We start from the raw sequence: 57,671 nt of genomic DNA, 5'->3' as shown, positions 1-57,671 counted from the left end.
ACTCGACAAGGGCGGGCTTTCGACGTTCCAGCCGGCGCTCGTGCTGGGCGTCGGCATTGGCGCGCGGGCGCTGCTCGGGCTGCTGGCGCCGTGGACGGATGGCAATGGCTAGCGGTCGCGCTCCGCCCGCACAGAGAGGTCGCCTAACAATCGTATTTCGGCACGTCGAAATGGCTCCAGTCGCTACCGCCCTCGGCACCGTAGCTGATGTGCTCATCGTTCGGACCCTTGAGCTCAACGCTGGTCGTGTACGTTGGCGGGTTGTTGCCGAACGTCGACAGGAACTGATGTTCGTCGATCGTCTTGTCGATCTTGACGGAATAGCCGTCGCCGAGGTCCAGCGAGGTTGCCGTACCGTGCCCCCAAAGGTCGAGCAGCGAATTGTGGGAATCGATCTTCAAGTCTTTGGAGTCGGTGCCACCCACGACCTTGAGGGCGTCTTGAACACCGCCGATATCCAAGTCGGCCAGGGTGGTCTGCTGGCCATCAGGCCCGATCGTGTCGACCTTGATGTGATGGCCATCCTGCTGGATGACGGCAATCTTCCGCGCTTGATCCGTTCTCACCTCCATCGTGGCCTGGTTGGCCAAGGTGGGGGCGTTGATGGGCTCGCGGCCGTTGCTGTATGCGATATAGAAATTGGTTGGCGGTGTGCAGGCCAGGGCGTTCACGCTGCTCATGGTCGGACAAGTGCGGGTTGAAGGAACGTCGATCGTAAGACGACATTGCCGCGACAGCGGCCACGCAGCTTCGTAGGTCCATCGTCGCGCCGTAGCCGGGGCGGTACCAAGACCGTTGTCCCGTGCGCGATCCGGCAGATGCGTCGTCCACTGCCGACGCATTTTTCCGCAACCCATAGGGTAATCCCGCATCTGCGATTTCGAAGACGCGGTCTATAGTTGCACCTGTGTTCCAGATATTAACAGACGTTTCATAGGTAAAACAAGCGAAACGTGATGGAGTCGACAGAAATGCAACCGCAATACAACCCCGATCTCGCTCCGTGGGAGCCCATTTCTCCGAACAACGTCGCTGGCAAGGGCCGTGTCGAACGCCCGGGTCACGTCGCCAACCTGGTATGGCAAACACGCGCCGCCGAGCCGACAGCCTATGAGAACCAACTGGCCGATTCGCTGGAAGCGGCATTCCTGGGCGGTGCGCAAACGCCGGCCGACATCGTGGCCGTGCTGAACGAGCGCGGCCCGCGCAATGCGGCCGGTGGGGAGACCTGGACGGAAGACAGCTTCCTGGCCGAGATGCGCCGCCTGGGCGCCTGAGCCGCGGCCGGTTCCAACACGATTCGACGCCGCTTTGCCCGCAGAGGCGCACGGCTCAACCCATCAGAAGAGGCAAGCAATGGAAGGCAACAAGGAAGCGCAGAAGGAAGCGCGCATCAACACCGGTCTGCGCAACTACTGGTATCCGGTGGCGGCGTCGTGGAATGTGAAAAACGCCCCGGTGGGCATCACGCGTTTGAGCCAGAACATCGTGTTGTGGCGTGACACCGCCGGCCAGGTGCATGCGCTGGAAGACCGCTGCCCGCATCGCGGTGCGCGCCTGTCGATGGGTTGGAACCTGGGCGACCACGTGGCTTGCTGGTACCACGGCGTTGAAGTGAACGGCCAAGGTACGGTAACCAGCGTGCCGGCTGTCGACGCGTGCCCCATGGAAGGCAAGACCTGCGTGCGCAGCTACCCGGTGCAGGAGCGTGCCGGTGCCATCTTCCTGTGGTTTGGCGACAAGGCTCCGTCCGAGTTCGACGACGCGGTCGGCACGCTGCGCTTGCCCGAAGAACTGACTAGCGACGAGCACAGCCATTTCCTCTGCTTCGCGCATTGGAATGTCAACTACCGCTATGCCATCGACAACGTCATGGACCCGATGCACGGCGCCTACCTGCACGCCGTGTCGCACTCGATGGCGAGCGGCGAGAAGAAGGCCGTGATGGAAGTGGTTGAAACCGACCACGGGATCATGTTCCAGAAGACCGGCCAGCGCGGCGTGAACTTCGATTGGACGGAGTTTGGCGAGACCGGCACGATGTGGCTGCGCCTGTCGATTCCGTATCAACCGAAGGTCGGCCCGGGCGGGCCGTTCACCATCATCGGCATCGTGACGCCGGTGGATGAAGAGCACTGCATCGTCTACTTCTGGCGCACGCGCCACGTGCAAGGCTGGCAGCGCGATGTGTGGCGATTCCTGTATCGCAACCGCCTGGAAGGCCTGCACTGGGATGTGCTGGAGCAGGACCGCGTGGTGCTGGAGTCGATGGCCCCCGAAGCGCGCGAGCACGAGACGCTGTATCAGCACGACATCGGCATCACGCGTATCCGCCGTGTGCTTGCACGTCGCGCCGCGGCTGAACTGGCCGACGCGCCTGTCGCCATGCTCAAGCCCGTGCCCACGGAAGCCCAACATGCCTGAGCGCAATTCCACCGCCGGGCTGCTGGCTGGCCGCAAAGTGCTTGTGACGGGCGCCGCGCGCGGTCTGGGTCTGGCCTTTGCCAAGTCGATTGCCGAAGCGGGTGGCGCCGTTGCGCTGGCCGACATTCTTGGCGAGCGCGTGCAGGAAGAGGCCGCAGCGCTGCGTGCGGCAGGCTTTGATGCGCATGGCTTCACGCTCGATCTTGAAGATCCGGCTTCCATTCAGGCATGCGCTGCTGCGGCTGTACAGGGACTGGGCGGGCTCGACGGGCTTGTCAACAACGCGGCCATCACGAACTCTGGCGGGCGCGATGCATCGTCAATCGACATCGAGACCTGGGACCGCGTAATGAACGTCAACGTGCGCGGCACATGGTTGATGACGACGGCCTGCCTGCCGGCGCTCAAGGCTTCGGGCCGCGGCGCCATCGTCAATCTATCGTCGGACACCCCGCTGTGGGGGGCGCCGAACCTGCTGGCGTATGTGGCGAGCAAGAGCGCTGTCATCGGCATGACGAAGTCTCTCGCGCGCGAATGCGGCGCAGACGGCATCACCGTCAACGCCATTGCGCCGGGCCTGACGCTGGTGGAAGCCACCGAATACGTGCCGTCGCACCGCCATGCGCTGTACCGCGACCAGCGCGCCATCTCGCGCGATCAACTGCCGGACGACGTGTGCGGCGCCGTGCTGTTCGCGCTGTCCGACCTTTCCCGATTCGTGACGGGCCAGACGCTGGCCGTCAACGGCGGTTTCGTCATGCAGTAATGCATCCACACACCATTCAGAAGAGGTATTCAATGAGCGATCTCTCCGAACAACAGCAAGTGCAACGCACGTGGGACCGCCCGGAAGGCGCGTCGTTTGAAGACTGGATGAACAGCCGCGTAGCGCGTTTTTCCACCCGCCGCTACGACTGGGACGCCCTCAAGTTCCAGGCCGACTTCGACCCGAAATACCGCCGTGCGCAAATGCGCTACCTAGGCACGGGCGGCACGGGCGTGGCAGCTGACACCAACACAGTACCGGCGGAGCACTTCACGTTTTCGACGATGGTCATTCCGGCCGGCCACGAAGGCCCGTCGCACCTGCATACCGATGTGGAAGAGGTGTTCTTCATCATTCGCGGCAAGCTGAAGCTGGTGCTGGAAAAAGACGGCGAGCGCTACGAAACCATTCTGACCGATCGCGACCTCGTCTCGGTGCCGCCTGGCGTGTACCGCGAAGAAATCAACATCGGCGATGAAGACGCGCTGATGTGCGTGATGCTCGGTGCCAAGAAGCCGATCACGCCGACGTACCCGCCCGAGCATCCGCTCGCCAAGATCAAGCGTTGATGCCATGAGCGCGCAGGCTGTCATGTCTACCCATCCGTTCCGCGTTGCCGACGCGCTTGCCGTGCTCGGCGCCGGGTTTGCCGAACGTACCGTCGCCATCAACGCGCACGGCGACCGCATCGGCTATCGGCAATGGGGCGAGCGCGGACCGCTGGTGGTGCTGTTGCACGGCATCAGCTCCAGCGCCGCGTCGTGGCTGCCTTGCGTGCAGGTTCTTGCGCACAACATGCGCGTGCTGGCGTGGGATGCGCCGGGCTACGGCAGCTCCACGCCGCTTGCAGACGTTGCACCGCGCGCTGCCGACTACGCTGGGCGATTGCAGGCGTGGCTTGCCGCGCTGGACGTGACGCCCGATGCGATCGTCGGTCATTCGCTGGGCGCGCTGATGGCATCGGCGTATGTGGCTGCCGCGCCAGCCGCGATGCAGCCGAAGCGCCTGCTGCTTCTGAACCCCGCGCAGGGCTATGGCCAGCCGGGGCAGGAAGATCAATCCCGCAGCGTGCAGGCCCAGCGTCTTGCAACGCTCGACCAGCTTGGCATCGACGGCATGGCGGAGTCGCGGCACGCGCATCTGCTGCGCCCGAATGCCACCGACGAAGAGCGCGCCTGGGTGCGCTGGAACATGAAGCGGCTCAACGACGGTGGCTATCGCCAAGCCGTGGCGATGTTGAGCGGCGACGACATCGGCGCCTATCTGAGCAAACGCCCCGCATCCACACCCGCACAGATTGCTTGCGGCGATGTCGACGGCATTACACCGCCGGAAGGTTGCGAAGCGCTGGCCAAGATGTTCGATCTGCCGTTTGCGCTTGTGCCATCGGCCGGGCATGCCTCCTATATCGATGCGCCTGACGCTGTTGCAGGCTGGATCGAACACGCTGTTCTCTCCCAATCCCAAAACGCCTAAGCGCCAAGACGTATGAGCAACGACCTCATCCCAGAAGACGTGCAGGAAAAGTACATCGTGCCGGGGCTCGAACGCGGCCTGCGCCTGCTGTGCGAGTTCAGCCACAAAGACCGTGTGCTGTCTGCACCTGAACTGGCGCGCCGCCTGAAGGTGCCGCGCTCCACGGTGTTCCGCCTGCTGACCACACTTGAAGTGATGGGCTTCATCGAACGCGTTGACGGCGGTCGCGATTTCCGTCTCGGCATGGCGGTGCTGCGCCTGGGCTTTGAGTATCTCGCGTCGCTGGAACTGACCGAGTTGGGCCGTCCGCTGCTCGATCGCCTGCGCGACGACATTCATTACCCATGCAACCTCGTCGTGCGCGATGGCCGCTCGATCGTTTATGTGGCGAAGTCGGTTGCTCCCACGCCGTTCACCAGCTCGGTAAATGTTGGCACGCGCCTGCCGGCACATGCCACGGTGCTGGGCCGTGTGCTGCTGGCAGACCTGTCGCTGGCGGAATTGCGCCAGCTCTATCCGGAGCCGCAGCTGGAGGTGTTTTCCGCCAACACGCCGCGCACGGTGGAAGAACTGTTCGAGATGGTCCAGCGCGACCGCGAACATGGCTACGTGCTGCAGGAAGGTTTCTTTGAGGCCAACATCTCGACGATTGCTGCGCCGGTGCTCGACCGCGCCGGCAAGGTGGTGGCCGCGCTCGGCACGACGATTCCGTCGCCGCGCATCGAAGCGGCCCAGCTTGATCTCATGATCGACAAGGTGCGCGCCGCTGCCGGCGAGCTGTCTTATCTGCTGGACTACCGCCCCGCAGGCGGCAAGGTCGTCAACCTGTTCCGCGAATGACCATGCCGATGATCGATCTGACTGGCAAGACGGCCGTCGTGACGGGCGGCTCCTCCGGCATCGGCCTGGCCACCGTTGAACTGCTGCTGGAAGCCGGCGCCGCCGTGGCGCTGTGCGGCCGCAATGCCGAACGCCTCGCGCAAGCCGAACAAGGTCTGCGCAACCGCTTCCCGAACGCCCGGCTGTTCGCCGCAACGTGCGACGTGCTCGACGCTGCACAGATGGCAGCCTTTGCCGACGCCGTGGAGCAAGCCCTCGGCCCCGTCGACATGCTGGTCAACAACGCGGGCCAAGGCCGTGTCTCGACGTTTGCCGATACCGACGATGCCGCGTGGACGCAGGAGCTGCATCTCAAGTTCTTCTCCGTGATCCATCCCACGCGCGCTTTCATGCCGCAACTCGAGCGCTCGGCGCACGGCGCGATCGTCTGCGTGAATTCGCTGCTCGCGCAGCAGCCCGAGCCGCACATGGTGGCCACCTCTGCCGCGCGTGCGGGTGTGCTCAATCTCGTGCGTTCGATGGCGACCGAATTTGCACCGAAGGGCGTGCGCGTCAACGGCATCCTGATCGGCCTGGTGGAGTCCGGCCAATGGCGCCGCCGCTTCGAGGCTCGACCCGAAGAAGATCGCCATCTCGACTGGGCTGCGTGGACGCGCCGCCTGGCCGCGCAAAAACACATTCCCCTTGGACGCCTGGGCCTGCCCGAAGAGGCTGCCCGCGCCATTCTGTTCCTTGCCTCGCCGTTGTCTTCGTACACCACGGGCAGCCACATCGATATTTCCGGAGGACACTCCCGTCATGCTTAACAGACAACAACAGGAACAACAGCTGGTCACGGTGGGCCACGCAATTGCAGCATTCCTGGAAGCCTGCGAGGTCAAGGCCGCCTTTGGCGTCATCTCGATCCACAACATGCCCATCCTCGATGCGATGGGCGAGCGCGGCAAGATTCGCTTCGTCATGGCGCGCGGTGAAGCCGGCGGCGCGAACATGGCCGACGCTTATGCCCGGACCACAGGCGGCCTCGGTGTCTGTCTGACCAGCACCGGCACCGCTGCCGGGAATGCGGCGGGCGCCATGGTCGAAGCCCTGACCGCCGGCACGCCGCTGCTGCACATCACGGGCCAGATCGAAACGCCGTACCTGGACCAGAGTCTCGCGTACATCCACGAAGCGCCGGACCAGCTCACGATGCTCAAGGCCGTCTCCAAGGCTGCCTTCCGCGTGCGCAGTGCCGACACGGCCATCAGCACGATGAAGTTGGCCGTGCAGACCGCGTTGACGGCCCCGGCCGGCCCGGTGAGCGTGGAGATTCCCATCGACATCCAGGCCGCGCTGATCCCCATGCCGGATGACCTGCGCCCGCTGCTGGTGCCGCAGCATGTGCCGTCGGCCCACGCGCTGGACGAACTGGCTGAACGCCTGTCGCGCGCGCGCCGTCCGATGCTGTGGCTGGGCGGTGGTGCCCGCCACGCTTCAAAGCAGGTCAAGCGCCTGATGGACCTTGGCTTTGGTGTGGTCACCAGCACGCAGGGCCGCGGGATCGTGCCGGAAGATGACCCGCGATCGCTGGGCGCATTCAACCTGCACAAGCCGGTCGAAGCGTTCTACCAGACGTGCGACGCGATGGTCGTGGTCGGCTCGCGCCTGCGCGGTAACGAAACGCTCAAGTACGAACTGAAGCTGCCGCGCCCGCTGTACCGCATCGATGCGGATGCATCGGCAGAAGGCCGTTGCTACGCCAGCGACTACTTCGTGTGCGGCGATTCGGCGCTTGCGCTGGATGGTCTGGCCGACCGGCTGGAAAAGAAGATGCAGATCGACGCGACATTCGCGGCAGACCTGCGGGCGGCACACGAGGCGGCCGTAGGCGGGCTGATCGACGGCCTCGGTCCGTACGCCAAGCTGGTGGAGGCACTGCAAGCCGCCGTGGGGCGCGAGTTCAACTGGGTGCGCGACGTGACCGTGTCGAACAGCACGTGGGGCAATCGTCAGCTCCGCATCTTTGACTCGCGCGCCGGTGTACATGCGCTGGGCGGCGGCATCGGCCAAGGCTTGGCAATGGGCATTGGCGCGGCCATCGGCGCGGCGGCCACGGGTTCCGGCAAAACGACGTTCTGCCTGGCCGGCGATGGCGGCTTCATCCTGAATCTCGGTGAATTGGCAACTGCGGTGCAGGAGCGCGCCAATCTCGTCATCGTGCTGATGAACGACAAGGGCTACGGCGTCATCAAGAACATTCAGGACGCGCAGTACGGCGGCCGCCGCCATTACGTGGATCTGCACACGCCGGACTACGCGGCGCTCGCCCAGTCGCTGCAGCTGCGTCATCGCCGCGTGTCGGATCTGGCCGACGTGGGCAGCGCATTGAAGGAAGCCACCAGCGGCGAGGGCCCGTTCCTGATGGAGATCGACATGCTCTCCATCGGCAGCTTCAAGACCATCTTTGCAGGCCCGCCGGTCAACCAGCAGGCCAAGGACGGCCAGGGCGAGCGCGCAGCTTCATGCGCCACGGAAGGCACGACGGTGGTGGCGTGAACCTGCTAGCGAGCCAATTGAAGGAGCCGGACATGCTGCATGTATCGATGGTGGGGTGCGGAGCGATCGGGCAGGGCGTACTGGAACTGCTCAAGAGCGATCCGGATGTGTGCTTTGACGCCGTGATCGTGCCCGAGCACGCGATGGACAAGGCGCGCGAGGCCATCGCCCCGTTCGCACCGAATGCGCGTGTCACGACGCATCTGTCGGCCGACGCGCATCCTGATCTGCTGGTCGAATGCGCCGGCCACGATGCGCTTGAAGAGCATGTGTTGCCGGCGTTGGAGCAAGGCATCGACTGCCTGGTCGTATCGGTCGGTGCGCTGTCGGAACCCGGCGTGGCCGAACGGCTGGAGGCTGCGGCCCGCCGTGGCAACGCGCAGGTGCAGCTGTTGTCGGGCGCCATCGGTGCCATCGACGCACTGGCCGCTGCGCGCGTCGGCGGGTTGGACGCCGTGGTCTACACCGGCCGCAAGCCGCCGCGCGCCTGGAAGGACACGCCGGCCGAGCAGCAGTTCGACCTCGATGCGCTGCGCGAGCCGACCGTGATCTTCGAAGGCAACGCCCGTGAAGCCGCGCGTCTGTTCCCGAAAAACGCCAACGTGGCGGCCACGCTGTCATTGGCGGGCCTCGGTCTTGAGCACACGCACGTCAAGCTGCTGGCCGATCCAACGGTGGACGAGAACATCCATCACGTCGAGGCGCGGGGTGCCTTTGGCGGCTTCGAGCTCACGATGCGCGGCAAGCCGCTGGCGGCCAATCCCAAGACTTCTGCGCTGACGGTGTTCAGCGTGGTGCGTGCGCTGGGCAACCGCGCGCACGCCGTTTCGATTTAAGCGAGGCCATTGCGCCATGACTGTTTCCAACCCGAACGCAACCGCAACGTCCGTGTTGCCCATCTGCATCGCCGGCGATTGGCGCCTGGGCACGGGCGAGCGCTATGCCACGCGCTACCCGGCCACGGGTGAAGTCGTTGCAGAACTCAATGCCGCCAGCGTCGCTGATGTGGAAGAAGCCGTGGCGGGCGCCTACCGCGCCTTCCTGTCCAGCGGTTGGGCGCAGCGCAAGCCGCACGAGCGCTCCGCCGTCCTGTACCGCGTGGCTGAGCTGATCCGCTCGCGCAGTGAAGCACTGGCGCAGCGCCAGCGGCTGGATAACGGCAAGCCGATCAACGAGACGCGCGCGTTGGTGGCGAGCGCTGCTGCCACGTTCCAGTTCTTTGGCGCCGCATGCGAGACGCTGGAAGAGTCGCTCACGCCCATGCGTGGCGATTGCCTGACGATGAGCGTGCATGAACCCATGGGCGTGGTGGCGGCCATCACGCCGTGGAATTCGCCGATTGCGAGCGAAGCGCAAAAGATGGCGCCCGCGCTGGCCGCGGGCAACGCCGTCGTCGTCAAGCCTGCGGAAGTCACGCCGCTGATGGCGCTGGAACTCGCTGCCATCTGCGAAGAGGCGGGCGTGCCCAAGGGCATGATCAGCGTGCTGCCCGGCAAGGGCTCCGTGATTGGCGATGCGATTACGAAGCATCCGCTGGTGCGCCGTGTGTCGTTCACGGGTGGCACGAACACGGGCAAACACATTGCCCACATTGCCGCTGACAAGATGATGCCGGTGTCGCTGGAACTCGGCGGCAAGTCGCCGACGATGGTGTTTGAAGATGCCGACCTCGACCACGCCGTGAATGGCGTGCTGTACGGCATCTTCAGCTCGTCTGGCGAGTCGTGCATCGCAGGCTCGCGTCTGTTCGTGGCGCGTTCGCTGTACGAGCCCTTCATGGATCGCCTGGCTGCAGCCGCAGCACGCCTGCGTGTCGGCAATCCGGCTGATGAATCCACGCAGATGGGTCCGCTGATCACCGATCGCCACCGCGAGACCATCGAGTCGTACGTCGCAATGGGCGTGGAAGAGGGCGGCCATCTGCGCACGGGCGGCTTGCGCCCGGCAATCGCCGGCTGCGAGTCGGGCTACTTCTATACGCCGACCATCATCGAAGGGCTCACCAACAGCGCGCGCATTTGCCAGGAAGAAATCTTCGGCCCGGTGCTGGTCGCCATGCCGTTCGACGATGAAGATGAATTGATCGAGCAGGCCAATGACAGCGTCTACGCATTGGCCGCCGGCATCTGGACGCGCGACTACAAGCGCGCATGGCGCGTCGGCCGCGCGGTGCAGGCCGGCAACGTTTGGATCAACACGTACAAACAATTTTCGATCTCGACGCCGTTTGGCGGCTGGCGCGACAGCGGCCTGGGCCGCGAGAAGGGCCGCCTCGGCATCCTGCAATACATGGAGCAGAAGAGCCTTTACTGGGGCTTGAACGAACAACCACTGGCCTGGGCCAACGCCAACTAAGCGCCGCTAACAAAACCCTCCTGGCGTCGTTGTGCCGCCTTGCCGTACCCAAGTACTGTCTGCGGCAGCACGCCTAGCCAGGACCGCTTCGCTGGGCCTTGCTAGCGGCTCTAACGCCGAAGCAAACGCCCGGACCACAGGAGATGAAGATGAACACGATTCGAGGCATCGACGAAATCGTCTACGGTGCCGACGACCTCGCCGCCTGCAAGCAGTTCTTCCTGGATTGGGGCCTCGCCTTGACATCGGAAGACGCCAGCGGCCTGCTGTTCGAAACGCTCAACGGCTGCCGCGTGCGCGTCAAACGCAGCGACGATGCCACGCTGCCGGCCGCCATGGAAGCCGGCCCGACGTTGCGCGAGGTGATCTGGGGCACCGATTCGCAGGCTGTGCTCGATCGCCTGGTCGACAAACTTGCTGACCAGCCCGGTTATGTGCACGCCGACGGCCGCGTCGGCTGTACCGACCCGAACGGCCTGGCAGTGCGCGTGCAACTGACCACCAAGCGCGATGTCGACGTGCAATGCGCTGCCATGAACACGTGGACAGACAAACCGCGCCGCAACCAACCGAGCCCCATCTACGAGCGCGCCACGCCCATCGAAGTGGGCCACGTGGTCTTCTTTGTGAAAGACGTGGCGGCCACGGAGCGCTTTTATATCGACAAGCTCGGCTTTGTACCGTCCGACCACTACCCGGGCCGCGGAGCGTTCCTGCGCTGCGAGCCGGAAGGTGGCCATCACGACCTGTTCCTGCTGCAGACGCCGCAGGCCAAGAGCGGCCTCAACCACGTCGCCTTCACCGTGCGCGACATCCACGAAGTGTTCGGCGGTGGCATGCATGTGTCGCGTTGTGGGTGGGATACCCAGCTGGGCCCGGGCCGACACCCGATTTCGTCGGCGTACTTCTGGTACTTCAAGAACCCGGCTGGCGGCCTGATCGAGTACTACGCCGATGAAGACCAGCTCGACGGTAACTGGCAGCCACGCGATTTCGAACCTGGCCCGACCGTGTTTGCTGAGTGGGCCATTGATGGCGGCATTGACGGCAACACGCGCCGGCAGAAGAACGTCGTCAGCCCGGAAGGCAAGTTCCTGACGGAAAAGCGCTGAAACGTTGCAGAGAGACGTGCTATGAATCCCCCCCTCAACCTGCGCGTGCACGCCATGCGCTACGAAGCCCAAGGCATCGTGAGCGTGGAGCTGCGCGATGTCGACGGCAAGACGCTGCCCGAGTACGCACCCGGCGCGCATATCGAACTGCATCTCGGCAACGGGCTGGTGCGCAGCTATTCGCTGTGCGGTGCACCGGAGGTGCGTGACCGTTATGTGGTCGGCGTGCTGCTCGACCGCAACAGCCGCGGCGGCTCGCGCTATGTGCACGAGCAGTTGCGCGTGGGTTCGACGCTGAAGATTGGCGGCCCGCGCAATCACTTCGAGTTGGACGAAACCGCGCCGCACACCGTGCTGGTTGCAGGCGGCATTGGCGTGACGCCCATCGTCTGCATGGCGCGTCGTCTGGCCGAGCAAGGCAAGGCGTTCTCGGTGCTGTACTGCGCCCGCTCGCGCGCCGAAGCTGCGTTTGCCGATGAGCTTGCCGCGCATGGCGATGCAGTGCGCTTTCACTTGGACGCGGAAGCCGGCGGCCCGCCCGATCTGAAAGCACTGCTCGCAGGGCATCCGACCGATACGCATTTCTATTGCTGTGGCCCTGGCCCGATGCTGCGGGCTTTTGAGGCCGCATGTGAAGCGCTCGGCTACACCAACGTCCATATCGAGCGCTTTGCCGCGGACCCGGGTGTGGAGTCGGTGCAGGACGGCGAGTACCAGGTCAAGCTCGCGCGCAACGGTGCTGAACTGTGTGTGCCGGCAGGCAAGTCGCTGCTCGACGCGCTGTTGGAGATTGGCGTCGAGGTGGAACACAGCTGCAAGGAAGGCGTATGCGGTTCGTGCGAAACGCGCGTGCTGGAAGGGGAACCCGACCACCGTGACAGCGTGCTCTCCAAGAGCGAGCGCGCATCCAACCAAACCATGATGGTTTGCGTATCCGGATGCAAAGGCAAGCGCCTGGTGATTGATCTGTAAGCGCAGGATGGTTTAGGCGTTGGCCTGACCAGCCGCGCCCTCTTTTTTTACGCCGTGTTTTTCTTTTAAACGCCGTTTTACATACGGAACAACGCAAATACCACAACCAGCTCGTCCACCAAGACGGCGATAACAACTGGCGGGGCGGACACCTTGTCCAGTGGAGGAAACAGCAAATGAAGACAACCTTGTTCGCCATTGCGGCGATGAGCCTGGCGGGCACGGCAGCGGCCCAGAGCAACGTGACGCTGTACGGCAGCATTGATGAAGGCGTGGTCTACATCAACAGCCTCAAGAGCGGCGCGTCGAGCGGCTCGGCTCTGCGCATGGACCCCGGTACGATGCAGCCGGACCGCTTCGGCCTGCGCGGCTCGGAAGATCTCGGCGGCGGTACGCAGGCCATTTTCCAGTTGGAGTCGGGGTTTCTGGGCGACACCGGTAGCAGCGTGGTCGCCGGCAAGCTGTTCAACCGCACGGCGTGGGTGGGCCTGACGAACGATCGCCTGGGTAATATCCAGCTTGGCCATCAGGCGGACTTCATGTTCGACTACCTCGGCCGCTTGAGCAACGGGTTCCAACTCACCAACTTCTACCTGTTCCACCCCGGTAACTTCGACAACCTGGCCAACCAGTTCCAGATCGACAACGCTGTGCGTTACGTCTCGCCCATCTTCGGCGGGCTGCAGCTGGGCGGCATGTACGGCTTTGGCGAGGTACCCGGTTCGCCGTCGAAGAGCCGCAGTTACAGCCTCGGCGCGTACTACACCAATGGCGGTTTCCGCGCAGCCGCGGCCTATACCGCATCCAATGATCGCGCGCTGGATGTTGCTGGGCGCCTGGGCATCACCAACACACTGGGCACGACACTGGTGCCCGGCGTGATGACGCCGATGAGTTCGGTCAAGTCGTTCGGTGCTGGCACGCTGTATCAGTTCAGCGGCCTACCGCTCCAGATCAACGCGGTCTATACGCAGACGCGCATCACGCTCGGTGGCGCCAACGCCCGGGCGCAAAACGTCGACCTCGGTACCGCGTGGCATTACAGCGCCGCCAACACGCTGAACGTGGGCTATACCTTCAGCAAGTACGAGGGCGCCCGTTGGAACCAGTTCAGCTTGGGCAACGTGTATGCGTTCTCCAAGCGCACGCAGGTGTATGTGCAAGGCACGTATCAGCGTGCGTCCGGCGATGCGCAGTCTGCTGCCATCAATGGCGTAGGTGTGGCGGCGCAGCGCAACCAGATGGTTGTGAGCACCGGGGTGCACCACTCGTTCTGACGTCCTGACCCAACGCGCGCCGCTGGGCAGCGACCCGGTGGCGCATCAACTTCCTCCGGAAGGAGCTTCACATGAAGCCAGGTGTTTTGATTGATAGTGGCATTGACCACGATGCGTCGCCGGGCACGATGAGCCTCGGCAAGATCGTTGCCCGCATCGAGCGGCTCAAGAGTAACGGCATGCATGTGCGTGCGCGTTTGCTGATCGGGCTGGCGACGTTCTTCGATGGCTTTGACGTCATCGTCATCGCGGCTACGCTGCCGCTGCTGATTGCGCAGTGGCATCTGACCCCGGCGCAGATTGCTTTTGTGATTGGCGCCCCCGGCATCGGTCAGTTGATCGGCGCATTGGTGTTCCCCATGCTTGCAGAGCGCTTCGGCCGCGTGCGCATGATCGGCTACAGCGCGGGCATCATCGGCTTGATGAGCCTGCTGTGCGGCGTGGCGCCCAGTTTTGCCGTGTTTGCGGCGTTGCGTATTGTCCAGGGCGTGGGCTTGGGAGGCGAACTGCCTGTAGCGGCCACATACATCAACGAGGTCACGCGTGCCCATGGCCGCGGGCGCTTCGTACTGCTCTACGAGGTAGTGTTCCCGATAGGTTTGCTGGTGTCGAACGCGCTTGGGGCCTGGCTTGTGCCGCATTTCGGCTGGGAGGTAATGTACTTTCTCGGTGGCATTCCGTTCGTGCTGTTCTTCACGCTGCCTAAGGCCGTGCCGGAATCTCCGCGCTGGCTGGCGACCCATGGGCGCATGGCCGAGGCCGACGCTGCACAGGCTCGCTTTGAAGCCAAGGCGAAAGAGCCGCTGCTTCCGCTGGGAGATACCTCGGCCTTCGAGCAGATGTCGCATCGCCACCCGAAACGCGGCATGCGCGATCTGTTCGGCCCTGTGTACATCAAGCGCACGGTGGTCGTGGCCATGCTGTGGGCGACGTGCGGTTTCATCCAGTACGGTCTGTCGACGTGGCTGCCGACGGTCTACAAGACGATCTATCACGCACCGCTCCAACTGGCGCTTAACCTGGCGGCGCTGGCGTCGGTGCTGGGTGTGGTCGGTTCGCTGGTGTGCGCGATGATCGTCGACAAGGTGGGCCGCAAGCCCGTGATGGTGGTGTCGTTTGTGCTGTGCGGTTTGGCGCTGGGGCTGGCCGGGCTGCTGCATGAGCAGTCGCTCTACGTGGTGGCAGGCTTGTGCTCGTTGGCGCTGGGGTTGATGGCGTGCGGCTTTATCACCGCCTATGTCTATACGCCGGAGCTGTACCCGACCAACATCCGCGCGATCGGATGCGGCATGGGCGGCGCGTGGCTGAAGATTGCGGCCATCTTTTCGCCGATGCTGATCGGTTCGACCATCGGCTCGGGCAACGTCAGCAATGCATTCTTGCTGCTTGCCTTGGTGCCCATCCTGGCGGCAATCACCATCCACTTCCTTGGCATCGAGACCAAGGGGAAAGTGCTGGAGCAGCTCGAGCTGTAAGCCGATGGAACTTGATGGTTGCAAAACGGGGCCGCCGCCGCCCATCAACGCTGCGCGCACGCGTGCCGGATCGGCGCGCGCCTTGGACGTGAACAGTAGCGCTTAGCCCACGGCGCCGTGGGTCAATGCAACGATGACTAGATTGGCCACGTTGCAAGTTTGCCCAGCATCGGATTGGCCCCCCCGTGCGCGATGTGCTTGCCCATCCGGGCAAACAGCGGTCTTGCCCGCTCGAATGCCGTCTCCCTTCTGCCCGCCGTGCTGTGCGCTCCAACATGCATTGGAGCCGCGCCGGGCGGGCGTTTGCGGCGCGCGATGCCCATACGGAAGCGAGGTCCGGGGAATAAGGACCCAGAAGGGTCATTGCTCGCGCAATGGTTTTCGGGACCCCTCTCGTAGACTGAACACGTGCCCATACAACCGCTATCGGGCACGCCGAGAGGGGAGGGTATATGTCCACCACAGCCGCCAACTGGATCGTCATCCTGACATGCGCCTATATGGAATACAGCACATGGCGAGGCATGAGTGTCTACCGACGCACGGTAGGCTATGAAAGCGTGGTGTGGTGCTGATCAGGCGCCGTGGGGCTTTGGCAGCAACCTGCGGACGAGATCGCCATGTACCGAATACTTCGCCAGCAGCGCATCGCCATCAGCCAGTTCGAACTCGCTGAACTCGAACCCCGGCGCAACGGAGCAGCCGACCAGCGCATAGCCATGTTCACCCGGCACGCGTTCGGCCGCAAACCAACGTCCCGCCGGCACCACCGCCTGGTACACCGCCATCGCATCGTTGGCTGCCTGGCCCAGACGATGCGTGCTCACCGTGCCGTCGTCCTCCAACACATGCACATTGAGTGAGTCCCCCGTATGGAAGTGCCACAACTCATCAGATTCGATCCGATGCCAGGCCGAATATGCATCATCCGCCAACAGGTAATAGATGGCGGTCGCAGCCGCACGTTCGACGGGCGGGACGCCTCGCTGGACGCGTTCCTGACTGCGATAAGTTTCGCGATAGAAGCCGCCTTCCGGGTGCGCTTCGAGACCGAGGCGGGCAATGAGGCGCTGTGCAGCGGCGGTGAGCGGCATGATGAAACGTCCTCGATTCAGTTCTGCTGACGCCGGAACGGAAAGCGCTGTTGGTTGACGAAACCGTCGGGCATGTAGTCGCCCACCACGCCGTACTTCTCGGGGAAGGCCTTTTTCGATTTCACCGCAGTACCGAACAGGTAGTCGATGAAGGCGAAATGGGCGGCGTAGTTCTTGTCGATCGCTTCGTCTTCCGACGAATGGTGCCAGTGGTGAAAATCCGGCGTCACGAAGATGTACTTCAACGGCCCCCAGGGCAAATGCACGTTGGCGTGGTTGAACACCGCCTGGAAGCCCACGATGATGATGTAGACATCGACCACGGCCTTGTCGAATCCCAGCACGAACAGCGGCCCCAGCACGGCTACCCGCGTGACGATCAGTTCAAGAATGTGCTGACGCGAGCCGGCCAGCCAGTCCATCGTCTTCACGCTGTGATGCACGGCATGAAAGCGCCAGAGGAATGGCACCTCGTGATACGCCCGGTGTGTCACGTACTCCATCAGATCGGCCACCAGCATGCACAGCAGCAGTTGCGGAATGAACCAGATGTGCTGCACCATCTGCTGGAAGTCTGCATGCACCATCCAACCGAACACACGGTGAATCAGGAAGTTCACCACCAGCAGCACCAGACCGACGATGAAGTGGTTTACCGCAAAGTGGACCATGTCGGTCTGCCATTCGGGGCGGAACACCGGCTGCTTCTTATAGAGCGGGAACAGCTTCTCGAGCAGCACGAAAATCGCGGTCGAGCCGAGCAGATCGAGGATGAACCAGTCCATGCCGATATATGGCGTGTGATCGGGAAAATCACCGACCGGCACGCGCGATCCGCCGAGCGCAACGGCTGCCACCACGAACAGGAACGCCAGGCCGTTCAGCCGACGGCGGTTATCCAGCACGATATTCGCCAGCGACAACCCGCCGGAAATCAACAGCGAGACAAACAGGATCTGCCGAATCACATCCACCGAATACGCGCGGCGTAATTCCGGCGTCGTCAGATACTGCGGAAAGTGAAATGCCAGCACGCCCAGCAAGCACAGGAAGCCCAGCACCAACGCCAGGATCGTGCCGATCATGCCCCGGCCGAACTTCAAGCCGCCATTGGCATGCAGCAGTGCATTGGCATCGCGGATCGTCGCGTCGGCCACGCGGACAATGACGGGGTGATGTTCCTTTTCGGGCATTGGCGCCAAAGGCTTTTTAGACGCATCCATGGATCTGACTCGCAGTATTGTTTTGTTTTATTAACAATGCGATTGCCAATTGCGTATTGGCCTTCATTCGCATTGCCGCGCGATTATACGGACCCGTTTCACACATTCAACGGTGCTTTTTCACGTGTAACAATCATCTGCGATTGCCGCGCTTTTTTGATGTGCGGCAGCATCACGAATCCTTGCCCGCAGCATTGGAGGCGCATCACAGGGCGTTGCCTTTCCGTGCAAGGCCATGCATTGTGAAGCCCGCGCCTGACGGGCGCGCGACGATACAAGACTCAAGGGGAGCAACCATGTCCGAAGGATTTCATGTTCACGGCGCGCATGATCATGCGCTCGAGCACGCAGCGGAAAGCGGCCACGCCGACAGCTTTGCCGGGCGAATTGCTGTTATGACAGCGATTCTGTCGACGGCCGGCGCCATCTTCGGTTACCAGGGCGGTGCCACGCAAAACGCTGCGCTGCTTGCCAAGAATGAAGCCGCCATCCATAAGACCGAGGCGGCCAATCGCTGGGCTTACTACCAGGCCAAAGGTCAGAAACAGGCGATTGCCGAGCTGACCGCCCAACTTCCCGGCACCGACCAGGCGGCCGCCAAGCGGGAAGCTCAGCGCTACGCCACTGAGAAGGAAGACATCCGCCGGCAGGCCGAAGACCAGGAGCGTTTGGCCAAAGAGGCCGACGAGGCCAGCGAGCTTGCCGTTCACCACCACCACCGGTGGGCGCAAGCGGTGGCCGCCATTCAGGTGTCGATCGCGCTCGCCGCCATCACCTTGCTTTCGCGCCGGCGCTGGATGCAGGTACTTTCGTACGGCGTCGGCGCTGTCGGTGGTGTGGTGGCCGTTCTGGCGCTGCTTCACATCTGACGGCTTGGATGCGCAGCTCTGGCGGTTGCGAGGGGATACACCCAGCCGCCAGAATGGCGCTCTTGCAGGAGGCATCCCGCCTCATGAATCTGGAACGATCACATGACACGTGGAATGTGGATGCGTCGCACATTGATGATCGCCGGCTTGCTGGCCAGCGCGTGTGCCATGGCGGCCGACCCGGCGGTCCAGCCGGGCGAGTACGTCTACATCCTGGGTGGTAGCGCGAGCGGCATGATGACGGTCAAGGGCAGCAGCTTCAACATCACGACGATTGGCGGCAACTGCCACACGTGCGCGATCGAGGGCACGTTCCGTGGCCGCGTTGGCATCGACAAGGACGGGGGTACGTGCCACATCGCCGTGTCAGGTAATAAGGATGTGCTCAAGCTAGATTCCTCCGCCACCGCCGAGGCCTGCCGAGGTTTCTGCGGCATGCGCGCGATGTTCGATGGCGACTATCGCCGCGCACCTGCCGCCTGCACTGCCCGCCAGCGCCAAGCCCGCATCGGCCAGGCCCACAAGCAATATGCCGCCAAGGACTACGACGCCGCACGGACAACATTGCGTTCGCTGCTTTCCGAGTGCGATCCGTTTATGGACTGGATCGAGCGCGACAAGGCCCGCAGCGATCTCGCGGTGACTGAATACCATCGTGGGGACAGCGCTCAGTGTTTGGCCGTGTTGTCCGAGACGACTGCCGTGAAGGCGCAGAAAGACGCATCGCTGTTCCTCCCGCCGTGCGAAGCTGACAATTACGCGTCCACCAGCAAGGCCATCTTCTACAACGAAAGGCTATGCAAGTCGCCCGCCAAGCATTGATTCCTAGGGCACCTCATAAAGAGGCGTTGAGAGCCAATGGCTCCCCAACCCGTTTCGCTGGCGGGTCCGAGCGCGGCTGGGCGGTCTCGACCGCTGCTGTAACTCGGCGCTGCATCATGCGGCAAGGAACTTGATCGACGAGATTTTTGCGGATGCCTCGCAAAAATGCTTGCCAGCCGCGCGTTCCCACATTAGTATTCGGCCCTCGCTGCAAAACACAGCGCCGAAACGTAAGTGACGGTGGTGGTGTTGGGTGGTGGAGAAGCAGGAGTGGAGCGGGTTTGCGGTCGATTGGGTGGTTGGCGATTGGCTGGGGATTCGGTGGTGGTTGGCGGCGCGTTGGTGGATAAAAAATCTTCGACGAGTTGTTGACAGCGACGAAAAAGCTCTGCATAATCTCGTTTCTCTGCTGCAGACAACGCAGCGACGCGGTGAACAAAGTTGATCGCGAAGTTCTTTAACAAGCAAACAGCCGATAAGTGTGGGCGCTTAATACTGGGTGCGGCGGATTTCGATCCGCTAGCTAACAAGTAATGAAGTGCTCGCACAGAAGTAAGGTTTGAACGAAAGTTCAAGTCAGATTCTGAGAGTGAGCGACCGCTCGTAAAGAGCGAAAACAGCAGATTGAACTGAAGAGTTTGATCCTGGCTCAGATTGAACGCTGGCGGCATGCCTTACACATGCAAGTCGAACGGCAGCATGATCTAGCTTGCTAGATTGATGGCGAGTGGCGAACGGGTGAGTAATACATCGGAACGTGCCCTGTAGTGGGGGATAACTAGTCGAAAGATTAGCTAATACCGCATACGACCTGAGGGTGAAAGTGGGGGACCGCAAGGCCTCATGCTATAGGAGCGGCCGATGTCTGATTAGCTAGTTGGTGAGGTAAAGGCTCACCAAGGCGACGATCAGTAGCTGGTCTGAGAGGACGATCAGCCACACTGGGACTGAGACACGGCCCAGACTCCTACGGGAGGCAGCAGTGGGGAATTTTGGACAATGGGCGAAAGCCTGATCCAGCAATGCCGCGTGTGTGAAGAAGGCCTTCGGGTTGTAAAGCACTTTTGTCCGGAAAGAAATGGCTCTGGTTAATACCTGGGGTCGATGACGGTACCGGAAGAATAAGGACCGGCTAACTACGTGCCAGCAGCCGCGGTAATACGTAGGGTCCAAGCGTTAATCGGAATTACTGGGCGTAAAGCGTGCGCAGGCGGTTGTGCAAGACCGATGTGAAATCCCCGAGCTTAACTTGGGAATTGCATTGGTGACTGCACGGCTAGAGTGTGTCAGAGGGGGGTAGAATTCCACGTGTAGCAGTGAAATGCGTAGAGATGTGGAGGAATACCGATGGCGAAGGCAGCCCCCTGGGATAACACTGACGCTCATGCACGAAAGCGTGGGGAGCAAACAGGATTAGATACCCTGGTAGTCCACGCCCTAAACGATGTCAACTAGTTGTTGGGGATTCATTTCCTTAGTAACGTAGCTAACGCGTGAAGTTGACCGCCTGGGGAGTACGGTCGCAAGATTAAAACTCAAAGGAATTGACGGGGACCCGCACAAGCGGTGGATGATGTGGATTAATTCGATGCAACGCGAAAAACCTTACCTACCCTTGACATGCCACTAACGAAGCAGAGATGCATTAGGTGCTCGAAAGAGAAAGTGGACACAGGTGCTGCATGGCTGTCGTCAGCTCGTGTCGTGAGATGTTGGGTTAAGTCCCGCAACGAGCGCAACCCTTGTCTCTAGTTGCTACGAAAGGGCACTCTAGAGAGACTGCCGGTGACAAACCGGAGGAAGGTGGGGATGACGTCAAGTCCTCATGGCCCTTATGGGTAGGGCTTCACACGTCATACAATGGTGCATACAGAGGGTTGCCAAGCCGCGAGGTGGAGCTAATCCCAGAAAATGCATCGTAGTCCGGATCGTAGTCTGCAACTCGACTACGTGAAGCTGGAATCGCTAGTAATCGCGGATCAGCATGCCGCGGTGAATACGTTCCCGGGTCTTGTACACACCGCCCGTCACACCATGGGAGTGGGCTTTACCAGAAGTAGTTAGCCTAACCGCAAGGAGGGCGATTACCACGGTAGGGTTCATGACTGGGGTGAAGTCGTAACAAGGTAGCCGTATCGGAAGGTGCGGCTGGATCACCTCCTTTAAGAGCGTGCATCCGACGTTAGGCGTCCACACTTATCGGTTTGTTTGATGTTACAGCCAAGGGTCTGTAGCTCAGGTGGTTAGAGCACCGTCTTGATAAGGCGGGGGTCGTAGGTTCAAGTCCTACCAGACCCACCAAGTTACGGACGGTGGAAGAAGTTCTCTGCCGTGACTGGGGGATTAGCTCAGCTGGGAGAGCACCTGCTTTGCAAGCAGGGGGTCGTCGGTTCGATCCCGTCATCCTCCACCATTACCTTTTGGTTACCAAACGCAAGCATCGACGCGGTGTCGATGGTGTTTGCGTTTGGCCTAGCCAAGACGAGCGTAAAAGTTCGGCTGTTCTTTAACAATATGGAATGTAGTAAAGGTGTCGCGGTGCGTTGATGAGGCGCACATATAAAACGCGACACTGGGTTGTGATTGTATCAACCAGTATTACCAGAGCAATCGATGAGATTGTCTTGGAATACGGCACAACGCGAGAACTCAGCCTATAGCGAGACATACTCGTTATAGGGTCAAGCGAATAAGTGCATGTGGTGGATGCCTTGGCGATTACAGGCGATGAAGGACGTAGTAGCCTGCGAAAAGCTGCGGGGAGCTGGCAAACGAGCTTTGATCCGCAGATATCCGAATGGGGAAACCCGGCCCGTATGGGTCATCTGTTACTGAATACATAGGTAACAGAAGCGAACGCAGTGAACTGAAACATCTAAGTAGCTGCAGGAACAGAAATCAACCGAGATTCCCAAAGTAGTGGCGAGCGAAATGGGATCAGCCTTGTACTCTTTAGCAGTATTGTTAGCAAAGCGGAATGGAAAGTCCGGCCATAGTGGGTGATAGCCCCGTATGCGAAAACAGTATTGTGGAACTAGGTGTACGACAAGTAGGGCGGGACACGTGAAATCCTGTCTGAAGATGGGGGGACCATCCTCCAAGGCTAAATACTCGTAATCGACCGATAGTGAACCAGTACCGTGAGGGAAAGGCGAAAAGAACCCCGGGAGGGGAGTGAAATAGATCCTGAAACCGCATGCATACAAACAGTCGGAGCCTGGAAACGGGTGACGGCGTACCTTTTGTATAATGGGTCAGCGACTTACATTCAGTGGCAAGCTTAACCGATTAGGGAAGGCGTAGCGAAAGCGAGTCCGAATAGGGCGTTCAGTCGCTGGGTGTAGACCCGAAACCAAGTGATCTATCCATGGCCAGGTTGAAGGTGCGGTAACACGTACTGGAGGACCGAACCCACTAACGTTGAAAAGTTAGGGGATGAGCTGTGGATAGGGGTGAAAGGCTAAACAAACTTGGAAATAGCTGGTTCTCTCCGAAAACTATTTAGGTAGTGCCTCGTGTCTCACCTTCGGGGGTAGAGCACTGTCATGGTTGGGGGGTCTATTGCTGATTACCCCGCCATAGCAAACTCCGAATACCGAAGAGTGCAATCACGGGAGACAGACATCGGGTGCTAACGTCCGGTGTCAAGAGGGAAACAACCCAGACCGCCAGCTAAGGTCCCTAAATATTGCTAAGTGGGAAACGAAGTGGGAAGGCTAAAACAGTCAGGAGGTTGGCTTAGAAGCAGCCACCCTTTAAAGAAAGCGTAATAGCTCACTGATCGAGTCGTCCTGCGCGGAAGATGTAACGGGGCTAAGCAATATACCGAAGCTGCGGATGCACGTAAGTGCATGGTAGGAGAGCGTTCTGTAAGCCTGTGAAGGTGTCTTGTAAAGGATGCTGGAGGTATCAGAAGTGCGAATGCTGACATGAGTAGCGATAAAGGGGGTGAAAGGCCCCCTCGCCGTAAGCCCAAGGTTTCCTACGCAACGTTCATCGGCGTAGGGTGAGTCGGCCCCTAAGGCGAGGCAGAGATGCGTAGCTGATGGGAAGCAGGTTAATATTCCTGCACCGTCGTATGATGCGATGGGGGGACGGATCGCGGAAGGTTGTCCGGGTGTTGGATGTCCCGGTCCCTGCATTGGAGATGGCACTTAGGCAAATCCGGGTGCGTGATTCAAGGGTGTGGGGCGAGCGACTTTAGGTCGCGAAGCAATTGGAAGTGGTTCCAAGAAAAGCCTCTAAGCTTCAGTCATACGAGACCGTACCGCAAACCGACACAGGTGGGCGAGATGAGTATTCTAAGGCGCTTGAGAGAACTCGGGAGAAGGAACTCGGCAAATTGGTACCGTAACTTCGGGATAAGGTACGCCCTTGTAGTTTGACTGGCTCGCGCCAGAAGGACGAAGGGGTTGCAATAAAATGGTGGCTGCGACTGTTTAATAAAAACACAGCACTCTGCAAACACGAAAGTGGACGTATAGGGTGTGACGCCTGCCCGGTGCCGGAAGATTAAATGATGGGGTGCAAGCTCTTGATTGAAGTCCCGGTAAACGGCGGCCGTAACTATAACGGTCCTAAGGTAGCGAAATTCCTTGTCGGGTAAGTTCCGACCTGCACGAATGGCGTAACGATGGCCACACTGTCTCCTCCCGAGACTCAGCGAAGTTGAAGTGTTTGTGATGATGCAATCTCCCCGCGGCTAGACGGAAAGACCCCATGAACCTTTACTGTAGCTTTGCATTGGACTTTGAACCGATCTGTGTAGGATAGGTGGGAGGCTTTGAAACCGGGACGCTAGTTTCGGTGGAGCCGTCCTTGAAATACCACCCTGGTTTGTTTGAGGTTCTAACCTTGGCCCGTGAATCCGGGTCGGGGACAGTGCATGGTAGGCAGTTTGACTGGGGCGGTCTCCTCCCAAAGTGTAACGGAGGAGTTCGAAGGTACGCTTGGTACGGTCGGACATCGTACCTAAAGTGCAATGGCAAAAGCGTGCTTAACTGCGAGACCGACAAGTCGAGCAGGTGCGAAAGCAGGACATAGTGATCCGGTGGTTCTGTATGGAAGGGCCATCGCTCAACGGATAAAAGGTACTCTGGGGATAACAGGCTGATACCGCCCAAGAGTTCATATCGACGGCGGTGTTTGGCACCTCGATGTCGGCTCATCTCATCCTGGGGCTGTAGCCGGTCCCAAGGGTATGGCTGTTCGCCATTTAAAGAGGTACGTGAGCTGGGTTTAAAACGTCGTGAGACAGTTTGGTCCCTATCTGCCGTGGGCGTTGGAATCTTGACGGGGGCTGCTCCTAGTACGAGAGGACCGGAGTGGACGTACCGCTGGTGTACCTGTTGTCTCGCCAGAGGCATCGCAGGGTAGCTATGTACGGAAGAGATAACCGCTGAAAGCATCTAAGCGGGAAACTTGCCTGAAGATGAGGATTCCCTGGAGACTTGATCTCCCTGAAGGGTCGTTCGAGACCAGGACGTTGATAGGCTGGGTGTGGAAGCGCAGTAATGCGTTCAGCTAACCAGTACTAATTGCCCGTGCGGCTTGATCCTATAACCGGTATGTTTCCGGCTGGGTCCGCCTTGTGCCTGATACACATCACTCACAACCCCAAATCTACATTCCCATATTGGTCGCGTTGACCCCGTCAACGTGGCAACAAGTCATAGCCTGGTGACCATAGCGAGTCGGTACCACCCCTTCCCATCCCGAACAGGACCGTGAAACGACTCCGCGCCGATGATAGTGCGGATTCCCGTGTGAAAGTAGGTCATCGCCAGGCTCTCCCCATACAACACCCCAGCTCAATCTTTGCGCTGGGGTGTTTGTCTTTGCGCAGGCGGAGTGCAACTCACACTCTCTGGTATGTGGCTGGTAGAACCGAATCCGCCATGGCCACGTGCGGATACATACCGAATAAAGTGACTTTCAAAGCGTTTTATTGGCGGGGAAGAATCACTCTGCACGGTATCTATCCCACTTCAAATCACCGCAATATCTGCACTTGAGCTGCGTTATCGCTGCCCCGCAACACGCCCGCAAAACTGGACTGCGCTGAAGCGAAGTTGTGATACTGTATATTCATACAGTATTCATTCGTGCCTTGGCGTTTCCATGTTTGTGTTGCCTTCGTCTCTTTCCATTGCCGAAGCTGTGGCGGAATGCGCCGTCCCCGTTGGGCGCGCGGTGCCTGGATTTCGCTCGCCCGTCCCGAAAGCCTCGAAGGTGCCTTTGCCGGAAACACTGCATCCCGCATTGTGGAGCGCAGGCCGTCTGGCGCGAGGCGACGGGCGTGTGCTGGCCACTGGATATGACGCGCTGAATGCCGAGTTGCCCGGTGGTGGCTGGCCCCTCGGCGGACTGATCGAGCTGTTGTGCCCGCAATCCGGTATTGGTGAATGCCGGTTGCTGCGCCCGGCCTTGTCTACGCTCTGCATGAGCGCACGGCGCATCGCGCTGGTTGCTCCACCGTATCTGCCGAATGCAGTGAGGCTGGTGGGCTGGGATTTTTCTCCTGAACAAATCGTCTGGGTGCGCGCTGGCGAATCGTCCGATCTTCTATGGGCCGCCGAGCAGCTTTTACGCAGCCAGGCGTTCGATGGTGTGCTGATCTGGCTGAACCGGGCACGTCCAGGGGCGTTACGCAGGCTGCAAGTGTTGGCGCAGGCCGGCGAGAGCGCCATCTGGGTGTTCCGGCCGACTCATGCACAACGAGAATCGTCGCCAGCGGTGCTGCGACTGGAGCTGGAGCCGGCTGGCGCCGATGCGCTGTCCATCCATTTCCATAAGCGGCGCGGGCCGTTGCGTGAATTGCCGTTGCTGCTGCCGTTGGCCGACCCGCTTCGGGCCGGTCGCGCTTCCGTGCGTCCGTTGCCTGTGCCGCCCATCGAGCCGTTCATCATGGATCCGGTCACGGCGAAATTGTTGGCCACGCTTTCGTCTCCTTCGTCTTCTGTGGCGTTCGACGCTTTGTCAGACGCTTCCGATTCAAACACTCCCGATCATGCCGTTCTGGATCGCGGTACATCTGCCCCGTCTCCCTCTCGACGCGCTTCGACCCCGGTGGTCTGATCCGGCTGCGCTGCCTTTGCCGGTGGTGGTGCTGGAGCAGGAGCGCGTGGTGTCGGCCAACCGGTTGGCGATGCGCGAAGGCGTACACGTGGGCTTGCGCCGGGCGGGCGCGCAGGCATTGGTATCGCACGCTATACAGCTTGATCGTGATGTGGCGGCCGAGGCGCGATTGCTGCAATCCTTGGCGCTGGCGCTGCTGGCATTCACGCCGCATGTCACCTTGGACGTAGTCGACGAGGCAACTGTGTTGTTGGAGGTGGAGGCCAGTTTGCGCCTGTTCGGCGGGCATCGCGCGCTGTGCCGGGCTGTAAAGTATTGCGCGGTTCGGTTGGGCGCCATGCCTCAGCTGGGTACCGGGCCGACAGCACGCGGTGCGGCATGGCTTGCCAGTGCGCAGCCGGTGCCGACACGTGGCCGTCGCCGCACGGCAGAACGTCAGGGGCGCGCGCGGAGGGCGGTGCGGCAGGAGCGGTTGTCGGCGTTGCTGGATCAATTGTCGATCGATGCGGTGGCGCGACTCACGCGACCCGATTGGCTTGAAGGTCTCGGCTGCCGCACGCTGGCCGATTTGCGGGAGTTGCCGCGTAGCGGCCTGCGGCGGCGCTGTGGGCCGTTGCTGGTGGATACGCTCGACGCTGCTTATGGCAACGGGCACGAGAGCTTCACGTGGTTTACCGCCCCGTTGCGCTTCGATGTGCAGCTGGAATTGCCTGGCCGCGTCGATAACGCGGAAGGTGTGCTGGCAGCCTCGGAGCAATTGTTGTTGCAACTGGTTGGCTGGCTGTCGGCGCTTCAGTTGGGCGCCAAGACGTATCGACTTACGCTGGAGCATGAACGCCGGCGCGGCCGGAGCAGTGAGGATGCCGCTTCGTCCACGCCGGTGGAGATCGCGCTGGCGCAGCCGGTTCGCACGTTGGCGCACTTGTCGCGGGTGCTGCATGAGCGCGTGCATCGGCTCACGCTGATCGCTCCGGTGGTCGAACTGCGCCTGACGGTGACCGACGCTACGCCGCTCGCACCGCCTACCGAATCGCTGTTTCCCGAGCCCGGTGGTCGCGCTGAAGACGCTGCACGCCTGATCGATACGCTGATCGCCCGACTGGGTGCCGAGAACGTCCGTCACCCGCAGCCGTGTGCCGATCATCGCCCCGAGCGCGCCAACCGCTGGGTGGAGGTGAATGCCGTAACCACCGCGCAGAGCCGTGCCGCCGCGCGTCAAGCCTTGGCGCAGTGGCATGCGCAGCAGCCGGAGCGGCCGCTGTGGCTGTTGGAAAAGCCGATTCCGCTGCTGACACGTCAGAACTATCCGTATTACCGCGGGCGGTTGCGGCTGGTGTCGATGCCCGAGCGCATCGAATCCGGCTGGTGGGATGACGACCTCATCAAGCGCGATTACTTCATCGCCGAAGGAGAAAAAGGCGAGCGTTACTGGGTATATCGCGAGCGCGTTTCCGCAAGCAAGGTCAATGCGGGAGATGAGGACGCTCGTTGGTATCTGCACGGCTTGTTCGGTTAAGCACGTCATGACTTCGGCCACGCCAGCACCCGTTCTGCCCGACTATGCAGAGTTGCATTGCATCAGCAACTTCACGTTCCTGACTGGCGCGTCGCACCCGAGCGAGCTGGTGGAGCGCGCCAAACTTTACGGTTATCAAGCTCTGGCGCTGACTGACGAATGCTCTGTAGCAGGCACCGCGCGGGCGCTTGTGGCTTCGAAGGAGCACGAACTGAAGCTCATCATCGGCAGCCGCTTCACGGTGCGCAATGCCGATGGCGAACCCTGGCTGCGGCTGGTGCTGCTGGCGCGGAACATCGAGGGTTACGGCAACCTGAGCGAAATCATCACGCACGCGCGGTTGGCCGCACCCAAGGGCGAATACCGCTTGCTGGCTGACGATTTGGCCTCGCCCCAAGGTGAACTCGCGCACCTGCGCGGCGCGCCCGATTGCCTGGCGATTCTGCTGCCTGATTACGACCCTGACCCGCAGCAACTGTTGGCTCAGGCGTGGTGGTGCCAACGCGTGTTCGGGGATCGGCTATCGATTGCGCTGGAGTTGCCGCTGCGGCACGCGGATGACCGCCATCGCGGTACGGTCTTGGCGGTGTCGGAACAGATCGATGTGCCCTTGGTCGCGACCGGCGGTGTTCAGATGCACACGCGCCAACGCAAACCGCTGCACGACGTGCTGACCGCCATCCGTCTATCCAAGCCGCTTTCCGAGTGCGGTTTGGAACTTGCGCCCAGCGCTGAACAAGCAATGCGCACGCGCATGCAGCTCGCGTTCCTCTATCAAGGCGAGGGGGGCGAGAAGATCTTGCGTCGCACGGTGGAGCTGGCCGCGTTGTGCAATTTTTCTCTCGACGAAATCGAATACGAATATCCGAGCGAAGTCGTGCCGGAAGGCATGACCCCGGCGGAATACCTGCGCGCCGAAACGTTCGCTGGCGCCGCGCGACGCTATCCGAATGGTGTATCGGACAAGGTGCATGCGCAGATTGAGGAGGAACTCGGGCTGATTGCCGAGCTGGGTTACGAGCCGTTTTTCCTGACCGTCTATGACGTGGTGAAGTTCGCGCGCAACGAAGGGATTCTCTGCCAGGGGCGAGGTTCGGCGGCCAACTCGGCGGTGTGCTATTGCCTGGGGATTACCGAGGTGAACCCGGACAGCGGCAACACGCTGTTCGCACGCTTTCTTTCGCGTGCGCGCAATGAGCCGCCCGACATCGACGTCGATTTCGAGCATCAGCGTCGCGAAGAGGTCATCCAGTACATCTACAAAAAATACGGTGTGACACGTACAGCGCTGGCAGCAGCGCTCATCACTTACCGCACGCGTAGCGCACTGCGTGACGTCGGTCGCGCGTTGGGTATCGACCTGGGCATCGTCGAGCAGGTGGCCAAGGGACAGGCGTGGTGGGATAGCCGTAAGGAATTTGCGCAGCGCGCAGGCCAGCAAGGTCTGGATCCGGAATCGCCGTTGGTGCTGCGCTGGGCGCAACTGGTGGATCAGTTGCGTGGTTTTCCGCGCCATCTGTCGCAGCACGTGGGCGGGTTCGTGATTGCGCAGGGCAAGCTTTCGCGCCTGGTGCCGATCGAGAACGCCGCGATGGAAAACCGCCGCGTCATCCAGTGGGATAAAGACGATCTCGAATCGCTGCGCCTGCTGAAGGTGGACGTACTGGCGCTAGGCATGCTGACGGCCATTCGCCGCACGCTGGACATGGTCGACGCGTTGCCCGGGCGGCGCGAGCACTACGGCGCGACGGCCAAGCTCGCCATGCAGCACCTGCCCGATGACGATACCGAAACCTACGACATGATCTGCCGAGCCGAGACCATCGGCGTGTTCCAGATCGAATCGCGCGCGCAGCAATCGATGCTGCCGCGTCTGCGTCCGCGCGAGTATTACGACTTGGTGATCCAGGTGGCTATCGTACGGCCGGGGCCGATCCAGGGCGGCATGGTCCACCCGTATCTGCAGCGGCGCGAGGCAAAGCGCAATGGCAACACCGATTGCGTGACCTACCCCGGCCCCGAGGTGAAAGCCGTGCTCGAACGCACGCTGGGTGTGCCGATCTTCCAAGAGCAGGTGATGGAGATCGCCATGAAGGCCGGCGATTTCACTGCGGATGATGCTGACCGCCTGCGCCGCGACATGGCCGCCTGGAAGCGCAAGGGGAATCTCACGCAGCATCAGGAGCGCCTGGTGCATGCGATGGTTGAGAAGAGGCGCTACGACCCTGCTTTTGTCGAAGCGCTGTGCAAACAGATGGAAGGTTTTGCCGAATACGGCTTCCCCGAAAGTCACGCGGCAGGCTTTGCCAAGCTGGCTTACGTCAGCAGCTTCCTGAAATGTCACGAGCCGGCGGCGTTTTTTGCGGCGTTGCTCAACAGTCAGCCGATGGGGTTCTATTCACCGTCGCAACTGGTGCAGGAGGCGCGGCGCAGCCATGTGCGCGTGCTGCCGGCGGACGTGACGGCCAGCGTCTGGAACAGCACGCTGCATCCCCGCGCCGATGGCGAGACCGGTCAAGATGGCCTAGTGCAACCCGATATCCGCCTCGGGTTGAATCGCATTCGGGGCATGCGTAAGCCGGCTGCCGAGCGCATCGAAGCGGCTCGCGCCCAAGCGCCATTTACCAGCGTGGAGGATCTCGCCCATCGCGCTGCGCTCGACCGCCACGACCTGAACGTGCTGGCCGCAGCCAATGCGCTCAAGTCGCTGGCCGGCCACCGTCGTCAGGCACTATGGCAAACGCTCGCACTGCAGGAGCCGGGCCGCGATCACGCGCTGCTGCGCCAGGCTCGTCCGGTGGAGGCACCGCTCGAGCTGCCAGCGCCGCCCATAGGTGAAGAGGTGATGGCGGATTACGGCAGCCTGGGGTTGTCGCTGCAGAGTCATCCGGTAGGGCTGCTGCGCGCACGGCTCGAGCGCATGCGTTTTGCCACCGCCGCCACGCTGGCCGGCTATCGCAACGGACAGCTGGCGCGCGCTTGCGGCATTGTCACGGTGCGGCAGCGGCCGGGCACGGCCAACGGCACGATCTTCGTTTCCATTGAAGACGAGACGGGCGCCATCAACGTCATCCTGTGGCCGCACTTGATCGAGCGTCAGCGACGCGAAGTGCTGAGCGCTCAGTTGCTGGGCGTCTACGGCAAATGGCAATGTGAGCGCGAAACCCGGCACCTTGTGGCCCAACATCTCGTGGATCTGACCCCACTTTTGGGGCGGCTTGCCACTTCCAGTCGTGATTTCCATTAACCGTCCACCCACAACTGCACGCCGCGTCACCTTCGGCACGGCAATTGCGTGATGAGAGGCACGCGCAGTCGCCCGTTCGGTAAGGCAGGAGGCTCCGGCGGTTCTCTCCCGCAGGGCCCCTCCAATTGGCGGATAGGGCAAGCGCGGATCGACGAAACGTGGTGCGGATGCAAGGATTTGCGCTTGAAAGATCACAAAAATGATCGGCCAAGCGAAGAAAGCGGCATCCCAGAGGGAACTGTCCCTTAAGCCGTCTTGTCACCATAAACACGGTCCGATGAGATGCGCTTTCATCACGCGTCGATATTGGGTGCAGTCGAAATTACGTCTACTCTGTAGAAAACACGTTACGGAGGCTGCCCCCAAAAACGTGTGCAACGGTGTGCATAGATCACAACCACCACCGTTGCCGTGTTGTGTATGACCGCGGACGAAGGTGCAGCCACCCGATCCGCATATTTTCAGCCCATCGTTCGGGTCCAGACCCGGCGGTGTTTCCCATCTCAGGTGCAGGAGCGAACAGATGGAACAGCCTTTCAAGCAGTTACACAGTCTGCGCAAGTCGCGCAAGCTCAAACAGGAAGATGTCGCCAAGATGGCTGGTATCTCTCGCGAAGCGTATCTGCGCGCGGAATCCGGTCGTGCCGATCCCCGCCTGTCGACGCTGATGGCCGTGGCCGGCGCGCTGGGGCTGGAGGTCGTTCTGGCGCCGCGAGAAGCCGTAGCCGAGATCGAGCGCGTGATCGCCAATCACCCGGCTCAGCCAACCCAAGGTGGCGGTGGGGCGGATGCCGGCCACGAGCGGTCGGAGCATGGCTCGGGCACGGGCGGAGGTCATGGCCTGGCTGGCCAGTATCGCGGGCCGGAGCGCCATCCGCAGTCGGCCTATCATCCGGGTGCCTCGCATAGCCAGGCAGGCCAGCAAGGCGCACCGCATGCCGGTGGCAGCGCAGAAGATCGCTCGCGCATGACGTCGGACCGGCCAGGTGCAGGCGGTTCGTCGGGCGGCTCGGATCGCCCCGGCGGCTCGGGTTCAGGTTCTCGCGAGTCCTAAGCGGATTCTCCTGGTGCAGGCCGGGCACGCACGCGCCCGGCTTGTGATTGAGCGCAGGAAGCGGTCGCACTACAATCGGCCGGGAACCCGCGCTCACTTGGGTTGCGCGCTTTCGCGCTAACGTTTCCCTTCCTTTCGTATGAACGGCGATCTGCCACGTACCCTGATGGCGAAAGCCGTGTCGCAGCACCCGCCGTTCTGGCACAACCTCAAACAAGACGTTTTTTTCTGGTCGCTGCTGGCCATTTGCGGCGCGTTGACGCTCGTAGCGCCCAAGCGCATTGCTGAATATCCGACACTGATTGACTGGCATACCATTGCAGCTTTGGCCGGTTTGCTCATTTTGACCAAGGCGGTTGAAGCCAGCGGCATGCTGCAGTTGCTGGGCCGACGCCTCGTCGAAGTGGTCAGCAGCGAGCGTGTGCTGGCGGTCAGCCTGGTCGCAGCTTCGGCGTCGCTGTCGACCGTATTGACCAACGATGTGGCGTTATTCGTGATCGTGCCGCTTACCGTCGGTTTGCGGCAGGTCGCCAGCTTGCCAGTGGCGCGGCTGGTGATATTCGAGGCGCTGGCAGTCAACGCCGGTTCAGCGCTCACGCCGATCGGCAATCCGCAGAACCTCTTCCTGTGGCATCAATCCGGGCTCTCGTTTGGCGCATTTGTCTGGCAGATGGCGCCAATGGTCATGTTGCTGATGGTCTTGCTTCTGCTGGTGACGTGGCTGGCGTTTGCGTCGCACGACATCCACCTGCATGCCGAAACCGGCGACGCAGAATTGCACAAGCGCCTACTCGTTCCTGCGCTCTTACTGTACGTGCCGTTTCTGGTGTTGACCGATTTGGGCCACCCGCTGGTGGCGGCTGCCGGGTTGATCGTGCTGTACCTCATCGGCGCGCGCTATGTGCTGGCGCGCGTGGATTGGGGCCTGCTGCTCGTGTTCATGCTGATGTTCATCGACCTGCGGCTGGCGGCGCAGCTTGGCATCGTGCGACAGGCGCTGGATGCGCTGGCGTTGAGCAATCCAATGCATTTGTACTGGGCGGGCATTGGCGTGTCGCAGGTCATCAGCAACGTGCCGGCCGCGATCCTGCTGGCCGAGTATTCGCATGACTGGCCAATGATCGCCTTTGCGGTCAGCGTGGGCGGTTTCGGCACGCTGATCGGGTCGCTGGCGAACCTGATTGCGTTGCGCATGCTGGGCGATCGCCGTGCCTGGTGGGTGTTTCACGCGTACTCGATGCCGTTTCTACTGGCTGCGGCGGGCATCGTGTACGCGTGGCTGATGTGGCTGCGTTAGGCGGGCACCGCATCCCAATCGGGCGCAAAGGCCGGTTGTACTTAGCGCAACGTCTTCGGCAACGCGGCAATGGCGGCACGGTCCGCGTCATACAGGCGCAGACGCAATGCATCGAGGCCGGACGAGCGTTTTGCGTTGTACGCGCTGTATCCGTCGCGTCGTTACCTGCCGGTGAAGGTGCATGCGTTTATCGATTTTCGGCGTAGAAAACCTGCCTGCGGGCTAACGCACACAGCACTGCGGCCGCACTCGGCGGCCGCTGCGGATCAAGCAAAAAACGTCAGACCTTCTTGGCTGCCATCACGGCTTCCGACACGTTGCGCGGGGCTTCTGCGTAGTGCTTGAACTCCATCGTGTACGTCGCGCGGCCCTGGCTGAGCGAACGCAGGTTGGTGGAGTAGCCGAACATCTCGGCCAGCGGCACCTCGGCATGCACGACCTTGCCGCCACCGCCCGGAATGTCTTCCGTGCCTTGCACCATGCCGCGCCGTGACGAGAGATCGCCGATCACGTTGCCCATGTAGTCTTCGGGCGTTTCCACTTCCACGGCCATCATCGGTTCGAGCAGGATGGGGCCGGCCTTGCGCATGGCCTCCTTGAAGGCCATCGAGCCGGCCATGCGGAACGCGTTTTCGTTCGAATCCACGTCGTGGTACGAGCCGAAGGTCAGGCGCACCTTCACGTCCACCACCGGATAGCCCGCCAGCACGCCCGTGTTGAGGGTGTCACGGATGCCCTTGTCCACCGCCGGGATGAACTCGCGCGGGATCACGCCGCCCTTGATCTCGTCGACGAACTCGTAGCCCTTGCCCTCGTTGGGCTCCAGCGTGATGACCGCATGGCCATACTGGCCGCGTCCGCCGGATTGCTTGACGAACTTGCCTTCGACGTCTTCAGCGGCCTTCTTGATGGTTTCGCGGTAAGCCACCTGCGGTTTGCCGACGGTCGCTTCCACGCCAAACTCGCGCTTCATGCGGTCGACCAGGATTTCCAGGTGCAGCTCGCCCATGCCCGAAATGATGGTCTGGCCGGATTCTTCGTCCGTCTTCACGCGGAACGACGGATCTTCCTGCGCCAGCCGGTTCAGCGCGATGCCCATCTTCTCCTGGTCGGCCTTCGTTTTGGGCTCGACAGCCTGGCTGATCACGGGCTCTGGAAATTCCATGCGCTCCAGCACGATCACGTGTTCCGGATCGCACAGCGTTTCGCCGGTCGTCACATCTTTCAGGCCCACGGCCGCGGCGATGTCACCGGCCAGCACTTCCTTGATCTCTTCGCGCTGGTTGGCGTGCATCTGCAGAATCCGGCCAAGGCGCTCGCGCTTACCCTTGACCGAGTTGTAGACCGTGTCTCCCGAATTGATCTTGCCCGAATACACGCGGAAGAACGCGAGCTGGCCGACGAACGGGTCGGTCATGATCTTGAAGGCGAGGGCGGCGAAGGGCTCGCTGTCGCTGGCATGGCGCTCAAGGGGTTCGTCTTTCTCACCATGGCCCTGAATGGATGGAATGTCCACCGGTGACGGCAGGTAATCGACCACCGCATCGAGCATCGCCTGCACGCCCTTGTTTTTGAACGCGGAGCCGCACAGCATCGGCTGGATTTCGCCGGCGATGGTGCGTTTGCGCAGGGCGCGCTTGATCTCTTCCTCGGTCAGCTCTTCTCCGCCGAGGTATTTGTTGAGCAGTTCTTCATCCGCCTCTGCGGCGGCTTCGACCATCTTTTCGCGCCATTCCTGCGCGATGGGCAGCAGCGCCGGGTCGATGTCGGTGTACTCGAACTTCACGCCCTGCGAGGCATCGTCCCACAGGATCTCTTTCATCTTGACGAGGTCGACTACGCCGCGAAAGCCGTCTTCGGCGCCAACGGGAATCTGAATCGGCACGGGGTTGCCCTTCAGTCGCTCGCGCATCTGGCGCTCAACGCGGAAGAAATCCGCGCCGATGCGGTCCATCTTGTTGACGAACGCGATGCGCGGCACCTTGTATTTGTTGGCCTGGCGCCAGACGGTTTCCGACTGCGGCTGCACGCCGCCCACGGAGTCGTAGACCATGCACGCGCCGTCGAGCACGCGCATGGAGCGCTCCACTTCGATGGTGAAATCGACGTGGCCTGGGGTGTCGATGATGTTGATGCGGTGCTCGGGGTAGTTGCCGGCCATGCCGCGCCACATGCAGTGCGTGGCCGCCGACGTGATGGTGATGCCGCGCTCCTGCTCCTGCTCCATCCAGTCCATCGTGGCCGCGCCGTCATGCACCTCGCCTATCTTGTGATTGACCCCGGTGTAGAACAGGATGCGCTCGGTCGTGGTGGTTTTGCCGGCGTCGATGTGCGCCGAGATGCCGATGTTGCGATAGCGCTCGATGGGGGTCTGGCGGGGCATGATGTTTCTCTTCCGTTGAAGGACACTCGCATCGCCAACTCCGCACCATGCGAAGGGCGAATGTGCGAGTGGGAACACATTATAGGATCGGTCCTATCCCATCGCATGTAGGGGTATTGGCTGAAATTTCACTCCCTTCCCAACTCATACCCGAGCTGGTGGAGGCGCGAAAAATCCAGCACTTCGATTTCTCCGTAAGCCAGCTTGAGGATGCCGCGTGCCTCGAAATCCTTCAAAACCTGGTTCACGGTTTGACGCGACAGTGACAACAACTGCGCAAGCTGCTCCTGTGGCACATGCAGCACACGCCGCGTGCCCAGACGCAGATCGCCATAGCCGTCCGCCATCAGTAGCAGGCGCCGCGCCACACGTACGGGGGCGGGCAGGAGAGCGGTTTCTTCCAGCAAGATGAATGTCAGGCGCAGCTTGTGAGTCAGCAGCAGGGCAAATGCATGCAGCAGCGCGGGCGAGCCGTCCAGCAGGGCGATCAGCGCTGCTTGCGGCATATGCAGCAACGTCGTATGGCCGTCGGCGCGGGCGTCATGCGTGCGGGGCTGGCGGTCGAACACACCGATTTCGCCAAACCAGTTGACCGGTTCCAGCACGGCCAGCAGGGCTTCGCGCCCGTCTGCGCTGGTGGCGCCGATCCGGATCGTGCCTTCCACCACGCAGTACAGGCCGTCGGGCGCGTCGCCACGCTGGAAGAGAAGTTCCCCGGCCCCCAGGCGCCGGACGGCGGCAATGTCGATCAAGGCGTCCTGCAGGGCCGCGTCCAGCGTGCCGAACCAGCTGCTGGCGTGCAGGCGTTCGCGGAAGGAGCGGGCGTCCAGCGTGCCGGAGCTGGCGACGGGGTGTTCCATGGTGCGGCTGAAGAGCGCTTCGGAAACGTTCGAATGTGTCGGCTACGCGACAGAGCGGCATGCCGTGCACTGACTAGGATGAAATGATCATAACGAGCGTGCGGCAGGAGCGTCCATGCTGCAAACGCACAAAATCGGGAGGCCCTCATGCGGACCCTGTCTGACCATCTTTCCAACTACGCCGCCTACCACCAGGACGGCCGCAATATTGCCACCCACTTCGTCGGCATCCCGGCGATTGTGCTGGCCGTCGCAGTGTTGCTGTCGCGGCCTGTGCTCGCAGAGCTATCAGGCGTGGCGGTGACCCCCGCGCTCATCGTGCTGACGGTGACGACGCTGTTCTACCTGCGCTTGGATGCGATCTTCGGCGTGGTGATGTTCGCGTTGATCGCCGCGTGCGTGTGGGTGGGCAACCATGTCGCCGGGCATTCGACGGCCGCCTGGTTGTCAGTAGGCATTGGCCTGTTCGTGATCGGCTGGATCATCCAGTTTGTCGGCCACTATTACGAAGGGCGCAAGCCGGCGTTTGTTGATGACCTGGCGGGCCTGGTGATCGGCCCATTGTTCCTGGTTGCCGAGACCGCGTTTGCCCTGGGTTTGCGCCACAAGCTGCGTGACGAGGTGGTCAGCCGCTCGCACGCCATGCGTGCCGCGATGGGCGTCAAGCACGCCACCGCCTGAGCTGCCAGCGTCAGGCTATTTCCAAATATCTATTCAGACTTCGAGGCCGGCTGAAAAACCGGCGCGCGATTCTGCATGCCGGCGAGCACCGCCTCGCGCTGATTGGCCGTGCCAATCAGCCGGTCCTGCTCGACCGACTCGGCCAGCAGAATGGCAGAGGTGTCGCCATCTTCCGCTGCACGCATCAAGCGCTTGCCGGCGCGAATGGCGTCGGGGCTCTTCTGCGCAATGTCACGTGCTGCCGCCAGCGCAGCAACGCGCGGGTCGTCCACTACGTGCGTCGCCAGCCCAAGTGCGCAGGCTTCTTCCCCGTTGACGATGCGGCCGGTGTAGATCAGTTCACGCAGGTGATCCGGGCGGACCAGACCGCGCGTGAGCGCCATGCCGCCCATGTCGGGCACCAGGCCCCATTTGATCTCCATGACCGACAGGCGCGTGTCGGCGGTCACGTAGCGCACGTCGGCGCCCAGCGCGATCTGCAAACCGCCGCCGTACGCGACACCATGCACCGCAGCCAACACCGGCACCGGCAGGTCGCGCCATACCGTGCAGGCGTACTGAGGCAGATTGGCCGCCCCATGCGTGCGCTTGGCAAGACGGCCGGCGCTGATGCCAGAACCGGCGTCGTTGCTGGCCAGGCCTGCCATGCTCGCCATGTCGAGGCCCGCGCAGAAGGCCCGACCCTCTCCGGACAACACGACGGCGCGAAGATCGGCCTCGTTCATCAGGCGTTCGCCAATGTTGACCAGCGCTTCGAACATGGCCGGGTCGATGGCGTTCATCTTCTCAGGGCGGTTGAGCCGGACTTCGGCCACGCCGGCGTCGATGCTGAGCAGGATGCGGTCAGTCATGGAGAGGTGGTCTATGTGAGGTCAGCGTCGAATCAATCGGGAGCGATGACCAATGCATCGCGCTTGTCTTTCACATGTGCCCAGTGCGCATGATCTTGCAGAGGCGCTTGCACCTTCGTCAGGCGGGGCCAGTCGGCGCGGCGCGAGAGCTGTGCATTCAGTGCAATGAAGTCCTGCTGATCGGCCGGCACCTCTGCCGCCGGATAGATCGCGCCGACCGGGCACTCCGGCACGCAGATCGAGCAATCGATGCATTCATCCGGATCGATCACCAGGAAATTGGGGCCGGCATGGAAGCAGTCCATAGGACAGACGGCGACGCAGTCGGTGTATTTGCATTGGATGCAGGATTCGGTCACTACATATGGCATAACTACGCGGGGTGTTTAAAACCTGTTCAAAATTCGTCCAAAATTATGCAGCATCAATCTGAACTCCGACAGGGCTCAGGCGCCGCGAGTTTGCATGGAGGGCAGGCATTTCGTCAGAGGTGTGACCTAGCAGCGTGTTCGTATCGACAAGCCCCTGCTCAAGATATGTTCGCTTGCACAGCAATCGGATCTCGTGGAATGAGGGTGCAGCTGGGCCGTCGTTACGTGCAAACCGGCGGGCCGATGCAGGCTGGCAAAGAAACCGCGGCTTTTGGCCGGGAGCGGACCTGCAAGGGAGTCTCGTTGCTCTGATAGATTCCGTACGACAGTACTCGAGCTACTGGAAATCTCACATCCTCAATATCGACATCATGGACTCCAGGCTACGTGAATTGGGCATCGAACTTCCACCCGTTCTGCCGTCACCCGGGAATTTTCTTCCTTACATGATCCGTGGCAACTACCTCTACCTGTCTGGGAAAGGCGGACCGCGCAGGGAGTTGCAACCGGGGCAGTCAGTGCCGAAAGTGGGAAGGGAAGTCAGCACCGAAGAAGCAACAGCCCACGCCAGGGAAATCGGCATCTATCTCCTCGCGTTGATGAAGGAGGCATTGGGCAGCCTGGATCGCGTGGAGCAGGTCGTCAAAGTGCTGGGGATGGTCAATGCGGTGGACGACTTTACCGAGCACACCGAAGTGATCAACGGCTGTTCCGATCTGCTAGTGGAAGTGTTCGGCGCGCGAGGCCAACACACCCGGTCTGCAGTGGGGGTCAAGTCTTTGCCAAAAGGCTTTGCCGTCGAAATTGAAGCGATGGTGGAGATCCGCGATTCTCAGTAGACGTTGGCTGATGCACCTTGCCCCAATGGCGCGGGGCAGCCGCGAGCTAGCCGTTCTAACTTATCGCCACATTTGGCTGGTGGGGTCGGATCAACGACAAAGCGCATCGCACGCTTTCGCACACAGGTGCACGAGGCGCGCCCGATATCGGCCCGGATCCGCAATTGGTCGACGTGCATTGAGTCGGCACTCAACTTGGAATCATGGCGGGCGTTAAGCACACGCCTTGCAGGGAGCATGCAGAGCCCGGGCCTATTGGCGTGCGGGTCGATTCGCAATCTGGTCGTAGCAATTGACTGGTTGATTGCGCGCCCCGAGTGGTTAGAAGCCGCTGGTCAATAGAGCGTCGACCGGGCTACTACCGGGCAGAAGCAGCGTGTTAGTGAGGGGCTTGAGGGGCCGCTCAAGCGCGGAATTGGTGGTGCCTAAACTAGCGCTTGCCCCAACTCTCTCACAACCTCACGGGCAACGCCCCTCAGCATCGCCAGCATCATAGTGACAGGGCTTCAAAGTGCTCGAGAGGGTCGCTGAGCGCCGAAATCGGGGAGGCAGGCAGTGTCGTGCTGACCAACCCGTCATCGCGAAAGGTCCAGTACCGGTGCGCCAGGAAAGCGAGCGTAGCCGACAGAGCGGAGGCACACATCTGGGCAACCAAGTAGTACAGGCCCAACCGCAGGGCGACTGCCATGATTGCGGCATTGCATCCGACGGCCATGACCGCCACCATGGCAAAGCGAATCATGGCGTTGACGTGGCCGCGGCTGGATTGAAAAACCGCGCGCCGGCTGATCACGTAGTAAAGCCCTGCGCCGATCGCGTTACTGATGACCGAAGCGCGCCAGGCGGGCACATCGGCATGCACCAGCGCAAACAGGCTGGCGTAGTGCACCAGTGTCGCACCGCTGCCGAATCCGACGTAGCGGACAAACTGCTCCACCATGGCAAGAAGATGCTGCCGAAGGATGTTCATGCACGCGCCCCTGTTCCCGGATTCGGTGGTTGCCACCTGCAATTCCCATACCAGTGAAGGCACACGGCCTGGGACGGCGCTGGGCGTACAACGACACGGACCAACGGCGGTAGGACGGTGCGCGCAAGCAATGCACCATGCACGTTGGTGATGCATCGCATTGCCTAGAGTGCTCGGTTACTGTGCACAGACCGCGATGCCTCATGCAGCCTCGCGTCGGCACAGAGTTCGCATGTCCCCCTTACAACAAGCGCCTCCAACTCCTGCACCGCCCGTGCGGTACGCGTTCTTCACAGTGCGCGGCTAGAGCGCAAAATCGACGTCGCTACTCTTGACGACCCCGCCCGACCGGCCGGGCGCCTTCTGCTTTGCCCAGTAAAAGTTGGTGTGTCGTATTACAGCATCCGGTGGCGGCGCGCCGTTGCTAGTCTGGTCCTCTGTGGTATGCGCATCGCTGACCAGCGTCGCGTCATAGCCGCGGACCAAGGCACCATGCAGCGTGGACCGTATGCACATGTCCGTCTGGGCACCAGTCACAATGAGTTTGCCAACGCCGAGGTTGGATAACACCTGCTCCAGGTCGGTCTCCTCGAAGGCGTCGCGATAGGATTTTTCGACAATGACTTCTTCGGGAGCCGGTGCCAGTTCGGCAACGATCTGCCACGCATCGCTGCCGGCCTTCAGCGATTCATCGGAGTGGCGAACCCACACGACGGGCACACGGGCAGGTTCACGCCAAGCGTGCTGACCTTTTCGGTAACGCTGATCACGCGGCGCTCCGGCAAGGCGTCGAGCTTCCAGATCGATGCGCAGGTCTGGATGGGGCCGGCACCGCCCGCATCGACAAGCTGCAACGCCACAGTGGCAGCTTTCCACCCCTCGGACCTTAGTGGATTCCGTCTGGGGCGTGATCAGGCGGTATGCGGTGAAGCGGAGGGCGCTGAGCTCGACCGGAAATAGGCGGCATCGGAGCCCAAGAAAACGATGCGTCCGTTCAACTCTTATATAAGATATAAGACATTTGACCGTGTGGGGCTATTGCGATTAGAATCGCGCCCAAGCGGCGCCCGGAACACCTTCGGGATGCCCGAAAAGATTCCCCTGTAACGTCATCTCAGCAGGTCTTCCATGCTTGAAAACTATCGCGCTCACGTGGCCGCTCGCGCCGCGCTCGGTATTCCCCCGTTGCCGCTGACGGCTCAACAGACCGCCGAACTGGTCGAACTGCTGACCAATCCGCCCGCTGGCGAAGAACAGACCCTGGTCGACCTGATCACGCATCGAGTGCCCGCAGGCGTGGACGAAGCCGCCCGCGTAAAGGCCGGCTTCCTGGCCGCCGTGGCCAAGGGCGAGACCGGCTGCGCGCTGATTTCGCGTGCCCACGCCACGGAGCTGCTCGGCACGATGCTGGGCGGCTACAACATCCAGCCGCTGATCGAACTGCTGTCTGACGCCGAAGTGGGCGCGGCGGCCGCAGAAGCACTGAAAAAGACGTTGCTGATGTTCGACCAGTTCCACGATGTAAAGGAACTCGCCGACAAGGGCAACGCGAACGCGCGCGCCGTGCTGCAGAGCTGGGCTGATGCCGAGTGGTTCACGAGCCGTCCGGAAGTGCCGCAAAGCCTGACGATCACCGTCTTCAAGGTGCCGGGCGAAACCAACACCGACGATCTGTCGCCGGCACCGGACGCCACCACCCGCCCGGACATCCCGCTGCACGCCCTGGCGATGCTGAAGAACGCACGCCCCGGCATCACGCCGGAAGAAGACGGCAAGCGCGGCCCGGTCAAGTTCATCGAATCGCTGAAGGAGAAGGGCCACCTGGTCGCCTACGTGGGCGACGTGGTCGGCACCGGCTCCTCGCGCAAGTCGGCCACCAACTCGGTGCTGTGGTTCACGGGCGAGGACATTCCGTACGTTCCGAACAAGCGCTTCGGCGGCGTGTGCCTGGGCGGCAAGATCGCCCCGATCTTCTACAACACGATGGAAGATGCCGGCGCGCTGCCGATCGAACTCGACGTGTCGCAAATGAACATGGGCGACGTGGTTGAACTGCGCCCATACGAAGGCAAGGCACTGAAGGACGGCAAGGTCATCGCTGAATTCCAGGTCAAGTCCGACGTGCTGTTCGACGAAGTGCGCGCCGGCGGCCGCATTCCGCTGATCATCGGCCGCGGTCTGACCGCCAAGGCGCGTGAAGCGCTGGGCCTCGCACCGTCGACGCTGTTCCGCCTGCCGCACCAGCCGGCCGACAGCGGCAAGGGCTTCTCGCTGGCGCAGAAGATGGTCGGTCGCGCGTGCGGCCTGCCGGAAGGCCAAGGCATCCGCCCGGGCACGTACTGCGAACCGAAGATGACGTCGGTGGGCTCGCAAGACACCACGGGCCCGATGACCCGCGATGAACTGAAGGACCTCGCGTGCCTCGGCTTCTCGGCCGACCTGGTGATGCAGTCGTTCTGCCACACCGCCGCGTATCCGAAGCCGGTGGACGTGAAGACGCACCAGACGCTGCCGAACTTCATCAGCACGCGCGGCGGTATCGCGCTGCGCCCCGGCGACGGCGTGATCCACTCGTGGCTGAACCGCATGCTGCTGCCCGACACCGTCGGCACCGGCGGCGACTCGCACACGCGCTTCCCGATCGGCATCAGCTTCCCGGCGGGTTCGGGCCTGGTCGCCTTCGCGGCAGCCACCGGCACGATGCCGCTGGACATGCCGGAATCGGTGCTCGTCCGCTTCAAGGGCAAGATGCAGCCGGGCGTTACGCTGCGTGATCTGGTCAACGCGATTCCGCTGTACGCGATCAAGCAAGGCATGCTGACGGTCGCCAAGCAAGGCAAGAAGAACATTTTCTCAGGCCGCATCCTCGAAATCGAAGGCCTGCCTGACCTGAAGGTCGAGCAAGCGTTCGAACTGTCGGATGCATCGGCTGAGCGTTCGGCCGCAGGTTGCACGGTGCACCTGAACAAGGAGCCGATCATCGAATACCTGAACAGCAACATCACGCTGCTCAAGTGGATGATCGCGCAGGGCTATCAGGATGCCCGCAGCCTCCAACGCCGCATCAAGGCGATGGAAGCATGGCTGGCTGATCCGCAACTGCTGCAACCGGATGCCGACGCCGAATACGCTGCCGTCATCGAGATCGACCTGGCCGACATCCACGAGCCGATCGTCGCATGCCCGAACGACCCGGACGACGTGAAGACGCTGTCCGACGTGGCCGGCGCGAAGATCGATGAAGTGTTCATCGGCTCGTGCATGACCAACATCGGTCACTTCCGTGCCGCGTCGAAGCTGCTGGAAGGCAAGCGCGACATTCCGGTCAAGCTGTGGGTGGCGCCGCCGACCAAGATGGACCAGAAGCAGCTCACCGAAGAAGGTCACTACGGCGTGTTCGGCACGGCCGGTGCGCGTACCGAAATGCCGGGCTGCTCGCTGTGCATGGGTAACCAGGCACAGGTGCGCGAAGGTGCGACGGTCATGTCGACGTCCACGCGTAACTTCCCGAACCGTTTGGGCAAGAACACCAACGTGTATCTGGGCTCGGCGGAACTGGCAGCGATCTGCTCGCGTCTGGGCAAGATCCCCTCCAAGGAAGAGTACATGGCCGACATGGGCGTGCTCACCGCGAACGGCGACAAGATCTACCAGTACATGAACTTCGACCAGATCGAAGACTTCAAGGAAGTGGCCGACACCGTGCAGATGTAAATGCGTTGTCGCTGCCGCGTCGGGCAGTTCCTGACGCGGTGACGTGAAAAAGGCGCCGGGGGTGGAATGCCCCCGGCGCCTTTTGTTTTGTTGCTTGGCTGGATTCTGCGGCTGGCGGGAACCCGAAAGGGCCCGGCTGCCTGAGCCGTGTGGTGTCAGTGGATGACGATCGACACCGTGGAATACGCCGGCACGGTGATCGTCTCGCTGTACGTGCCGGCCTTCGTGCCGCGTGCCACCGGGAACTGGCCGAAGCCTTGCAGCGTGGCCGGCACGGACGTCGGCATGGTGCGCTGGCTGCTGTAGCTCGGACCATTCAGCGCGGGGATCGAAAACCCGCTGTCCGAGCGAGCCGGATACGCGAAGCCCGACGGACTGCCCGGCACCGGAAGCAGTGCGACCGCCGTGCCCCAGCGGCCCGTAGCATCGCCCAGGCCTGCACCGCCGCCGGCCTGGATGGCGTTGTTCAGTACCGCAGTCGAGTCCGTCGACGAGAAGTTCTGCAGCAGATTCGTGTAGTACGCAATGCCGTACTGGCGCAGCAGGAAGCCGCCCAGGCTGCCCGAAATCGGGTACCCGGGGCACGACGACGACAGCGACGGATCGAACGCCGTCAGCGAGCAGTCATATGCGCTCTGCAGCCAAGCCGGGAAGCGGCTGTCGCGCACGTTGTTGAAGCCCGGATCGATCTGGCTGGAGAGCACGTCTTCCATCGTCATTGCCGTCATTTCTTCCAGCCACGTGCCGTACATGTACTGCGAGCCGTGCAGCACGCCGCGCTGATAGAAGTTGGCCATGTGCGTGAATTCATGGCCGAGCGTCGAGATGACGGTGTTGAGACCGTTGGTGCCGCCCAGGTAGATGGTTTCCGAATCCACATAGAGCGACAGGGACTGGTTCGACAGCGGCTGCGAGCTGGTGGTGAAGTTGTTGCGCGCCCAGAAGTAGCCCACGCGGCCATAGGCCTGACCGTCGGGCTGGATGTTCAACACCACAATGTCGAGCGCCTGGTTCGGGTCGATCAGGCTCGCCGAGCTGGAGTAGCTGCCCCACGGCTGGCCGACCAGCGATGTGGCCAGCGTATAGACCGACTGCGTGCCCGAAGCGAACTTGGTGATGAGCGTGTTGATGATGCCGTCGCTGATCTTGCTGGAGCCGTATTCGGCGTTTTCCACCCACAGGTTGACGATGCGGCCGTCCGTGGCTGTGGCTTGCTGGCGCAGCGTGGCCGTGCGCACCGTTGCGGTGCCGTCCGGCTGCTGGTGGTTCCACGTACGTTGCGTGCCGACGCTGGCGACCGACTGCGGACGCAGCACCGTATCGTTGGAGGCGCCTTGCGTCTTGAGCGGGCCGGCGCCAGTGGCGTAGCCGTCCAGCGCATGGATGTTGAAGTCGGACAGCTGACGGTCGAACGCGGCGTTGGCGTCATTGCCGGCTACGTCGGCTGCAGGCTTGGCAACCGGCGTTCCGGTCGTGTTCAGCAGCCCCAGGCCCGAAAGCGAGACGGACGGCATCGGCTGCGCCGCCGCACTCTGGTTGGTGTAGACGAGCGTCACGCTCTGGCCCGTGAGCCCCGCGATCGACACCGGAACCGTGCCGGCCGATCCGCCCGTGTTTGTCGCTTGCCACACGCCCACACCGGAGCCGGCGTAGGTATTGCCCAGTGCCCCGCAGTTTGACCCGCTGCATGCCGATGCCACGGTGATATTGGCGGACGAGCTTTGCGTGGCCGCCGGGGTGGCCCCCGAACTGCCGCCACCGCCGCCTCCGCCACAAGCGGCCAGGGCGCCCACTGCTGCCACCATCATCGCGATGGTCCATTGCTTTGTGCCGCGCACGTTGTTGCTGCTGCGTTCCATCCACTTCTCTCCAAATCCGCAAATGCCCGAATGCCCGAATGCCTGCGCGAGCGCGGCTCGTGACCGCCCAGACGCAACACGCGGACGGATTCTCAAGGTGAAGTGGCGGATTCGATCCGTGGAAATAACGGCTCCAGAGCCCTCAATTCCCCCCGATGTGGGGGTGCGCAAAGTTTGCGTTGGCGAAAAGGTTGAGAAAGTCGTAGCTGCGGGATGTAGAAGCAGAAAACGGAGGAGGGCACTCCAAGCCACTCTGGCAACCGGGCCCATCCGCTAGAATGGGCCGCCCGCTTATTCACCGCGCCGCCCAAGCGCTCAATACGTCACCCGCTGATGCTTGTCGCGCAGCTCAAATCGTTCTTCATGGTCGCCCGCCTGGGCAGCATCACGCTGGCCGCCAAGCAGCTTGGCCTGTCGCAGCCGACCGTGACTTCGCAGATCCGCGCCCTGGAAGAAGCCTACGGCGTCGAGCTGTTCTACCGCGGCGGCCGCCGTCTGGCCCTGTCGGACGCCGGTGTGCGGCTGATGCCGCTGGTGGACCAGCTTGTGCGCCAGGAAACCGAGATCGATTTCTTCCTGCGCAACTCCGGCGACATGGGCTCGGGGCACCTGCGCATCGGCGCGACGGCGCCGTATTACGTGCTCGATATCGTGGATCGCTTCTGCAAGAGCCATCCCGGCATCGACGTCAGCATCGAAGCCGGCAATTCGGTGCAGATGCTCGAAGCGCTCCAGGAGTACCGCGTCGATGTGGCGTCGTCGTCGCAGCGCGTGGACGATGCGCGCTTTCTGCGTATTGAGCTGGCGCGCGATCCGCTCGTGCTCGTAGTGCATCGCCGCCACGCGCTGGCCGACCGGACGAGCGTGCCAGTCAGCGCGCTGTCGCAATGCAGGCTGCTGGTGCGCGAGGTTGGGTCGACCACCCGCGCCATGACCGAAACGATGATGGCCCAGGCAGGCGTCACGCCGGCTTCCACGGTAGAGATCGGCAGCCGGGAGTCGATCCGCGAGGCCATCATGCGCAACCTGGGCGTGAGCGTCATCGCCCGCCAGGAAGTACCGAGCCACGCCGATCTGCGTGTGCTGCCATTCGAAGGCGGCGCGCCGGAGCTGAGCGAATACCTGTACTGCCTGCAGGATCGGCGTGATGCGCGCTTGATTGCCGCCTTCCTGAGCGAAGTCCGGCCCGTGTCGTCATAAGCCGAACCAAAATCCGGAAATGCGCGCATTGGCGTTTTTGGGGTAACTGCCACAAGGGGTACATGTCGGCTGGCTACAGTGGCGACCGTTTTTGCCACTGTCCGCGCCCCCGTGCCCCTACCTCAGCCTGTCACCAGCCCGACCTCGGGTTCCGCCGCGCCGTTCCTCTCCGTGCGACACGTCTCGCGCCGCTTTGGCGCGTTCACGGCACTCGACGGTGTGTCGCTGGATGTTGCGCAGGGCGAATTCGTCTGCCTGCTGGGCCCCTCGGGCTGCGGCAAGACGACCCTGCTGCGCATCATTGCCGGGCTGGAGGCGCACGACGGCGGCCAGATCGTCGCCGGTGGCCGCGATATTTCCAACCTGCCGCCGCGCGAGCGTGACTACGGCATCGTCTTCCAGTCGTACGCGCTGTTTCCCAACCTGACGGTCGCGCAGAACGTCGGTTACGGGCTGGACACCAGCAACGGCAACCGTGCGCGCATGCAGGCGCGTGTCTCCGAGATGCTGGCCCTGGTCGGCCTGGCCGGCAGCGAGGCGAAATACCCGTCGCAGCTGTCGGGCGGTCAGCAGCAGCGCGTGGCACTGGCCCGCGCGCTGGCGCCCGCACCGTCCTTGTTGCTGCTTGATGAGCCGATGTCGGCGCTGGACGCCCAGGTGCGCGAACACCTGCGCATCGAGCTGCGCCGCCTGCAGCGCAAGCTGAACGTGACCACGCTGATGGTCACGCATGACCAGGACGAGGCCATGGCGATGGCCGATCGCATCGCCGTCATGTCGAACGGCCGCATTGAGCAGACCGGGTCGCCGACGGAGATCTATTCGCGCCCGGCCACCGCGTTTGTCGCCGGTTTTGTCGGCCAGGCCAACTGGCTGCCGCTGGAGCGCGCGGAAGACGGCTCGCCCACGCTGGCCGGCCAACCGTTGCTGCTGGATCCGACTTTCGCAGACAGCACATCGGCGCCGGGCCGCCTGTTCTGCCGCCCCGAAGCGGTCACGCTGCACCCCGACGACGACGCCCCCAACCGCCATCTCGCCCGCGTGGTCGACCAGATCTACCTTGGCAGCCGCACGCGCGTAACGCTGTCGATCGATGGCCTGGCCGATGCACCGCTGGTGGCCGAAGTGGCATCGAGCGCGCTGCAGGCCGGCCGCAACGGCCTGGGCGACAGCAAGCTCTGGATCGCCCTGGAGCGCGACGGCCTGCGCGTGTATGCCTGAGGCCACGATGTCGATGCTGCCCCCCGAGACCAACGTGGTTGCGGCCACGCAATCCGAACCGGTTCGCGCTGCGGGCCGGCCGTTCTGGCGTACCGATGCGCCGGTGCTCACCGGCATGAAGCTCGGCTGGCTGCTGTTGCTGACCATCGGCTTGTTGCTGCCCACGGCGATGATGCTGTTGCAGGCCACGGGCCTTGTCGCCAGCGCCCGCAGCACAGACGAGCATGGCCTCGCGTTGGTTGCCCACGTGGTGCAGGGGCCGAATTTCCTCGCCATGGTGGGGCGTACGCTGGCCGTATCCAGCGCCGTGGCCGCCATTGTGGTCCCGCTGGCGTTTGCCCTGGCGTATGCGGTGCAGCGCACGCGCATGCCGTTGCGCGGCACGCTGCGCACGCTGGCGATGCTGCCGCTGTTTGCGCCGTCGCTGCTGCCAGGCATTGCGCTGGTCTACCTCTTCGGCAACCAGGGTCTGTTCAAGGCATGGATGAACGGCAGCAACATTTACGGCTTCTGGGGCATCGTGCTGGGCGAGGTGTTTTATACCTTTCCGTATGCGTTGATGCTGCTGCTGGCGACGCTCACGCTGGCGGACGGCCGGCTGTATGACGCCGCCCGTGCCATGGGCGCGAGCCCGTGGCGCACGTTCCGAACGGTCACGCTGCCCGGCGCGCGCTACGGCTTGTTCGGTGCCTTTGCGCTGGTCTTCACGCTGGTGGCGACCGACTTTGGTGTGCCGACCGTGGTGGGGGGCAGCTACCAGGTGCTGGCTGTGGAAGCCTACAAGGCCGTGGTAGGGCAGCAGCAGTTTGCGCGCGGTGCCGTGATCGGCCTGATGCTGCTGCTGCCGGCGCTGCTGACCTTTGCGGTAGAGCGGCTCGTGCAGCGTCGCCAGCACGCCGCGCTGGCCAGCCGCGCGCAGCCATATCATCCGCAGCCCGATCGCCTGCGTGACGGACTTTTCCTCTTGCTGAGCGTCCTGGTGGTCGGCGGCATTCTGCTGATGCTTGCCACCGCCGTCGGGGCATCGCTGGTGAAGCTCTGGCCGTACAACCTCGAACTGTCGCTGCGCAACTACGACTTCGACAATATGGACGGCGGCGGCTGGCTCGCATATCGCAACAGCCTGAAGCTGGCCGCGCTGACGACCGTGTTCGGTACCGCACTGATCTTCACCGGCGCATGGCTCGTCGAAAAGACGCGCGCCGCAGGATGGCTGCAATCGGGGCTGCATTCGGCCATCCGCTTTGCCGTGCTACTGCCGATGGCGGTGCCCGGCCTCGTGCTCGGTCTGGGCTACGTGTTTTTCTTCAACCATCCGGCCAATCCGCTCAACGGTCTGTATGGCGGCATGGCGCTGATGGTGCTCTGCACGATCATGCACTGCGCCACGGCGGCGCACCTCACGTCGGTGGCGTCGCTGGGGCAACTCGATCCAGTATTCGAGGCGGTGTCGGCCTCGCTCAAGGTGTCGGCGCTGCGCACGTACTGGCGAGTGACGCTGCCGATGTGCCTGCCGGCCGTGCTGTCGTGCGCGCGCTATCTGTTCGTGTCGGCCATGACCACTGTGTCGGCGGTGATCTTCCTCTACAGCCCGGACACCGTCCTCGCCTCCGTGGCCGTGCTGAACATGGACGACGCCGGCGACATCGGCCCTGCGGCGGCCATGTCCACTCTCATTCTCGTCACGTCGATCGTCGTATCGCTGCTGCTCGAACTGGCCATGCGCGGCGTCGTGCGCCGCACGCAGGCTTGGCGCACAGCGACGCGTTGAATTCGTCGTCCGTCATTCGTAGTCCGCAATAGCAACAAGCAACAAGCAGCAACTGCTGAAAGGAAGCAAGAACATGGGTGATTCCTCCCCAATCACGACGCGCCAGGCAGGCGCCGACCGCCTCAACCCCGGCGGCACGCCGTTGCGCCTGGAAGCCGCCGTGCTCGACTGGGCCGGCACCGTGGTCGACTTTGGCTCGTTTGCGCCCACGCAGATCTTCGTCGAAGCGTTTGCCGAGTTTGGCGTCGCCATCACGCTGGACGAAGCCCGCGGCCCGATGGGCCTGGGCAAGTGGGACCACATCCGCACGCTGTGCAACGACGGCGCCATCGCCGCGCGTTTCTCGCTCGCTCATGGCCGCATGCCGACCGATGACGATGTCACGGCCATCTACAACCGCTTCATGCCGTTGCAGATCGAAAAGGTGGGAGCGCATTCCGCCATGATTCCGGGCGCACTGGACACCGTCGCTGCACTGCGCGAAGCGGGTTTGAAGATCGGCACGTGCTCCGGTTACCCGCGCGTGGTGATGGACCGCGTGATCGATCTGGCTGCCAAGGCCGGCTATACGCCCGACTGCGTGGTTGCTTGCGACGAAGTGCCCCGCGCCCGCCCATGGCCCGCGCAGGCACTGCGCTGCGTGGTCGACCTTGCGATTGGCGATGTGGCCGCCTGCGTGAAGGTCGACGACACCGTGCCCGGCATCGAAGAGGGCCGCCGCGCCGGCATGTGGACCGTTGCGCTGCTGATGTCGGGCAACGCGCTTGGCTTGCCGTACGAGCAGTACACCGCGCTGTCTGCGGACGAGCGTGCGCGTCATCGCGTTGCCATCTCCGCAGGCTTTGCCGCCTGCCGCCCGCATTACGAGATCGACACGATTGCCGATCTGCCCGAAGTCGTGGCCGACATCAACCGCCGCCTCGCGCGCGGTGAACGCCCGCAGTGCATTTGAGTTTGTTGTCCTGTTTGTTGTCTTGTCCCCTGCATCACACCATATCGAGGAAACCATGACCGCACGTCTTTCCCTGCTGGCCGCCGCAATCACGTCGGCAACGATGGCGTTTGCCACGTCGGCGTTCGCCAAGACCACGCTGACCGTGTACACGGCGCTGGAAGCCGACCAAGTGAAGGCGTACCAGGACGCCTTCGAGAAGGCCAATCCGGACATCGAAATCAAGTGGGTGCGCGACTCCACCGGCGTCGTCACCGCCAAGCTGCTGGCCGAGAAGAACAACCCGCGCGCCGACGTGGTGTGGGGCCTGGCCGCATCGAGCCTGGCCATCCTGGACAAGGAAGGCATGCTGACGCCTTACGCACCGGCCGATCTGGCAAAGATCGGTGCGACTTACCGCGACAAGGCCAACCCGCCGGCATGGGTGGGCATGGATGCCTGGGGCGCCGCCATCTGCTTCAACACCGTCGAAGCACAGAAGCAGAATCTGCCGAAGCCGACGTCGTGGGCCGACCTGACCAAGCCCGTCTATGCCGGCAAGATCGTCATGCCGAACCCCGCTTCGTCGGGCACCGGTTACCTGGACGTCAGCGCCTGGCTGCAGATGATGGGCGAGCAGAAAGGCTGGGCCTACATGGACGCGCTGCACCAGAACATCGGCCAGTACACGCACTCGGGCTCCAAGCCTTGCAAGATGGCAGCCTCGGGCGAGTTCCCGATCGGTATCGCGTTTGAATACCGCGCAGTGAAATCGAAGAAGGAAGGCGCCCCGATCGATATCGTGTTGCCGTCGGAAGGCCTGGGCTGGGACGTGGAAGCGACCGGCATCATGAAGGGCACCAAGAACCTGGAAGCGGCCAAGAAGCTGGCTGACTTCTCGGCAAGCCCGGCTGCCATGGCGCTGTACGAGAAGAACTTTGCCGTGGTTGCCACGCCGGGCTTCTCCAAGCCGGATCCGCTGCTGCCAGCCGACTATGAGAAGCATCTGATCAAGAACGACTTTGCATGGGCCAGCGCCAACCGCGATCGCATCCTGGCCGAGTGGACGAAGCGCTACGACGGCAAGTCGGAGAAGAAGTAAGTGATTGAAGCTCCCGCAACTCTTGGGGGCCTGGATGCCAGCACCGACGTCGCGATTGTCGGGGCTGGCATTCTGGGCTTGGCGCATGCGGCCGCTGCTGTCAAACGCGGCCTGCGCGTGACGGTGTTCGAGCGCAGCGATATTGCCCTTGGTGCGTCCATCCGCAATTTTGGGCAGATGCTGGTGACCGGCCAACCGCCGGGCATCATGCTGGACCTTGCGCGCGAAAGCCGCGCGCTGTATCTCGACTGGGCCGACAAGGCCGGCATCTTTGCGCGTGCGAACGGTGCCTTGCTGTTTGCGCGCAACGCCGCAGAAGAAGCGGTGCTGGACGAGTTCATGGCAACGCGTGCACCGGCCTTCGGCTACAACGTGAAGCTGCTGCGCAGCGCAGACCTGGCAAATCTCTACGATGGCCGCTTCCTGCGCCACCGTGCGGCGCTTCAGGGCTTTGATGATCTGCAGCTCTATTCACGCGAAGCCATTCCGGCGCTGGCGTCGTGGCTTGCCACGCAAGGCGTGCGTTTCCATTTCGGGACGCTGGTGCGCCATGTGGAAGGCGGCCGACTGGAGACGACCGCTGGCGTGTGCAACGCCCAGCGTGTGGTTGTCTGCAGCGGTCATGATTACCAGACGCTGTGTGCTGACCAGCTTCGCGCGCTGCAACCGCAGGTTTGCCGCCTGCAGATGCTGCGCGTCACGCCCGAAGACGGCTTCCGCCTGGAACACGCCGTGCTGACCGGGTTGTCATGCACGCACTACGGTGCCTTTGCAGACTTGCCGACCGCCCAGGCGCTGGCCATGCAGATCGAGCATCAGCGCCCGGAGCTGGCGCGTCATGGCATTCACCTGTTGGTGAGCCCGACGCCCTATGGCGACTGGATCGTTGGCGATTCGCACGACTACGGCCAGGACGCGCGCCCGTTCAACGCCGAGTCGGTCGACAACATCTTGCTGGATCTCGCACGTGACACCTTTGGAGCCAAGCTGCGCGTGGTCGAGCGTTGGCAGGGCGTATACGGCGCGAAGTGCCGTGTGCCGGGCAGCGGTGCATTCTCCATTACCCGCGTGGATGACCGCACCACAGTCGCGCTCATGCACAGCGGCATCGGCATGAGCGTGGGCCCGGCGCTGGCGCATCGGCATTTGGATGCGCTGGTCGACGGCACCGAGCTGCCGCAGTGGACACCGCCGGCAAGCGTGCCCGCAGACGTGGCCGCCTGACATCGCTACTGTTCAGCACAGACGCCCGCAGGGTTCACGCCCGGCGGGCGTTCTTGCTTTCAGGCGGCAAAGAGTTCGACGATGGGCCAGCCGCGTGATTCCGCCACGGCACGCAAGGTGGTGTCCGGACTTACGGCTACCGGGTGCGAAACGGCCTCGAGCAGCGGCAGGTCGTTGCGTGAATCGCTGTAGAACACGGTGCGCGAGAAGTCCGTCATGCGCTGGCCTCGCTGCGCGAGCCACTCCGTCACGCGCACGATCTTGCCCGCGCCAAACGTGGCCGTGCCGAGCGGGTTACCCGTGAAGGCGGCATCGCTTTGGCCGTTGAGGGTCTCGCCTTCCACCGCCAGCAGATGTGGCACGTTGAACGCGGCAGCAATCGGCTCGGTCAGGTAGCGGTGCGTGGCGGTGACGATGCAGCAGAGGTCCCCGGCGCGCAAGTGTGTGTCGACCAGTTGCCGTGCGCTCGGCAGCATGGCGGGCGTGATGACTTCGCGCACGAACGTCGCACGCCAGGCGTCGAGCCGCGCGCGCGAGTGCTGGGCCAGCAGGCCGAGCGAGAAGCGCGCGTGTCGCGCAAAGTCGAGCGTGCCGTCGCGGTATTCCCGCATCCACCGTTCGTTGGCTTGCTCGAACTCGTTTCGATCCACGGCGCCCTGGGCGACCAGGAAGCGGCCCCATTCGTATTCGCTGTCTATGGGCAGCAGGGTGTGGTCCAGATCGAACAGGGCAAGCGATTGCATACAGCGGGCGGGCAGGGGCGGTTGAAAAACCGCGAGGTTACGGCCCTAGCGCGTCGCGGCTGTGTCCATCGCCATAACTTTGGCGATGAACGCATCGGCCTTTTTCGTCGGTGCCGGGGCACGCTGCGGGTCCAGGCAGTCGAGGAACGCTCGCACCAGACGTGCGTCCTTGCGCTCCTTCAGGAAGTACAGGTATTCGTGGATGACCGGCGCGTTGCCGGAAAACGGCAGCACGCGCACATCGGGCCGGCGCGGTGCCTCGCGCGCGGGCACGATGCTGCACCCCAGCCCCAGGCTGATTGCTTCGTAGATGGCTTCCCGGCTGCCGATGATGCTCGTGCTGGCGGGCTCGATGCCGGCTGCGGTGAACGCGTCTTCGGTAACGCGGCGGGTGACGGAGCCCGGCTCGCGCATCAGCAATTGGCAGCCGGCAACGTCATCCAGCGTGATGCCCGGGCGGCGTGCAAGTGGATGATCCAAGGGCACCACCAGCACCATCGTGTCTTCGGCCAGCGTGATGCGATGCAGGCGTTCGTCGTCCACGGCGTGAGAGGAAACGGCCAGGTCGATACGTACTTCGGAGAGTGCCTCGAGCATCTGCTGCGAGTTGCCAAACTCGATCGTGATTTCGATCGTTGGATGGCGCGTTCGGAACGCCGCCACGCTGGGCAGGATGTAGTAAGGGCCCGTTGCGCCCACGCGCAGGTTGCCGGTGCGCAGATCGCCGGCATTGCGCAGGAGAAAATCGACATCGCCTTCCTGCTGGGCGAGGCGCTCGACGATGGGCATGAGGCTCACGCCCAGATCGGACAGGTCCAGCCGGCTGCCGCGGCGATGGAACAGCTCCACGCCGTACATCTCTTCCAGTTGGCGGATGCGCCCCGTCACGGTGGGCTGCGACAGCCGCAGGCGCTTGGCAGCAGACGTGACACTGCCCTGACGCGCCACTTCGAAGAACGACATCAATAGATCGGCCAGCATGCTTGTGTTTCCCTGATATGTCTTTTCTTGATCGTCGGGCCCCTAGTCTAGGCAGCGTTTGTGACGCTACATGCGGTAAAAGCTTACGGTCAGCCATGGAAAGATGCGCGGGCGCGCGGCAACCGCCCCGCGGCAGCAGCGGGGTAGCGCCTCCGAGGACGGCGCGGGCGCACATCGTGCTACCGTGTCAGCCTATGCGCGTAACAGAGGAGAGACCATGCCGGTGCTGAAGGTCGATGTCGTCACGGCAGAAGAACGGCTGTACGAAGGCAACGCCAAGTTTGTGGTGATCCCCGGCACCGAGGGTGAACTGGGAATCCTGCCCGGCCATGAACGACTGCTTACGCGCCTGCGCCCCGGCACCGTGCGCCTCACGCTGGAAAACGAGGAAGAGGTGATCCTCTTTGTGGCCGGCGGCTTTGTCGACGTGCAGCCCGAACAGGTGATCGTGCTGGCCGACACCGCTGTGCGCGCACACGACCTGGACGAAGCCAAGGCCGAGCAGGCTCGCAAGGCGGCAGAAGAGCACATGCAAAACAGCAGCAGCAAGTTCGACTACGCGCGCGCGCAAGCCGAACTGGCCGAAGCCGTCGCGCAACTGGCCGCCATCGAACGGTTGCGCAAGCGCCGCCGCTAAATTTGCCATCACATCCGCGCCGAGGAGTCGCCCCGTCCTCGGAGGGGTAAAGAACCGCGCCGCGCCTCCGTTTTAAAGCAGAACTATCGAATTCCCGCTGAACGTCCCCCAGAGACGTGATCGGTTCTGCCGGTTCTGCCGATGCCGCCCCTTGTTGTGATTGCCCGTGCGCTTGCGCCGGGCTGCTGGAGACACCCGAGTGCCGAGCACTCATGCGCCTTGCGTTGGCACTTGCCGCACGCGCTGAATGAGCCGAGGCGAATCGCGCAAATGTTTGCGGTGGCGGGTACGTTGCTTTCCACGGGCGCACTCGCACAGACGGACGTGGCCGACCTCACTGCGTTGCCCATCGAGCAGCTCATGCAGGTGCAGGTCGTCACGAGCGCATCGAAGTACGCACAGGCGGCCAATGAGGCGCCCGCCAACGTTTCGGTCGTCACCGCGGCGGACATCAAAGCCTATGGCTGGCGCACGCTGGCCGACATCCTCGGCAGCCTGCCGGGGCTTTACACCAACTACGATCGCAGCTACCACACACTTGGCGCGCGCGGCATTTTGCGTGCGGGCGACTATGACACCCGCTTCCTGCTGCTCATCGACGGCCATCGCACCAACGACCCGATTTTCGACCAGGCGGCCGTCGGCACCGAAGCCATCCTCAACGTCGACCTGATTGAGCGGGTCGAGTACGTGCCCGGCGCGGGCTCGGCGGTGTACGGATCGAACGCGTTGTTTGGTGTGATCAACATCATCACCAAGCGCGGCCGTGACATCGACGGCGTGCAGGTCAGCGGATCGACGGGCAGTGCCAATGCGCGCGATGCCCGCGTGACCTGGGGCAAGCGGGCCGAGAACGGCGCCGAATGGCTGCTGTCGGCCAGCGTGAACGACGCCCCCGGCCGGGACCTTTACTTTCCGGAGTTCAACCAGCCGGGCGTGAGCGACGGTGTGGCCCGCGGCATGGATTTCGACCGCGCCAAGCGTCTGTTCGCCAAGGGTAGTTTCGGCGAGTTCGGGCTGACCTTCGGCTACGTCGACCGTACGAAGGGCGTGCCGACGGCCCCATACGACCAGAGCTTTAACGACCCACGTTCGCGGGCCGTCGATACACGGCACATGTTCAACGGCACCTGGCAGCACGCCCTGGACGACACCACCGACGTGTCGGCGCGGCTGTTCTGGGGGCGGTATGCGTCGCTGGGCGATTACACGTACAACCCGCCCCCGGCCGGCATCAATCGCGATGTGTTCGATACCGCGTGGTACGGCACGGAACTGAAGCTTGTGACGCGCCGCATCGAGCGCCACACGCTGGTCATGGGCACCGAGCTGCAGCGCGACTACCGTGATGTCATGCGCAACTTCGATACGGTGCCGTATGCCAGTTACCTGGACGACCATCGGAGCAACAACCGCGTGGGCGTGTACGTGCAGGACCAATTCATGCTGCATCCGGATTGGCTGCTGGATACGGGCCTGCGCTACGACCACACGAGCTTCACGCCGGGCATCTTCAGCCCGCGCGTCGGCCTGATCTGGCATGCCGCTCCCAGGACCACCGTCAAGGCGATCTACGGCATGGCCTATCGCGCGCCGAACGATTACGAATTGAACTATCAGAGCAGTGCGCCCGGCGGCGAGCAGGCGACTCATGGGCTGTCAGCCGAACGCATCCGTACGTATGAAGCGATTGTCGAACAGCAAGTGGCCGCGGGCGGCAAGGCCACGTTATCGGTGTTTCAGAACAACGTTTCCAACCTGATCAGCCAAAGCGATGACCCGGCCACCGGGCTGCTCTTGTTCAGCAACGTGGCGCGCGCGCGCACGCGGGGCGCAGAACTCGGCTACGAGCAGAGCTGGCCGGGCGGCACGCGCTTACGCACGAGCTACAGCATCCAG

47 protein-coding genes, 2 tRNA genes and 3 rRNA genes (2 of these 52 only partly in view) are annotated in these 57,671 nt (G+C 62.5%); 39 read left to right on the top strand and 13 right to left on the bottom strand.

All coding sequences use genetic code 11. The features are described from left to right. Positions 1–112: the end of a PIG-L deacetylase family protein gene (locus N5B55_RS20810; RefSeq protein WP_304539907.1), read on the top strand. It extends 3,803 nt beyond the left edge of the window; 112 of the gene's 3,915 nt are visible here — the last part of the coding sequence; its start codon lies beyond the left edge, outside the window; its stop codon occupies positions 110–112. Between the two features lie 31 nt (positions 113–143). On the opposite strand, the gene N5B55_RS20805 is transcribed toward N5B55_RS20810, so the two are convergent. Further along, positions 144–671 carry a hypothetical protein gene (locus N5B55_RS20805; RefSeq protein ID WP_304539906.1) on the bottom strand — a complete coding sequence of 176 codons (528 nt, stop codon included), beginning with the start codon at positions 669–671 and terminating at the stop codon, positions 144–146. Between the two features lie 300 nt (positions 672–971). On the opposite strand from N5B55_RS20805, the gene N5B55_RS20800 reads away from it, so the two are divergent. The 15 genes from N5B55_RS20800 (at position 972) to N5B55_RS20730 (ending at position 15,810) form a co-directional block, all read left to right on the top strand. Beyond that, entirely contained in the window at positions 972–1,277 is a 306-nt protein-coding gene (locus N5B55_RS20800; protein WP_039375978.1) for a recombinase-like helix-turn-helix domain-containing protein, read from the top strand. A 79-nt stretch (positions 1,278–1,356) separates the two neighbouring features. After that, on the top strand, positions 1,357–2,424 hold the full coding sequence (locus N5B55_RS20795; protein WP_004634822.1) for an aromatic ring-hydroxylating oxygenase subunit alpha: 1,068 nt from the start codon (positions 1,357–1,359) through the stop codon (positions 2,422–2,424). After that, positions 2,417–3,190: an SDR family oxidoreductase gene (locus N5B55_RS20790; protein ID WP_154207668.1), complete on the top strand. Its 774-nt coding sequence runs from the start codon at positions 2,417–2,419 to the stop codon at positions 3,188–3,190. Before N5B55_RS20795 ends, N5B55_RS20790 begins: the two co-directional genes overlap by 8 nt. A 32-nt stretch (positions 3,191–3,222) precedes the next feature. Then, on the top strand, positions 3,223–3,759 hold the full coding sequence (locus tag N5B55_RS20785; protein WP_004634817.1) for a cupin domain-containing protein: 537 nt from the start codon (positions 3,223–3,225) through the stop codon (positions 3,757–3,759). A gap of 4 nt (positions 3,760–3,763) precedes the next feature. Continuing rightward, positions 3,764–4,666, top strand: coding sequence for an alpha/beta fold hydrolase (locus N5B55_RS20780; RefSeq protein WP_304539905.1), 903 nt, complete (start codon positions 3,764–3,766; stop codon positions 4,664–4,666). Between the two features lie 12 nt (positions 4,667–4,678). Beyond that, positions 4,679–5,506: an IclR family transcriptional regulator gene (locus N5B55_RS20775; protein WP_304539904.1), complete on the top strand. Its 828-nt coding sequence runs from the start codon at positions 4,679–4,681 to the stop codon at positions 5,504–5,506. 2 nt (positions 5,507–5,508) lie between these two features. Next, entirely contained in the window at positions 5,509–6,312 is an 804-nt protein-coding gene (locus N5B55_RS20770; protein WP_304539903.1) for an SDR family oxidoreductase, read from the top strand. Continuing rightward, positions 6,305–8,044, top strand: a complete 1,740-nt coding sequence (locus tag N5B55_RS20765) for a thiamine pyrophosphate-binding protein (RefSeq protein WP_304539902.1) — start codon at positions 6,305–6,307, stop codon at positions 8,042–8,044. Before N5B55_RS20770 ends, N5B55_RS20765 begins: the two co-directional genes overlap by 8 nt. A 32-nt stretch (positions 8,045–8,076) precedes the next feature. Further along, on the top strand, positions 8,077–8,880 hold the full coding sequence (locus N5B55_RS20760) for an aspartate dehydrogenase (protein ID WP_027680155.1): 804 nt from the start codon (positions 8,077–8,079) through the stop codon (positions 8,878–8,880). Positions 8,881–8,896: 16 nt separating this feature from the next. After that, positions 8,897–10,399 carry an aldehyde dehydrogenase gene (locus tag N5B55_RS20755; RefSeq protein ID WP_304539901.1) on the top strand — a complete coding sequence of 501 codons (1,503 nt, stop codon included), beginning with the start codon at positions 8,897–8,899 and terminating at the stop codon, positions 10,397–10,399. A gap of 149 nt (positions 10,400–10,548) precedes the next feature. After that, positions 10,549–11,511 (top strand): VOC family protein, encoded by a 963-nt coding sequence (locus tag N5B55_RS20750; RefSeq protein WP_304539900.1) that lies wholly within the window; start codon positions 10,549–10,551, stop codon positions 11,509–11,511. Positions 11,512–11,532: 21 nt separating this feature from the next. Further along, entirely contained in the window at positions 11,533–12,483 is a 951-nt protein-coding gene (locus tag N5B55_RS20745) for a PDR/VanB family oxidoreductase (protein ID WP_154207676.1), read from the top strand. A 176-nt stretch (positions 12,484–12,659) separates the two neighbouring features. Continuing rightward, positions 12,660–13,760, top strand: a complete 1,101-nt coding sequence (locus N5B55_RS20740) for a porin (RefSeq protein ID WP_304539899.1) — start codon at positions 12,660–12,662, stop codon at positions 13,758–13,760. 71 nt (positions 13,761–13,831) lie between these two features. Then, positions 13,832–15,235, top strand: coding sequence for an MFS transporter (locus N5B55_RS20735; RefSeq protein ID WP_304539898.1), 1,404 nt, complete (start codon positions 13,832–13,834; stop codon positions 15,233–15,235). 452 nt (positions 15,236–15,687) lie between these two features. Beyond that, positions 15,688–15,810, top strand: coding sequence for a hypothetical protein (locus N5B55_RS20730; RefSeq protein WP_256731101.1), 123 nt, complete (start codon positions 15,688–15,690; stop codon positions 15,808–15,810). On the opposite strand, the gene N5B55_RS20725 is transcribed toward N5B55_RS20730, so the two are convergent. After that, positions 15,811–16,329, bottom strand: a complete 519-nt coding sequence (locus tag N5B55_RS20725; protein ID WP_304539897.1) for a cupin domain-containing protein — start codon at positions 16,327–16,329, stop codon at positions 15,811–15,813. Positions 16,330–16,346: 17 nt separating this feature from the next. Further along, positions 16,347–17,552, bottom strand: coding sequence for a sterol desaturase family protein (locus tag N5B55_RS20720; RefSeq protein ID WP_154207679.1), 1,206 nt, complete (start codon positions 17,550–17,552; stop codon positions 16,347–16,349). A 296-nt stretch (positions 17,553–17,848) separates the two neighbouring features. Between N5B55_RS20720 and N5B55_RS20715 the strand changes: the two genes are divergently transcribed. The 12 genes from N5B55_RS20715 (at position 17,849) to N5B55_RS20660 (ending at position 33,434) form a co-directional block, all read left to right on the top strand. Beyond that, a complete protein-coding gene (locus tag N5B55_RS20715) occupies positions 17,849–18,421 on the top strand; it encodes a DUF4337 domain-containing protein (protein WP_154207680.1) in 573 nt (190 codons plus the stop codon). A 120-nt stretch (positions 18,422–18,541) separates the two neighbouring features. Next, positions 18,542–19,243 (top strand): hypothetical protein, encoded by a 702-nt coding sequence (locus N5B55_RS20710; RefSeq protein ID WP_369812456.1) that lies wholly within the window; start codon positions 18,542–18,544, stop codon positions 19,241–19,243. Positions 19,244–19,869: 626 nt separating this feature from the next. Then, positions 19,870–21,407: ribosomal RNA gene (locus tag N5B55_RS20705) — 16S ribosomal RNA — on the top strand. Positions 21,408–21,467: 60 nt separating this feature from the next. Next, positions 21,468–21,544 (top strand) — tRNA-Ile (locus tag N5B55_RS20700). A gap of 36 nt (positions 21,545–21,580) precedes the next feature. Further along, positions 21,581–21,656, top strand: a tRNA-Ala gene (locus N5B55_RS20695). Between the two features lie 266 nt (positions 21,657–21,922). Continuing rightward, a 23S ribosomal RNA gene (locus N5B55_RS20690) occupies positions 21,923–24,801 on the top strand. A gap of 117 nt (positions 24,802–24,918) precedes the next feature. Continuing rightward, positions 24,919–25,031, top strand: a 5S ribosomal RNA gene (rrf, locus tag N5B55_RS20685). The 16S, 23S and 5S rRNA genes sit together here with 2 tRNA genes alongside, the layout of an rRNA operon. A 332-nt stretch (positions 25,032–25,363) precedes the next feature. Further along, positions 25,364–26,320: a translesion DNA synthesis-associated protein ImuA gene (imuA, locus tag N5B55_RS20680; RefSeq protein WP_304539895.1), complete on the top strand. Its 957-nt coding sequence runs from the start codon at positions 25,364–25,366 to the stop codon at positions 26,318–26,320. Beyond that, positions 26,253–27,836 carry a Y-family DNA polymerase gene (locus N5B55_RS20675; RefSeq protein ID WP_178961202.1) on the top strand — a complete coding sequence of 528 codons (1,584 nt, stop codon included), beginning with the start codon at positions 26,253–26,255 and terminating at the stop codon, positions 27,834–27,836. The genes imuA and N5B55_RS20675 overlap by 68 nt, the downstream gene beginning before the upstream one ends. 7 nt (positions 27,837–27,843) lie before the next feature. Continuing rightward, positions 27,844–31,083, top strand: a complete 3,240-nt coding sequence (locus N5B55_RS20670) for an error-prone DNA polymerase (RefSeq protein ID WP_304539894.1) — start codon at positions 27,844–27,846, stop codon at positions 31,081–31,083. Positions 31,084–31,606: 523 nt separating this feature from the next. Next, the gene (locus tag N5B55_RS20665) at positions 31,607–32,137 is read left to right on the top strand and encodes a helix-turn-helix domain-containing protein (RefSeq protein ID WP_304539893.1); all 531 of its coding nucleotides are present in this window, start codon (positions 31,607–31,609) and stop codon (positions 32,135–32,137) included. Between the two features lie 139 nt (positions 32,138–32,276). Next, positions 32,277–33,434: an SLC13 family permease gene (locus N5B55_RS20660; protein ID WP_304539892.1), complete on the top strand. Its 1,158-nt coding sequence runs from the start codon at positions 32,277–32,279 to the stop codon at positions 33,432–33,434. Between the two features lie 280 nt (positions 33,435–33,714). On the opposite strand, the gene fusA is transcribed toward N5B55_RS20660, so the two are convergent. Both fusA and N5B55_RS20650 read right to left on the bottom strand, forming a co-directional pair. After that, positions 33,715–35,817: an elongation factor G gene (gene fusA, locus N5B55_RS20655; RefSeq protein ID WP_065854804.1), complete on the bottom strand. Its 2,103-nt coding sequence runs from the start codon at positions 35,815–35,817 to the stop codon at positions 33,715–33,717. A gap of 128 nt (positions 35,818–35,945) precedes the next feature. Further along, positions 35,946–36,677: a Crp/Fnr family transcriptional regulator gene (locus N5B55_RS20650; RefSeq protein ID WP_304539891.1), complete on the bottom strand. Its 732-nt coding sequence runs from the start codon at positions 36,675–36,677 to the stop codon at positions 35,946–35,948. A gap of 147 nt (positions 36,678–36,824) precedes the next feature. Here N5B55_RS20650 and N5B55_RS20645 point away from each other — a divergent pair, with 147 nt between their 5' ends. After that, positions 36,825–37,358 (top strand): Mpo1 family 2-hydroxy fatty acid dioxygenase, encoded by a 534-nt coding sequence (locus N5B55_RS20645; protein ID WP_065854801.1) that lies wholly within the window; start codon positions 36,825–36,827, stop codon positions 37,356–37,358. 29 nt (positions 37,359–37,387) lie between these two features. Here the strand turns inward: N5B55_RS20645 and N5B55_RS20640 are convergent, their stop codons facing one another. Continuing rightward, complete coding sequence (locus N5B55_RS20640; protein WP_304539890.1) at positions 37,388–38,209, bottom strand: crotonase/enoyl-CoA hydratase family protein; 822 nt, start codon at positions 38,207–38,209, stop codon at positions 37,388–37,390. 32 nt (positions 38,210–38,241) lie between these two features. Then, positions 38,242–38,580, bottom strand: a complete 339-nt coding sequence (fdxA, locus tag N5B55_RS20635) for a ferredoxin FdxA (protein ID WP_304539889.1) — start codon at positions 38,578–38,580, stop codon at positions 38,242–38,244. Between the two features lie 392 nt (positions 38,581–38,972). On the opposite strand from fdxA, the gene N5B55_RS20630 reads away from it, so the two are divergent. Then, the gene (locus N5B55_RS20630; protein ID WP_369812438.1) at positions 38,973–39,419 is read left to right on the top strand and encodes a RidA family protein; all 447 of its coding nucleotides are present in this window, start codon (positions 38,973–38,975) and stop codon (positions 39,417–39,419) included. A gap of 490 nt (positions 39,420–39,909) precedes the next feature. Here N5B55_RS20630 and N5B55_RS20625 read toward each other — a convergent pair whose 3' ends face one another. The 3 genes from N5B55_RS20625 to N5B55_RS20615 form a co-directional block, all read right to left on the bottom strand. Next, complete coding sequence (locus N5B55_RS20625; RefSeq protein ID WP_304539888.1) at positions 39,910–40,425, bottom strand: GtrA family protein; 516 nt, start codon at positions 40,423–40,425, stop codon at positions 39,910–39,912. Positions 40,426–40,692: 267 nt separating this feature from the next. Further along, positions 40,693–41,100 carry an isochorismatase family protein gene (locus tag N5B55_RS20620; protein ID WP_304539887.1) on the bottom strand — a complete coding sequence of 136 codons (408 nt, stop codon included), beginning with the start codon at positions 41,098–41,100 and terminating at the stop codon, positions 40,693–40,695. After that, a complete protein-coding gene (locus N5B55_RS20615; RefSeq protein ID WP_304539886.1) occupies positions 41,070–41,249 on the bottom strand; it encodes a hypothetical protein in 180 nt (59 codons plus the stop codon). The genes N5B55_RS20620 and N5B55_RS20615 overlap by 31 nt, the downstream gene beginning before the upstream one ends. A 268-nt stretch (positions 41,250–41,517) precedes the next feature. Here N5B55_RS20615 and acnB point away from each other — a divergent pair, with 268 nt between their 5' ends. After that, a complete protein-coding gene (acnB, locus tag N5B55_RS20610; protein WP_304539885.1) occupies positions 41,518–44,103 on the top strand; it encodes a bifunctional aconitate hydratase 2/2-methylisocitrate dehydratase in 2,586 nt (861 codons plus the stop codon). 155 nt (positions 44,104–44,258) lie between these two features. Here the strand turns inward: acnB and N5B55_RS20605 are convergent, their stop codons facing one another. Further along, entirely contained in the window at positions 44,259–45,962 is a 1,704-nt protein-coding gene (locus N5B55_RS20605; RefSeq protein ID WP_304539884.1) for a M30 family zinc metallopeptidase, read from the bottom strand. 333 nt (positions 45,963–46,295) lie between these two features. On the opposite strand from N5B55_RS20605, the gene N5B55_RS20600 reads away from it, so the two are divergent. The 6 genes from N5B55_RS20600 (at position 46,296) to N5B55_RS20575 (ending at position 53,411) form a co-directional block, all read left to right on the top strand. Next, positions 46,296–47,162 (top strand): LysR family transcriptional regulator, encoded by an 867-nt coding sequence (locus N5B55_RS20600; RefSeq protein WP_154206018.1) that lies wholly within the window; start codon positions 46,296–46,298, stop codon positions 47,160–47,162. A 78-nt stretch (positions 47,163–47,240) separates the two neighbouring features. Beyond that, positions 47,241–48,383, top strand: a complete 1,143-nt coding sequence (locus tag N5B55_RS20595; protein WP_065854787.1) for a putative 2-aminoethylphosphonate ABC transporter ATP-binding protein — start codon at positions 47,241–47,243, stop codon at positions 48,381–48,383. A gap of 7 nt (positions 48,384–48,390) precedes the next feature. Then, the gene (locus N5B55_RS20590; protein WP_154206016.1) at positions 48,391–50,154 is read left to right on the top strand and encodes a putative 2-aminoethylphosphonate ABC transporter permease subunit; all 1,764 of its coding nucleotides are present in this window, start codon (positions 48,391–48,393) and stop codon (positions 50,152–50,154) included. Between the two features lie 73 nt (positions 50,155–50,227). After that, entirely contained in the window at positions 50,228–51,106 is an 879-nt protein-coding gene (phnX, locus tag N5B55_RS20585) for a phosphonoacetaldehyde hydrolase (protein ID WP_009241858.1), read from the top strand. 55 nt (positions 51,107–51,161) lie between these two features. Beyond that, positions 51,162–52,187, top strand: coding sequence for a putative 2-aminoethylphosphonate ABC transporter substrate-binding protein (locus N5B55_RS20580; RefSeq protein ID WP_009241857.1), 1,026 nt, complete (start codon positions 51,162–51,164; stop codon positions 52,185–52,187). Next, positions 52,188–53,411, top strand: a complete 1,224-nt coding sequence (locus N5B55_RS20575; protein WP_304539883.1) for a TIGR03364 family FAD-dependent oxidoreductase — start codon at positions 52,188–52,190, stop codon at positions 53,409–53,411. 59 nt (positions 53,412–53,470) lie between these two features. On the opposite strand, the gene N5B55_RS20570 is transcribed toward N5B55_RS20575, so the two are convergent. Together N5B55_RS20570 and N5B55_RS20565 are read right to left on the bottom strand one after the other, a co-directional pair. Beyond that, positions 53,471–54,154: an HAD family hydrolase gene (locus N5B55_RS20570; protein WP_304539882.1), complete on the bottom strand. Its 684-nt coding sequence runs from the start codon at positions 54,152–54,154 to the stop codon at positions 53,471–53,473. Between the two features lie 45 nt (positions 54,155–54,199). Further along, positions 54,200–55,135, bottom strand: a complete 936-nt coding sequence (locus tag N5B55_RS20565) for a LysR substrate-binding domain-containing protein (protein WP_154206014.1) — start codon at positions 55,133–55,135, stop codon at positions 54,200–54,202. Between the two features lie 217 nt (positions 55,136–55,352). On the opposite strand from N5B55_RS20565, the gene N5B55_RS20560 reads away from it, so the two are divergent. Both N5B55_RS20560 and N5B55_RS20555 read left to right on the top strand, forming a co-directional pair. After that, positions 55,353–55,772, top strand: coding sequence for a F0F1 ATP synthase subunit epsilon (locus N5B55_RS20560; protein ID WP_065854780.1), 420 nt, complete (start codon positions 55,353–55,355; stop codon positions 55,770–55,772). Positions 55,773–56,042: 270 nt separating this feature from the next. Next, positions 56,043–57,671 carry the 5' portion of a TonB-dependent receptor plug domain-containing protein gene (locus tag N5B55_RS20555; RefSeq protein WP_304539881.1) on the top strand. Its footprint extends 342 nt past the window's final position, so the window shows 1,629 of its 1,971 coding nt (coding positions 1–1,629); its start codon is at positions 56,043–56,045; the stop codon falls past the right edge of the window.

This window comes from Ralstonia pickettii, assembly GCF_030582395.1.
GTDB lineage: Bacteria > Pseudomonadota > Gammaproteobacteria > Burkholderiales > Burkholderiaceae > Ralstonia > Ralstonia pickettii_D.
This window is presented reverse-complemented; position numbering and strand designations above follow the sequence as displayed.

What these genes read in the sequence shown, in the direction of transcription:
- N5B55_RS20800 (WP_039375978.1), top strand. Translation starts at nt 972, where the DNA reads ATGCAACCGCAATACAACCCCGATCTCGCTCCGTGGGAGCCCATTTCT.
- N5B55_RS20795 (WP_004634822.1), top strand. Translation starts at nt 1,357, where the DNA reads ATGGAAGGCAACAAGGAAGCGCAGAAGGAAGCGCGCATCAACACCGGT.
- N5B55_RS20790 (WP_154207668.1), top strand. Translation starts at nt 2,417, where the DNA reads ATGCCTGAGCGCAATTCCACCGCCGGGCTGCTGGCTGGCCGCAAAGTG.
- N5B55_RS20785 (WP_004634817.1), top strand. Translation starts at nt 3,223, where the DNA reads ATGAGCGATCTCTCCGAACAACAGCAAGTGCAACGCACGTGGGACCGC.
- N5B55_RS20780 (WP_304539905.1), top strand. Translation starts at nt 3,764, where the DNA reads ATGAGCGCGCAGGCTGTCATGTCTACCCATCCGTTCCGCGTTGCCGAC.
- N5B55_RS20775 (WP_304539904.1), top strand. Translation starts at nt 4,679, where the DNA reads ATGAGCAACGACCTCATCCCAGAAGACGTGCAGGAAAAGTACATCGTG.
- N5B55_RS20770 (WP_304539903.1), top strand. Translation starts at nt 5,509, where the DNA reads ATGCCGATGATCGATCTGACTGGCAAGACGGCCGTCGTGACGGGCGGC.
- N5B55_RS20765 (WP_304539902.1), top strand. Translation starts at nt 6,305, where the DNA reads ATGCTTAACAGACAACAACAGGAACAACAGCTGGTCACGGTGGGCCAC.
- N5B55_RS20760 (WP_027680155.1), top strand. Translation starts at nt 8,077, where the DNA reads ATGCTGCATGTATCGATGGTGGGGTGCGGAGCGATCGGGCAGGGCGTA.
- N5B55_RS20755 (WP_304539901.1), top strand. Translation starts at nt 8,897, where the DNA reads ATGACTGTTTCCAACCCGAACGCAACCGCAACGTCCGTGTTGCCCATC.
- N5B55_RS20750 (WP_304539900.1), top strand. Translation starts at nt 10,549, where the DNA reads ATGAACACGATTCGAGGCATCGACGAAATCGTCTACGGTGCCGACGAC.
- N5B55_RS20745 (WP_154207676.1), top strand. Translation starts at nt 11,533, where the DNA reads ATGAATCCCCCCCTCAACCTGCGCGTGCACGCCATGCGCTACGAAGCC.
- N5B55_RS20740 (WP_304539899.1), top strand. Translation starts at nt 12,660, where the DNA reads ATGAAGACAACCTTGTTCGCCATTGCGGCGATGAGCCTGGCGGGCACG.
- N5B55_RS20735 (WP_304539898.1), top strand. Translation starts at nt 13,832, where the DNA reads ATGAAGCCAGGTGTTTTGATTGATAGTGGCATTGACCACGATGCGTCG.
- N5B55_RS20730 (WP_256731101.1), top strand. Translation starts at nt 15,688, where the DNA reads ATGTCCACCACAGCCGCCAACTGGATCGTCATCCTGACATGCGCCTAT.
- N5B55_RS20725 (WP_304539897.1), bottom strand. Translation starts at nt 16,329, where the DNA reads ATGCCGCTCACCGCCGCTGCACAGCGCCTCATTGCCCGCCTCGGTCTC.
- N5B55_RS20720 (WP_154207679.1), bottom strand. Translation starts at nt 17,552, where the DNA reads ATGGATGCGTCTAAAAAGCCTTTGGCGCCAATGCCCGAAAAGGAACAT.
- N5B55_RS20715 (WP_154207680.1), top strand. Translation starts at nt 17,849, where the DNA reads ATGTCCGAAGGATTTCATGTTCACGGCGCGCATGATCATGCGCTCGAG.
- N5B55_RS20710 (WP_369812456.1), top strand. Translation starts at nt 18,542, where the DNA reads ATGCGTCGCACATTGATGATCGCCGGCTTGCTGGCCAGCGCGTGTGCC.
- imuA (WP_304539895.1), top strand. Translation starts at nt 25,364, where the DNA reads ATGTTTGTGTTGCCTTCGTCTCTTTCCATTGCCGAAGCTGTGGCGGAA.
- N5B55_RS20675 (WP_178961202.1), top strand. Translation starts at nt 26,253, where the DNA reads ATGCCGTTCTGGATCGCGGTACATCTGCCCCGTCTCCCTCTCGACGCG.
- N5B55_RS20670 (WP_304539894.1), top strand. Translation starts at nt 27,844, where the DNA reads ATGACTTCGGCCACGCCAGCACCCGTTCTGCCCGACTATGCAGAGTTG.
- N5B55_RS20665 (WP_304539893.1), top strand. Translation starts at nt 31,607, where the DNA reads ATGGAACAGCCTTTCAAGCAGTTACACAGTCTGCGCAAGTCGCGCAAG.
- N5B55_RS20660 (WP_304539892.1), top strand. Translation starts at nt 32,277, where the DNA reads ATGAACGGCGATCTGCCACGTACCCTGATGGCGAAAGCCGTGTCGCAG.
- fusA (WP_065854804.1), bottom strand. Translation starts at nt 35,817, where the DNA reads ATGCCCCGCCAGACCCCCATCGAGCGCTATCGCAACATCGGCATCTCG.
- N5B55_RS20650 (WP_304539891.1), bottom strand. Translation starts at nt 36,677, where the DNA reads ATGGAACACCCCGTCGCCAGCTCCGGCACGCTGGACGCCCGCTCCTTC.
- N5B55_RS20645 (WP_065854801.1), top strand. Translation starts at nt 36,825, where the DNA reads ATGCGGACCCTGTCTGACCATCTTTCCAACTACGCCGCCTACCACCAG.
- N5B55_RS20640 (WP_304539890.1), bottom strand. Translation starts at nt 38,209, where the DNA reads ATGACTGACCGCATCCTGCTCAGCATCGACGCCGGCGTGGCCGAAGTC.
- fdxA (WP_304539889.1), bottom strand. Translation starts at nt 38,580, where the DNA reads ATGCCATATGTAGTGACCGAATCCTGCATCCAATGCAAATACACCGAC.
- acnB (WP_304539885.1), top strand. Translation starts at nt 41,518, where the DNA reads ATGCTTGAAAACTATCGCGCTCACGTGGCCGCTCGCGCCGCGCTCGGT.
- N5B55_RS20605 (WP_304539884.1), bottom strand. Translation starts at nt 45,962, where the DNA reads ATGGAACGCAGCAGCAACAACGTGCGCGGCACAAAGCAATGGACCATC.
- N5B55_RS20600 (WP_154206018.1), top strand. Translation starts at nt 46,296, where the DNA reads ATGCTTGTCGCGCAGCTCAAATCGTTCTTCATGGTCGCCCGCCTGGGC.
- N5B55_RS20590 (WP_154206016.1), top strand. Translation starts at nt 48,391, where the DNA reads ATGTCGATGCTGCCCCCCGAGACCAACGTGGTTGCGGCCACGCAATCC.
- phnX (WP_009241858.1), top strand. Translation starts at nt 50,228, where the DNA reads ATGGGTGATTCCTCCCCAATCACGACGCGCCAGGCAGGCGCCGACCGC.
- N5B55_RS20580 (WP_009241857.1), top strand. Translation starts at nt 51,162, where the DNA reads ATGACCGCACGTCTTTCCCTGCTGGCCGCCGCAATCACGTCGGCAACG.
- N5B55_RS20570 (WP_304539882.1), bottom strand. Translation starts at nt 54,154, where the DNA reads ATGCAATCGCTTGCCCTGTTCGATCTGGACCACACCCTGCTGCCCATA.
- N5B55_RS20565 (WP_154206014.1), bottom strand. Translation starts at nt 55,135, where the DNA reads ATGCTGGCCGATCTATTGATGTCGTTCTTCGAAGTGGCGCGTCAGGGC.
- N5B55_RS20560 (WP_065854780.1), top strand. Translation starts at nt 55,353, where the DNA reads ATGCCGGTGCTGAAGGTCGATGTCGTCACGGCAGAAGAACGGCTGTAC.